55 protein-coding genes and 1 pseudogene (1 of these 56 only partly in view) are annotated in these 54,666 nt (G+C 74.3%); 21 read left to right on the top strand and 35 right to left on the bottom strand.

Annotated elements, in window-relative coordinates; all coding sequences use genetic code 11:
• Positions 1-33: 33 nt before the first annotated feature.
• Positions 34-870, bottom strand: coding sequence for an undecaprenyl-diphosphate phosphatase (locus ACL02O_RS15945; RefSeq protein ID WP_412818849.1), 837 nt, complete (start codon positions 868-870; stop codon positions 34-36).
• Positions 867-1,919 (bottom strand): LLM class F420-dependent oxidoreductase, encoded by a 1,053-nt coding sequence (locus ACL02O_RS15950; protein ID WP_412818850.1) that lies wholly within the window; start codon positions 1,917-1,919, stop codon positions 867-869. Before ACL02O_RS15950 ends, ACL02O_RS15945 begins: the two co-directional genes overlap by 4 nt.
• Before the next feature lie 166 nt (positions 1,920-2,085).
• On the opposite strand from ACL02O_RS15950, the gene ACL02O_RS15955 reads away from it, so the two are divergent.
• Both ACL02O_RS15955 and ACL02O_RS15960 read left to right on the top strand, forming a co-directional pair.
• Positions 2,086-3,057 (top strand): aldo/keto reductase, encoded by a 972-nt coding sequence (locus ACL02O_RS15955; protein ID WP_412818851.1) that lies wholly within the window; start codon positions 2,086-2,088, stop codon positions 3,055-3,057.
• Positions 3,058-3,125: 68 nt separating this feature from the next.
• Positions 3,126-3,317: a DUF5703 family protein gene (locus ACL02O_RS15960; protein ID WP_412818852.1), complete on the top strand. Its 192-nt coding sequence runs from the start codon at positions 3,126-3,128 to the stop codon at positions 3,315-3,317.
• 70 nt (positions 3,318-3,387) lie between these two features.
• Here ACL02O_RS15960 and ACL02O_RS15965 read toward each other — a convergent pair whose 3' ends face one another.
• Together ACL02O_RS15965 and ACL02O_RS15970 are read right to left on the bottom strand one after the other, a co-directional pair.
• Positions 3,388-4,041 (bottom strand): hypothetical protein, encoded by a 654-nt coding sequence (locus tag ACL02O_RS15965; RefSeq protein WP_412818853.1) that lies wholly within the window; start codon positions 4,039-4,041, stop codon positions 3,388-3,390.
• A gap of 58 nt (positions 4,042-4,099) precedes the next feature.
• Positions 4,100-5,428: a M20/M25/M40 family metallo-hydrolase gene (locus ACL02O_RS15970; RefSeq protein ID WP_412818854.1), complete on the bottom strand. Its 1,329-nt coding sequence runs from the start codon at positions 5,426-5,428 to the stop codon at positions 4,100-4,102.
• A gap of 192 nt (positions 5,429-5,620) precedes the next feature.
• On the opposite strand from ACL02O_RS15970, the gene ACL02O_RS15975 reads away from it, so the two are divergent.
• The 3 genes from ACL02O_RS15975 (at position 5,621) to ACL02O_RS15985 (ending at position 7,562) form a co-directional block, all read left to right on the top strand.
• Positions 5,621-6,238 carry a hemerythrin domain-containing protein gene (locus ACL02O_RS15975; RefSeq protein ID WP_412818855.1) on the top strand — a complete coding sequence of 206 codons (618 nt, stop codon included), beginning with the start codon at positions 5,621-5,623 and terminating at the stop codon, positions 6,236-6,238.
• Positions 6,239-6,319: 81 nt separating this feature from the next.
• Positions 6,320-7,306, top strand: coding sequence for a LysR family transcriptional regulator (locus ACL02O_RS15980; RefSeq protein WP_412818856.1), 987 nt, complete (start codon positions 6,320-6,322; stop codon positions 7,304-7,306).
• A gap of 19 nt (positions 7,307-7,325) precedes the next feature.
• The gene (locus ACL02O_RS15985; RefSeq protein WP_412818857.1) at positions 7,326-7,562 is read left to right on the top strand and encodes a hypothetical protein; all 237 of its coding nucleotides are present in this window, start codon (positions 7,326-7,328) and stop codon (positions 7,560-7,562) included.
• A gap of 55 nt (positions 7,563-7,617) precedes the next feature.
• Here the strand turns inward: ACL02O_RS15985 and ACL02O_RS15990 are convergent, their stop codons facing one another.
• Genes ACL02O_RS15990 through ACL02O_RS16000 form a run of 3 tightly spaced genes read right to left on the bottom strand, consistent with a single transcriptional unit; the run spans position 7,618 to position 10,730 of the window.
• Positions 7,618-7,968, bottom strand: a complete 351-nt coding sequence (locus ACL02O_RS15990) for a DUF3140 domain-containing protein (protein ID WP_412818909.1) — start codon at positions 7,966-7,968, stop codon at positions 7,618-7,620.
• Entirely contained in the window at positions 7,968-8,141 is a 174-nt protein-coding gene (locus ACL02O_RS15995) for a hypothetical protein (RefSeq protein ID WP_412818858.1), read from the bottom strand. The genes ACL02O_RS15990 and ACL02O_RS15995 overlap by 1 nt, the downstream gene beginning before the upstream one ends.
• A gap of 39 nt (positions 8,142-8,180) precedes the next feature.
• A complete protein-coding gene (locus ACL02O_RS16000; protein WP_412818859.1) occupies positions 8,181-10,730 on the bottom strand; it encodes an ATP-dependent Clp protease ATP-binding subunit in 2,550 nt (849 codons plus the stop codon).
• A 140-nt stretch (positions 10,731-10,870) separates the two neighbouring features.
• On the opposite strand from ACL02O_RS16000, the gene ACL02O_RS16005 reads away from it, so the two are divergent.
• The 6 genes from ACL02O_RS16005 to ACL02O_RS16030 all read left to right on the top strand — a co-directional run bounded on the left by ACL02O_RS16005 (position 10,871) and on the right by ACL02O_RS16030 (position 16,676).
• Positions 10,871-11,248: a hypothetical protein gene (locus ACL02O_RS16005; RefSeq protein ID WP_412818860.1), complete on the top strand. Its 378-nt coding sequence runs from the start codon at positions 10,871-10,873 to the stop codon at positions 11,246-11,248.
• Positions 11,249-11,428: 180 nt separating this feature from the next.
• On the top strand, positions 11,429-11,689 hold the full coding sequence (locus ACL02O_RS16010) for a hypothetical protein (protein WP_412818861.1): 261 nt from the start codon (positions 11,429-11,431) through the stop codon (positions 11,687-11,689).
• 12 nt (positions 11,690-11,701) lie between these two features.
• Positions 11,702-12,592 (top strand): hypothetical protein, encoded by an 891-nt coding sequence (locus tag ACL02O_RS16015; protein ID WP_412818862.1) that lies wholly within the window; start codon positions 11,702-11,704, stop codon positions 12,590-12,592.
• Complete coding sequence (locus ACL02O_RS16020) at positions 12,585-15,257, top strand: FtsK/SpoIIIE domain-containing protein (RefSeq protein ID WP_412818863.1); 2,673 nt, start codon at positions 12,585-12,587, stop codon at positions 15,255-15,257. Before ACL02O_RS16015 ends, ACL02O_RS16020 begins: the two co-directional genes overlap by 8 nt.
• Positions 15,254-15,922 (top strand): hypothetical protein, encoded by a 669-nt coding sequence (locus tag ACL02O_RS16025; protein WP_412818864.1) that lies wholly within the window; start codon positions 15,254-15,256, stop codon positions 15,920-15,922. The genes ACL02O_RS16020 and ACL02O_RS16025 overlap by 4 nt, the downstream gene beginning before the upstream one ends.
• A 43-nt stretch (positions 15,923-15,965) precedes the next feature.
• Positions 15,966-16,676 carry an SGNH/GDSL hydrolase family protein gene (locus tag ACL02O_RS16030; RefSeq protein ID WP_412818865.1) on the top strand — a complete coding sequence of 237 codons (711 nt, stop codon included), beginning with the start codon at positions 15,966-15,968 and terminating at the stop codon, positions 16,674-16,676.
• Here ACL02O_RS16030 and ACL02O_RS16035 read toward each other — a convergent pair whose 3' ends face one another.
• Together ACL02O_RS16035 and ACL02O_RS16040 are read right to left on the bottom strand one after the other, a co-directional pair.
• Complete coding sequence (locus ACL02O_RS16035; protein ID WP_412818866.1) at positions 16,677-17,645, bottom strand: phosphotransferase family protein; 969 nt, start codon at positions 17,643-17,645, stop codon at positions 16,677-16,679. It abuts the gene before it with no gap.
• A gap of 56 nt (positions 17,646-17,701) precedes the next feature.
• Positions 17,702-18,379 (bottom strand): TetR/AcrR family transcriptional regulator, encoded by a 678-nt coding sequence (locus ACL02O_RS16040; RefSeq protein ID WP_412818867.1) that lies wholly within the window; start codon positions 18,377-18,379, stop codon positions 17,702-17,704.
• A gap of 53 nt (positions 18,380-18,432) precedes the next feature.
• Here ACL02O_RS16040 and ACL02O_RS16045 point away from each other — a divergent pair, with 53 nt between their 5' ends.
• A complete protein-coding gene (locus ACL02O_RS16045; RefSeq protein WP_412818868.1) occupies positions 18,433-19,272 on the top strand; it encodes an alpha/beta fold hydrolase in 840 nt (279 codons plus the stop codon).
• Positions 19,273-19,361: 89 nt separating this feature from the next.
• Here the strand turns inward: ACL02O_RS16045 and ACL02O_RS16050 are convergent, their stop codons facing one another.
• From ACL02O_RS16050 to ACL02O_RS16105, 12 genes are all read right to left on the bottom strand, one after another.
• Complete coding sequence (locus tag ACL02O_RS16050; protein WP_412818869.1) at positions 19,362-20,714, bottom strand: hypothetical protein; 1,353 nt, start codon at positions 20,712-20,714, stop codon at positions 19,362-19,364.
• Positions 20,711-21,679 carry an alpha-ketoacid dehydrogenase subunit beta gene (locus ACL02O_RS16055; RefSeq protein ID WP_412818870.1) on the bottom strand — a complete coding sequence of 323 codons (969 nt, stop codon included), beginning with the start codon at positions 21,677-21,679 and terminating at the stop codon, positions 20,711-20,713. The genes ACL02O_RS16050 and ACL02O_RS16055 overlap by 4 nt, the downstream gene beginning before the upstream one ends.
• The gene (locus ACL02O_RS16060; RefSeq protein WP_412818871.1) at positions 21,679-22,650 is read right to left on the bottom strand and encodes a thiamine pyrophosphate-dependent dehydrogenase E1 component subunit alpha; all 972 of its coding nucleotides are present in this window, start codon (positions 22,648-22,650) and stop codon (positions 21,679-21,681) included. The genes ACL02O_RS16055 and ACL02O_RS16060 overlap by 1 nt, the downstream gene beginning before the upstream one ends.
• On the bottom strand, positions 22,647-23,444 hold the full coding sequence (locus ACL02O_RS16065; RefSeq protein ID WP_412818872.1) for a DUF3050 domain-containing protein: 798 nt from the start codon (positions 23,442-23,444) through the stop codon (positions 22,647-22,649). The genes ACL02O_RS16060 and ACL02O_RS16065 overlap by 4 nt, the downstream gene beginning before the upstream one ends.
• 2 nt (positions 23,445-23,446) lie before the next feature.
• Positions 23,447-24,370, bottom strand: a complete 924-nt coding sequence (locus ACL02O_RS16070) for a phytanoyl-CoA dioxygenase family protein (protein ID WP_412818873.1) — start codon at positions 24,368-24,370, stop codon at positions 23,447-23,449.
• A complete protein-coding gene (gene hppD, locus ACL02O_RS16075; RefSeq protein ID WP_412818874.1) occupies positions 24,367-25,476 on the bottom strand; it encodes a 4-hydroxyphenylpyruvate dioxygenase in 1,110 nt (369 codons plus the stop codon). The genes ACL02O_RS16070 and hppD overlap by 4 nt, the downstream gene beginning before the upstream one ends.
• A 67-nt stretch (positions 25,477-25,543) precedes the next feature.
• Complete coding sequence (locus tag ACL02O_RS16080) at positions 25,544-26,857, bottom strand: beta-ketoacyl-[acyl-carrier-protein] synthase family protein (protein WP_412818875.1); 1,314 nt, start codon at positions 26,855-26,857, stop codon at positions 25,544-25,546.
• Entirely contained in the window at positions 26,854-28,470 is a 1,617-nt protein-coding gene (locus tag ACL02O_RS16085; RefSeq protein ID WP_412818876.1) for a class I adenylate-forming enzyme family protein, read from the bottom strand. The genes ACL02O_RS16080 and ACL02O_RS16085 overlap by 4 nt, the downstream gene beginning before the upstream one ends.
• On the bottom strand, positions 28,467-28,973 hold the full coding sequence (locus tag ACL02O_RS16090) for a hypothetical protein (RefSeq protein WP_412818877.1): 507 nt from the start codon (positions 28,971-28,973) through the stop codon (positions 28,467-28,469). The genes ACL02O_RS16085 and ACL02O_RS16090 overlap by 4 nt, the downstream gene beginning before the upstream one ends.
• On the bottom strand, positions 28,970-30,103 hold the full coding sequence (locus tag ACL02O_RS16095; protein ID WP_412818878.1) for a beta-ketoacyl-[acyl-carrier-protein] synthase family protein: 1,134 nt from the start codon (positions 30,101-30,103) through the stop codon (positions 28,970-28,972). Before ACL02O_RS16095 ends, ACL02O_RS16090 begins: the two co-directional genes overlap by 4 nt.
• On the bottom strand, positions 30,096-30,341 hold the full coding sequence (locus tag ACL02O_RS16100) for an acyl carrier protein (RefSeq protein ID WP_412818879.1): 246 nt from the start codon (positions 30,339-30,341) through the stop codon (positions 30,096-30,098). Before ACL02O_RS16100 ends, ACL02O_RS16095 begins: the two co-directional genes overlap by 8 nt.
• On the bottom strand, positions 30,341-30,604 hold the full coding sequence (locus ACL02O_RS16105) for an acyl carrier protein (RefSeq protein ID WP_412818880.1): 264 nt from the start codon (positions 30,602-30,604) through the stop codon (positions 30,341-30,343). Before ACL02O_RS16105 ends, ACL02O_RS16100 begins: the two co-directional genes overlap by 1 nt.
• Before the next feature lie 17 nt (positions 30,605-30,621).
• Here ACL02O_RS16105 and ACL02O_RS16110 point away from each other — a divergent pair.
• Positions 30,622-31,227: pseudogene (locus tag ACL02O_RS16110) on the top strand (4'-phosphopantetheinyl transferase family protein); the annotation flags it as partial.
• An 11-nt stretch (positions 31,228-31,238) separates the two neighbouring features.
• Here ACL02O_RS16110 and ACL02O_RS16115 read toward each other — a convergent pair.
• On the bottom strand, positions 31,239-32,621 hold the full coding sequence (locus ACL02O_RS16115; RefSeq protein WP_412818881.1) for a class I adenylate-forming enzyme family protein: 1,383 nt from the start codon (positions 32,619-32,621) through the stop codon (positions 31,239-31,241).
• Positions 32,622-32,941: 320 nt separating this feature from the next.
• On the opposite strand from ACL02O_RS16115, the gene ACL02O_RS16120 reads away from it, so the two are divergent.
• A complete protein-coding gene (locus ACL02O_RS16120) occupies positions 32,942-33,082 on the top strand; it encodes a hypothetical protein (protein ID WP_412818882.1) in 141 nt (46 codons plus the stop codon).
• 97 nt (positions 33,083-33,179) lie between these two features.
• Here ACL02O_RS16120 and ACL02O_RS16125 read toward each other — a convergent pair whose 3' ends face one another.
• The 8 genes from ACL02O_RS16125 to ACL02O_RS16160 all read right to left on the bottom strand — a co-directional run bounded on the left by ACL02O_RS16125 (position 33,180) and on the right by ACL02O_RS16160 (position 40,911).
• Complete coding sequence (locus ACL02O_RS16125) at positions 33,180-34,427, bottom strand: beta-ketoacyl synthase N-terminal-like domain-containing protein (RefSeq protein WP_412818883.1); 1,248 nt, start codon at positions 34,425-34,427, stop codon at positions 33,180-33,182.
• Positions 34,428-34,542: 115 nt separating this feature from the next.
• Positions 34,543-35,811 carry a beta-ketoacyl-[acyl-carrier-protein] synthase family protein gene (locus ACL02O_RS16130; RefSeq protein ID WP_412818884.1) on the bottom strand — a complete coding sequence of 423 codons (1,269 nt, stop codon included), beginning with the start codon at positions 35,809-35,811 and terminating at the stop codon, positions 34,543-34,545.
• Positions 35,808-36,215 carry a cupin domain-containing protein gene (locus ACL02O_RS16135; RefSeq protein WP_412818885.1) on the bottom strand — a complete coding sequence of 136 codons (408 nt, stop codon included), beginning with the start codon at positions 36,213-36,215 and terminating at the stop codon, positions 35,808-35,810. Before ACL02O_RS16135 ends, ACL02O_RS16130 begins: the two co-directional genes overlap by 4 nt.
• Positions 36,208-36,930 (bottom strand): SRPBCC family protein, encoded by a 723-nt coding sequence (locus ACL02O_RS16140; RefSeq protein ID WP_412818886.1) that lies wholly within the window; start codon positions 36,928-36,930, stop codon positions 36,208-36,210. The genes ACL02O_RS16135 and ACL02O_RS16140 overlap by 8 nt, the downstream gene beginning before the upstream one ends.
• The gene (locus ACL02O_RS16145; protein WP_412818887.1) at positions 36,927-38,411 is read right to left on the bottom strand and encodes an acetyl-CoA carboxylase biotin carboxylase subunit; all 1,485 of its coding nucleotides are present in this window, start codon (positions 38,409-38,411) and stop codon (positions 36,927-36,929) included. The genes ACL02O_RS16140 and ACL02O_RS16145 overlap by 4 nt, the downstream gene beginning before the upstream one ends.
• A gap of 3 nt (positions 38,412-38,414) precedes the next feature.
• Positions 38,415-38,876: an acetyl-CoA carboxylase biotin carboxyl carrier protein gene (gene accB / locus ACL02O_RS16150; RefSeq protein ID WP_412818910.1), complete on the bottom strand. Its 462-nt coding sequence runs from the start codon at positions 38,874-38,876 to the stop codon at positions 38,415-38,417.
• Positions 38,877-38,878: 2 nt separating this feature from the next.
• Entirely contained in the window at positions 38,879-40,582 is a 1,704-nt protein-coding gene (locus ACL02O_RS16155) for an acetyl-CoA carboxylase carboxyltransferase subunit alpha (RefSeq protein ID WP_412818888.1), read from the bottom strand.
• The gene (locus tag ACL02O_RS16160) at positions 40,579-40,911 is read right to left on the bottom strand and encodes a TcmI family type II polyketide cyclase (RefSeq protein ID WP_412818889.1); all 333 of its coding nucleotides are present in this window, start codon (positions 40,909-40,911) and stop codon (positions 40,579-40,581) included. Before ACL02O_RS16160 ends, ACL02O_RS16155 begins: the two co-directional genes overlap by 4 nt.
• A 435-nt stretch (positions 40,912-41,346) precedes the next feature.
• On the opposite strand from ACL02O_RS16160, the gene ACL02O_RS16165 reads away from it, so the two are divergent.
• From ACL02O_RS16165 to ACL02O_RS16185, 5 genes are all read left to right on the top strand, one after another.
• Positions 41,347-42,171, top strand: coding sequence for an AfsR/SARP family transcriptional regulator (locus tag ACL02O_RS16165; protein ID WP_412818911.1), 825 nt, complete (start codon positions 41,347-41,349; stop codon positions 42,169-42,171).
• A gap of 148 nt (positions 42,172-42,319) precedes the next feature.
• Complete coding sequence (locus tag ACL02O_RS16170) at positions 42,320-42,667, top strand: TcmI family type II polyketide cyclase (protein WP_412818890.1); 348 nt, start codon at positions 42,320-42,322, stop codon at positions 42,665-42,667.
• A 229-nt stretch (positions 42,668-42,896) separates the two neighbouring features.
• Positions 42,897-43,706, top strand: a complete 810-nt coding sequence (locus tag ACL02O_RS16175) for a hypothetical protein (protein ID WP_412818891.1) — start codon at positions 42,897-42,899, stop codon at positions 43,704-43,706.
• A gap of 181 nt (positions 43,707-43,887) precedes the next feature.
• Complete coding sequence (locus ACL02O_RS16180; protein WP_412818892.1) at positions 43,888-45,159, top strand: low temperature requirement protein A; 1,272 nt, start codon at positions 43,888-43,890, stop codon at positions 45,157-45,159.
• A gap of 117 nt (positions 45,160-45,276) precedes the next feature.
• Positions 45,277-45,483: a hypothetical protein gene (locus ACL02O_RS16185; protein ID WP_412818893.1), complete on the top strand. Its 207-nt coding sequence runs from the start codon at positions 45,277-45,279 to the stop codon at positions 45,481-45,483.
• A gap of 164 nt (positions 45,484-45,647) precedes the next feature.
• On the opposite strand, the gene ACL02O_RS16190 is transcribed toward ACL02O_RS16185, so the two are convergent.
• Both ACL02O_RS16190 and ACL02O_RS16195 read right to left on the bottom strand, forming a co-directional pair.
• A complete protein-coding gene (locus ACL02O_RS16190; protein ID WP_412818894.1) occupies positions 45,648-47,753 on the bottom strand; it encodes an APC family permease in 2,106 nt (701 codons plus the stop codon).
• 100 nt (positions 47,754-47,853) lie between these two features.
• A complete protein-coding gene (locus ACL02O_RS16195; protein WP_412818895.1) occupies positions 47,854-48,282 on the bottom strand; it encodes a hypothetical protein in 429 nt (142 codons plus the stop codon).
• A gap of 280 nt (positions 48,283-48,562) precedes the next feature.
• On the opposite strand from ACL02O_RS16195, the gene ACL02O_RS16200 reads away from it, so the two are divergent.
• On the top strand, positions 48,563-48,856 hold the full coding sequence (locus tag ACL02O_RS16200) for a CGNR zinc finger domain-containing protein (RefSeq protein WP_412818896.1): 294 nt from the start codon (positions 48,563-48,565) through the stop codon (positions 48,854-48,856).
• Positions 48,857-48,860: 4 nt separating this feature from the next.
• On the opposite strand, the gene ACL02O_RS16205 is transcribed toward ACL02O_RS16200, so the two are convergent.
• The 3 genes from ACL02O_RS16205 to ACL02O_RS16215 all read right to left on the bottom strand — a co-directional run bounded on the left by ACL02O_RS16205 (position 48,861) and on the right by ACL02O_RS16215 (position 53,508).
• Complete coding sequence (locus ACL02O_RS16205) at positions 48,861-49,601, bottom strand: phosphotransferase (protein WP_412818897.1); 741 nt, start codon at positions 49,599-49,601, stop codon at positions 48,861-48,863.
• A gap of 82 nt (positions 49,602-49,683) precedes the next feature.
• Positions 49,684-50,454, bottom strand: coding sequence for a DUF5995 family protein (locus ACL02O_RS16210; protein ID WP_412818898.1), 771 nt, complete (start codon positions 50,452-50,454; stop codon positions 49,684-49,686).
• Positions 50,455-50,565: 111 nt separating this feature from the next.
• On the bottom strand, positions 50,566-53,508 hold the full coding sequence (locus ACL02O_RS16215; RefSeq protein WP_412818899.1) for a helix-turn-helix transcriptional regulator: 2,943 nt from the start codon (positions 53,506-53,508) through the stop codon (positions 50,566-50,568).
• Positions 53,509-53,698: 190 nt separating this feature from the next.
• On the opposite strand from ACL02O_RS16215, the gene ACL02O_RS16220 reads away from it, so the two are divergent.
• Positions 53,699-54,666 carry the 5' portion of an AAA family ATPase gene (locus ACL02O_RS16220; RefSeq protein ID WP_412818900.1) on the top strand. Its footprint extends 1,324 nt past the window's final position, so 968 of the gene's 2,292 nt are visible here — the first part of the coding sequence; the start codon lies at positions 53,699-53,701; its stop codon lies off the right edge, out of view.

Raw genomic sequence — 54,666 nt, forward strand, 5'->3', positions numbered from 1 at the left:
CGCCGGCCAACGGCGTCTACGCGCTCGGGAGGGTCAGGTGGCGTTGATGGTCCCGGTCAGCAGCAGGCACAGCACCAGGGTGCCGATCGCCACCCGGTACAGCACGAACAGGTACAGGGTGTGGTGGGCGACGTAGCGCAGCAGCCAGGCGATGGCCGCGTAGCCGATGCCGAAGGCGATCAGCGTGGCGACGACCATCTGCGCCCCGCTCGGCGCGGCGGTGCCTGGCGCGGAGGGCTCGAAGACGTCCGGGATGCTGAACACGCCGGACATCACCACGGCTGGGATGGCCAGCAGGAACGAGTACCGCGCCGCGGTTTCCCGGGTGAGGTTGAGCAGCAGGCCGGCGGTGAGCGTGCCGCCCGACCGGGACACCCCGGGAATCAGTGCCATCGCTTGGGCGAAGCCCATGATGACGCCGTCGCGCATCCGGAAGTTCTCCAGCGTGCGGGTCTGCCGGCCCCAGTACTCGGCGACGGCCAGCACGAACGCGAAGAAGATCAGCGTGAACGAGACCAGCCAGAGGTTACGGCCGGCGGTGCGGATCTGGTCCTTGAACAGCAGCCCGAACACGCCGATCGGGATGGTGCCGATGATGACGTACCAGCCCATCCGGTAGTCGAGGCTCGACCGGACCGACCGGTCGAACAGGCCGAGCACCCAGGTACGGACGATCCGCCAGATGTCCTTGAAGAAGTAGATCAGCACGGCCGCCTCGGTGCCGAGCTGCGTCACCGCGGTGAACGACGCGCCGGCGTCCCGGCCGAAGAAGATCGCCGAGGTGATCCGCAGGTGCCCGGAGGAGGAGACGGGCAGGAATTCCGTGAGCCCCTGGACGATGCCCAGGACGATGGCCTCGACCCAGGTCACTCGCCGACTCCGGACAGGTCGAGGGCCTCGGCGACGGTACGCAGGGTCTGCACGCCACTGTCCCGGTCGGCGACGAAGAGGGTCACCGACAGGGTGGTCACGCCGGCCGCGGCGTACTCCCGCATCCGCTCGGCGATGCGCTCCTTGGGTCCGAGCAGCGAGGTGCGGTCGATGAATTCCATCGGGATCGCGGCGGCCGCGTCACGCTGCCGCTTGGCCAGGTAGAGGTCCTGTACCTCGCGGGCGGCGTCGCCGTAACCCATCCGGGTGGCGAGCTGGTTGTAGAAGTTCTGCTGCCGGCTGCCCATCCCGCCGACGTAGAGCGCGGCGTACCAGCGGACCAGCTCGGCGCAGCTGGTGATGTCGTCGCCGACCACCACCGGCACCGACGGGACCACGTCGAAGCCGGCCAGCTCCTTGCCGGCCCTGGCCCGCCCGGCCCGCACCGAGGCGAGCTGCTCCTCGGCGAACTCTGGGGCGTAGAAGACGGCCAACCAGCCGTCGGCGATCTCGCCGGCCAGCTCCAGGTTCTTGGGCCCGACCGCGGCCAGGTAGATCGGGATGTGCTCCCGCGGCGGGTGGAAGCCCAGCCGCAGCGCCTTGCCCGGCCCGTCCGGCAGCGGCAGGGTGTAGTGCTCGCCGTCGTACGCGACCTCCTTGCGGGCGACCGCCAGCTTCACGATGTCGACGTACTCCCGGGTCCGCGCGAGGGGCTTGGCGAACCGGACGCCGTGCCAGCCCTCGGAGACCTGCGGGCCGGAGACGCCGAGGCCGAGGCGGAACCGGCCGCCGGAGAGGGCGTCGATGGTCGCCGCCGTCATCGCCGTCATCGCGGGGGTGCGGCCGGGGATCTGCATGACCGCGCTGCCCACGTCGATCCGCTCGGTCTGGCCGGCCATCCAGGCCAGCATGCTCGGCGAGTCGGAGCCGTAGGCCTCCGCGGCCCACACCACCGAGTAGCCGAGCCGGTCCGCCTCCTGAGCCAGAGCCAGGTGGTCGGCGGGTGTGCTCCACGCCGTCTGATATCCGAGGCTGAGCCCGAGTCGCACTGGTCCTCCCACCATCCGCACCACAGGTCGCACCAGGTTACGCAATACGGGTCCCGGAGCCGATCACCGGCTCACCCCGAACACGTCACACCCGGCCGGGCGTGGGGCAGGAAGTTGACTCCAGGCGAGGATATCCGTGACGGCAGGTTCGAAATAAGGTTCACCCATGCAACAGCGACCGCTCGGCCGAAGCGGGCTGGCGGTTTCGCGGCTCGCGCTCGGCACCATGACCTGGGGACGGGACACCGATGCCGACGACGCGGCCGCCCAACTGAAGAGCTATCTCGACGCCGGCGGCAACCTGGTGGACACCGCCGACGTGTACGCCGACGGCGACGCCGAGTCGGTGATCGGGTCGCTGCTGGGCAGCCTGGTCTCCCGCGACGAGCTGCTCATCGCCACCAAGGCGGGGCTGCGGCCGGGCAGCGGCCGCCGCCGGGACGGCTCCCGCGGGCATCTGTTGCGCACCCTGGAGGCCTCGCTGCGCCGGCTCGGCGCCGACCACGTCGACCTCTGGCAGGTGCACGGGTACGACCCGGACACCCCGCTCGAGGAGACCCTCGCCGCCCTCGACCACGCGGTGTCCAGCGGGAAGGCCCGGTACGTGGGGGTGTCGAACTTCGCCGGCTGGCAGACCGCCCGCGCCGCCGCCTGGCAGTCGGCCTGGCCGGGGCGGGCGCCGGTGGTCGCCGCTCAGGTGGAGTACTCGTTGCTGGAGCGGGGCGTGGAGCGCGAGGTGCTGCCCGCCTGCGAGGCGCTGGGGCTGGGGGTGCTGCCCTGGTCGCCGCTGGGCCGCGGGGTGCTCACCGGCAAGTACCGCAACGGCCGCCCGGCCGACTCCCGGGCCGCGTCGCCGCACTTCGAGCGGTTCGTCACACCGTACCTGGAGCCGCGCTGCTCCAGCATCGTGGAGGCGGTGGCGACCGCGGCCGGCGGGCTGGGCGTGTCACCCATGGAGGTGGCCCTGGCCTGGATCCGGGACCGGCCGGGGGTGACCGCGCCGATCCTCGGCGCCCGGACGGTGGGGCAGCTCCTCGGCGCGCTCCAGGTGGAGCGGATGACGCTGCCGGACGAGATCGTCACCGCCCTGGACGACGTGTCCGCGGTGCCGGTCGGCTATCCGGAACGGGACGGCTGAGCCGACCGGGCGAGCCGGGTCACCGTCGGGGGTGGCGGCGGGCTCCCGAGCTGGGCAGCATAGGGGCCATGGACTACGAATACGCGCCGCTGCGGTTGCCCCCGAATGTCGATCGGTTGACCGCCGCGGCGCAGCTGGCGATCCAGGCGGAGTTCTCCGGCTGGGAGTTGGCCCGGGTACGGCTGTACCGGGACGGGACGCGGCAGGTGATGCTGCGCCGCCGCCGGATCAACCAGCCGCAGCCGGGCCTTTCCTACTGAGGAGCCGCGCCCGGGCCGGCAGCACCGCCGGGGCCCGCCGCGCACGGTCGGGCCCCGAGGGCGTCACGGCCTAGTGGGCGTGGTCGTGCTCCTCGTCGAGCTCCAGGAACGGGTGCTCGTCGAGCCGGCCGACCAGGCGGTCGTCGGCGGCCGGCTGGAACGGGCCGACCGGGTCGTCGTCGTCGAACGACTCCAGGTCGACCGGGGTGCCGACCTCGCTGACCATGACCACGCCGTCGAGCGGCTCCAGCTCGGGCACGTCCAGCGCGCTGAGCGAGCCGTCGCCGCTCTGCAGCAGTTCCAGCACCGCCTCGCCGACCCCCTCGACCGGGGCCGGCACGTCCTCCTCCGGGGTGCCCTCGCGGCGGGCCGCCTCGGCCGCCCGGATCAGGGCGGCCACGCTCGGCACCCGGTAGTCGCGGCGCTGCCGCACCGAGATGACCCGCGGGTGCGGGTCGGTGGCCTCGACTCCGTCGACAGCGCCGAAGCGCTCATCGGCCTCGTCCGGGTCGATCGACTCGACGTCCCAGGGGGTCACCTCGCCGAAGGCGTCCAGCAGCTGCTCGTCGTAGGCGAAGGAAGCGTTGTTCAACGAGACGTACGCCTGCCAGACGGCGTCGTCGTCGATCCGGCCCTCGGCGGCGCGGACGGCGGCCAGGTGGGCGCGGGCCGCATCGATGACCCGCTCGAGGGCGGCATCCAGCTCACCGTGCTGGTCGGTCATGTGAGGCAGTTCCTTCCGATGGGGAGTTCCGCGCCGACGGGTGACGCGACGGGCACGGTTAGCAGTTGCGGAGAAACCGGTCGAGAACCCGCACGCCGAACTGTAGTCCGTCCACCGGGACGCGCTCGTCGATGCCATGGAACAGGCCGGAGAAATTGAGGTCGGCGGGCAGCCGCAGCGGCGCGAAGCCGAAGCAGCGGATGCCGAGCTGCGAGAACGCCTTGGCGTCGGTGCCGCCGGAGAGCATGTACGGCACCGGGTGGGCGCCCGGGTCCTCGGCGCGCAGCGCGGCGGACATCGCGTCGACCAGGTCGCCGTCGAACGTGGTCTCCAGGGCCGGCTGGCGCTGGATGTACTCGATGGCGATGTCCGGGCCGACCAGCTCGCGCAGCTGCCGCTCCAACTCCTCGGACTGGCCGGGCAGGCTGCGGCAGTCGATGGTGGCGGTGGCCCGCCCCGGGATGACGTTGTCCTTGTAGCCCGCGGCCAGCCGGGTCGGGTTGGCGGTGTTGCGGACGGTCGCGCCGATGATGTTGGCGATCGGGCCGAGCTTGGCGATCGCGGTCTCCGGGTCGTCCGGGTCGATGTCGATGCCGAGGACGGCCGAGACCTCCTCCAGGAACGCCCGCACGGTGTCCGTCATGACCACCGGGAAGCGGTGCCGGCCGATCCGGGCGACCGCCTCGGCGAGCGCGGTGACGGCGTTGTCGTCGTGCACCATTGAGCCGTGGCCGGGACGGCCCTTGGCGTGCAGGCGCAGCCAGTCGATGCCCTTCTCGGCGGTCTCGATGAGGTAGAGCCGGCGCTGCTCGTCGACCGAGTAGGAGAAGCCGCCGACCTCGCCGATCGCCTCGGTGCAGCCGTCGAAGAGGTGGCGGTGCCGCTGGGCGAGGAAGTGTGCGCCGTAGTCGCTGCCGGCCTCCTCGTCGGCGGTGAACGCCAGCACGATGTCCCGGGACGGGCGGGCCCCGGTGCGCTGCCAGTCGCGCACCACGGCGAGCACCATCGCGTCGAAGTCCTTCATGTCGATCGCGCCCCGGCCCCACAGGTAGCCGTCGCGGAGCTCACCGGAGAACGGGTGCACCGACCACTCGTCCGGGTCGGCGGGGACCACGTCCAGGTGGCCGTGCACCAGCAGGGCGTCCCGGCCCGGGTCGGTGCCGCGGATGCGGGCGACCAGGTTGGCCCGGCCGGGCGCGGACTCGTGGATCTCCGCGTCGACGCCGACCTCGGCGAGCTTCTCCGCGACGTACTCCGCCGCGCGCCGTTCCCCGACGCTGGTGTCGTTGTCCCCGGTGTTGGTGGTGTCGATGCGCAGCAGGTCGCGGCAGAGATCCACGACCTCGTCGGTGGGGTCGGGTCGGGCGGAGGCGGCGTCGCTCGTCATCGCTTCTTCATACCAGCCGGCCCGGGCAGCCGGCCCACCCCGCCCGGGCGCGGTTTCGCGGATCGCGGGTACGGGTACCGCCGGACCGTCCCCGGACCACCACACCCGTCGATCGGCTGTCCGGGGTCGCGGCGCGGCGTCAGAGGTGCCGGGCCCGGACGGCCGTAGCCGCCACGAGTCGAGGAGGGCATCATGACCATTCCCCTGCCGCCGCTTCCGCCCGCCGCCGACGACGCGTACCGGCCGGGCGGGCGGAGCCTGGCCGACATCGTGGACCGGGAGCACCGGGCGCTGCTCGGCCTGGCTGAGCAGGTCACCGACCCGCAGCTGGCGGCCGAACGCCGGCGGGAGGTGGCCGACGTGCTCACCGCCGCGGTGTCCCGGCACCTGTCCGCCGAGGAGCAGTACCTCTTCCCCGCCGCCCGGGCCGCGGTGCCGGAGAGCGCCGAGCTGGTGGACCGGGAGATCGAGGCGGATGCGGCGCTGCTGACCGCCCTCAAGGGACTGTCCGGGGCCGACGATGCGGCCCTGGCGGACGTGGCCGACCGGGTACGCCGGCACGTCAGCCGGGTCGCCGCGCTGGTCGCCCCGCTGCGCGAGGTGGCCAGCGACGCCGAGCTGATCCGGTTGGGCAACCGGTGGGAGATCGCCGAGGAGGCCGCGCCGAGCCGGCCGCATCCGGGCACTCCGGCCACCCCGCCGTGGAACAAGATCGTGGAGCCTGCGGTGGGGGTGCTGGACAAGGTCCGCGACGTGGTGACCGGCCGGCGCACCCGGCTGTCGGACCTGAAGCCTCCACCCGGTCACTGAACCCAGTGCATCGACCGATCGGCATGTGCCGATGGCGAAACATCCCTTCCGCACGCCGGTTCGTGGTCCTACCGTCACCCTATGAATCTGGAGCTGCGACACCTGCGCGTGGTCTGCGCGATCGCGGAGACCGGAAGCGTCACCAAGGCCGCCTCGACGCTCGGCCTGGCCCAGCCGGCGCTGACCGCCCAGCTCCAGCGCATCGAACGGGCCCTCGGCGGACCGCTCTTCGAGCGCGACCGCCGGGGCGCCCGCCCCACCCCGCTGGGTGAGCTGGTGCTGGACCGGGCCCGGGTGCTGCTGCCGGCGATGAAGGGCCTGCAGGACGAGGCGGCCCGGCTGGCGGGGGCGGGCGACCCGCTACGGCGCTACCGGTTCGGCGGGGTGAACAGCCCGATCCTCGGCCGGCTGGTGCACCGGCTCGCCGCCGAGCAGCCCGAGGTGCAGATCACCACGTACGCCTCCTGGTCGGTGGACGAGCTGGCCCAGCTGGTGGCCGGCGGCCGGCTCGACTTCGCGCTCAGCGGGGTGTGCGGCGACGCCACGCCCGCGGCGGAGTTCGGGTTGAGCTGGCGGGAGGTCGCCGTCGACCCGGTCTTCGTGCTGCTGCGCCAGGCCCACCCGATGGCGGGCCGGGACGAGATCCGCCTGGTGGACCTGCGGCGCGAGCAGTGGGTGGCGGCGCCCGGCGACGGCTGCTTCGGCGACTGCTTCGCCGCCGCCTGCGCCCGCGCCGGGTTCGCCCCCCGCAAGGTGTACGAGGCGGACGTGCGCGGCGGGCTGGATTTGGTCGACGCCGGTGAGGCGGTGGCGTTGTGCCAGGCCACCTTCCGCCCGGTCGCCGGCCTGGTGACCCGCCGGCTGGCCGGGGCGCCACTGCGCTGGCGGTTGCTGCTCGGCTGGCACCCGGACGCGCCGGCCGCCCGGGTGGCCGAGACGGTGCTGGAGACGGCGGTGGCCGCGTACACCGACGCCCTCGCGAACCACCCGGACTACCTGGCGTGGCTGCTGCGCCACCCGGACTTCGGCGCGCAGCCGGCGTCCGCGGGCGGGGTGCGAACCGCCTGAACGCGGGTATCACGCCGACATGACTGACCTGTACCCCGCCGCCGACCAGCGGGAACTGCTGCGCCAGGCGGCCGCCGCGCACACCGCCGCCTCCACCGACGTCGAGACCTTCCTGCGCCGGCTGCCGGAGGTGCCCGACGCGGCGGACATCACCGAGTACGCCAACCTGCTCAGCCGGGAGGAGCGGGCCCGCGGCGACCGGCAGGCCGCCGCCGACGCCGCCGGCCTCCAACTGCCGAGCGTGGAACCGGAGTAGCCACCCCGCTCCGACGCCGTGCCCGCTGGGGCACGGCGTCGGTCGTACGGACGGGTCAGCGTTCGATCAGGACGTCGTGACCCAGGTCGAGCAGGGAGTGCCGCCACTCGTCGTCGGCGTTGCCCCGGCGCGGCTTCTCCGCGGTGAGCGCCCGGATCCGTTCGATGGCGTCGCGCATCACCTCGATGTCCTCCGGGGTGAGGTCCACCTTCCGCTTGCTCAGCACGGCGAGGATCTGCCGGCCGGGCTCGGGCAGGTCGAGGTCGGGGTTCGGGCCGAACGCCTCCTCCCCGGAGCCACGGGTCAACAGCCACCGGCGCAGCTGTTCGGAGGGGACGTTCACCTCGGCGTGGAAGTCGTCCCAGATCACCTCGACCTCGGGGTCGAGTCGCGCCTCGCGTACCATCACGCCTCCTCTCCCGGCGGCGACGCGGACGGCGTCCCGTCGCCCTCAACCTTCTCGCTCTGCTGCTTCAGGCCCTCCGGCGGCACCTTGACCCGGGACGGGTTCGCCGTCGGCGGCGCCACGATCGGTTCGCTACGTTCGGTGTCCTCCCGGGTCTCCTCAGGTTCGGTCATGTCCGCCCTCCGCTGGCGTCGAGGCTGCGCCGTCATGGCTCAGCGGGGATGGGAGGTCGTCGCGGCGGTGTAGCCACGGTCCCCGGCCGTCACATCCAGGGCGAGCTGCCCGTCCCGCGCGTCCACGATGACCTTCTGCCCCGGGGAGATCTCGTTCTCCAGCAGCATTCGGGAGAGCCGGTTGTCCACCTCCCGCTGGATCACCCGGCGCAACGGCCGGGCGCCGAACTCGGGCTGGTAGCCGTGCTCGGCGAGCCAGTCGATACCGGCGGTGGTGAAGTCCACCTGGATGTCCTGCGCGTGCAGCCGGCGGCGGGTCTCCTCCAGCAGCAGCTCGGTGATCTGCCGTAGCTGCTCGGCCTCCAGCCGCTGGAAGATGATCACCTCGTCGATCCGGTTGATGAACTCCGGCCGGAAGTTCTCCTGCAGCCGCCGCATCAGCCGCTCGCGCAGATCGCTGGACTCCTGCTGGCCCGGCTCGCCGGCGGCGAAGCCGACCGTGCGTTGGGTTCCGGTGATCAGCTCCGAACCCAGGTTGCTCGTCATGATCAGCACGGTGTTCTTGAAGTTCACCGTGCGGCCCTGGCTGTCGGTGAGCCGGCCGTCGTCGAGCACCTGGAGCAGGATGTTGAACACGTCCGGGTGGGCCTTCTCGATCTCGTCGAGCAGCACCACCGCGTACGGGCGGCGACGGACCGCCTCGGTGAGCTGGCCGGCCTCCTCGTAGCCGACGTAGCCGGGCGGCGCCCCGACCAGCCGGCTGACCGTGTGCCGCTCCTGGAACTCGCTCATGTCCACCCGGACCATCCGGTCCGCCTCCCCGAAGAGCGCCTCGGCGAGGGCCCGGGCCAGCTCGGTCTTGCCGACGCCGGTGGGGCCGAGGAAGAGGAAACTGCCCATCGGGCGGTTCGGGTCGGCCAGCCCGGTACGCGATCGACGCACCGCCTCGGCGACCGCGCTGACCGCCTCGTCCTGGCCGACCACCTTCTCGTGCAGGTGCCCCTCCAGGCGCAGCAGCCGGTCGCGTTCCTCCTCGGTGAGCTGGTTGACCGGGATGCCGGTGGCCCGGGAGACCACCTCGGCGATCTCCTGCGGTCCGACCTCGGGCACGTGGTTGGGGCCCTCGTCGCCGCGGGCGCGGCGGATTTGGTCCTCCAGCTCGGCGGTCCGGTCGCGCAGCTGGGAGGCCCGCTCGTACTGCTCGTCGGCGACCGCCTGCTCCTTGTCCCGGCGTACCTCGTCGAGTTGCTGTTCCAGCTCGCGCACGTCGGCGGCCGGAGTGCGGGTGCGCAGCCGCACCCGGGCGCCGGCCTGGTCGATCAGGTCGATCGCCTTGTCCGGCAGGTACCGGTCGGTGATGTACCGGTCGGAGAGTTCGGCGGCCGCCACCAGGGCCTCGTCGGTGAACCGGACCTGGTGGTGCGCCTCGTAGCGGTCGCGCAGGCCGCGCAGGATGGCGACGGTGTCCTCGACGCTGGGCTCGGGGACCAGCACCGGCTGGAACCGGCGGGCGAGGGCGGCGTCCTTCTCGATGCTGCGCCGGTACTCGTCCAGCGTGGTCGCGCCGATCACCCGCAGCTCGCCCCGGGCGAGGGCCGGCTTGAGCATGTTGGACGCGTCCATGCCGCCCTCACTGCCGGCGCCGCCCGCGCCGACCAGGGTGTGGATCTCGTCCAGGAAGATGATCAGCTCCTCCCGGTGGGACCGGATCTCGTCGATCACCTTCTTCAGGCGTTCCTCGAAGTCGCCCCGGTAGCGCGTGCCGGCGACCAGGCCGGCCAGGTCGAGTTGGATGACCCGCTTGCCGATCAGGGTCTGCGGCACGTCGCCGTCGCAGATCCGCTCGGCGAGTCCCTCCACGATTGCGGTCTTGCCGACGCCGGCCTCACCGATCAGCACCGGGTTGTTCTTGGTCCGCCGGGACAGGATCTCCACGGCCTGCTCGATCTCGTCGGCCCGGCCGATCACCGGGTCGATCTGGTCGTTACGGGCCAGATCGGTGAGGTCCTGGCCGTACTGGTCGAGGGTGGGGGTGCCCCGGTCCGGCTTCGGGCCGGGCATCGGGCCGCGTTCGGCGCTGGCCGCCTGCAACGACTCGGGCTGGATCCGGCCGGCGGCGAGCATCCGGCCGGCCGGCGACTCCGGGTTGAGCGGCAGGGCCATCAGGATGTGTTCGGGCCCGATGTAGTTGGCCCCCATCGCCCGGGAGAGCTGGTGCGCGTCGAGCAGTGCGCGCTTGGCCGCCGGCGTGAGCGACAGGTTCGGCGGCACCTCGCCCCGGGGCGCCCCCTCACCGCGCCCGCCGAGGGCGTTGACCAGCGTGTCCGGGTCGGCACCGGCACGGCGCACCAGGTCGCGCAGCGGCTCGCGTTGCAGCGCGGCCCAGAGCAGGTGGTCGGTGTCCAGGTCGTTGCTGTGCTTCTGGGCGGCCCGGCGGGCCGCGTCGGCGAGCATCTCCCGTGCGTCGGCGGTCATCAGGCGGGTGATGTCGACCCGGTGCGCCGGCCGGCGTCCTGCCTCGCCCCGGCCGAAGTAGCGGGCCAGGAACTCGTCCCACGGGTCGTTGCCGAAGTCACCGGGTCCCATCATCTCTGTCCTCCGCAGTCGGTCGGCACGGCCGGGGCGCGACATGGCGCGGCACGGTCGGCGGTGGCTACCCGGCGCTCGGCGCGACAAACGCGGGGGGCCGGCAGCGGGTGGACCGTCGACCCCGGTGGCAGGCTGGGGGCATGGAGACCAGGCCGCTGCTGATCGTCGACGGCGCGAACGTGGTGGGCTCCCGCCCGGACGGCTGGTGGCGGGACCGGGCCGGGGCGGCCGCGCGGCTGCGGGACGCGTTGGTGCCGTTGGGCGAGCACGGCGTCCCCCCGGAACTGCCTCCGCCGGTGGAGGTGGTGCTGGTGGTGGAGGGCGCGGCGCGGGGCGTGCCGGGGGTGCCCGGGGTCGCCGTGGTGGCCGCACCGGGTTCCGGCGACGACACCATGGTCGACCTGGTCGCGGCGGCGCCCGGCCGCCGCCGGGTGGTGGTCACCGCCGACCGGGAGCTGCGGGCCCGGGTGGGCGCGCTCGGCGCCGAGGTGCACGGACCGCGCTGGCTGCCCCGCTGACCGGCCGCGGACGGGACCGGCTGTCCCACCGACGGGACCAGGGCTGATCGCCGCGGAACCTCTTCGCGCACGTCAACGGCACAATCGGACAGCAGGGCAGGAACACCGCGAGGGTGGATGTTCGCCCCCCGGTCGGGATGAGTTGTAATGGAGATCTCCCCTGCCCCCAGGAGGTCCCCCGTGGCGAGCGTCGCCGAGCTGAAGGCAGCCATAGATGTCGCCCTCCAGCAGATAGGTGACGGGCAGACAGCCGTGCAGGCGGCCGGCGAGAAGCTGGCCGAGGCGCAGCAGACCCTGGCCGGCGCGTTGGAGGGCAGCGGGCACGAGACGGTCGAGTCGGCCCAGGCGTCGCTGACCCAGGCCGCCCAGGAGCTGGAGGAGTGCCTCGCCGCCACCCTGGTCGCGGTCGAGCAGGCACAGCTCTACGTCTCGACGCTCTGAGAGGGCCGGGCCGTGTCCATCGTCGAGGACATCGGCGCGCAGGTGCGCGCCGCCGCCGAGGAGCTGCCGCTCGCCCCGCTCGCCCTGGCCTTGGAGAAGTTCGGCCAGGCCACCGAGCGGCTGCGCTGGGTGCGCCAGGAGTCGGCCAACCCGATGGGGGTGCCGGAGCTGTCGGCGGCGACCGAGCACGCCGAGACCGCCGCCCACGCGCTGCGGGTGGCCCAGGAGCAGTTGTCCGCGTACCTGGGCGCGATCGGGCTGGCCGCCGACGGGTCGCCCGCCCCGACCGGGGAGCAGCGCCGGCCGAAGCACGACGCGCCGCGGGGGGAGACCCCCCCGGCCGGCCCGGGCCACGCCGGGGAACCGGGCGAGCAGCCGGCGATGCGGCGCTGGTGGGCGGTGCGGGTGGCCGAGCTGACCGGTGGCCGGGAGAGCGCGGCCGACGAGCCGGACGAGCGGGTCGACGACTCCCGGGAGCTGCTGCGCCGGGTGGTCACCGGGGTCCGCTCCGGCGACCGGGACCGGCTGCACCGCGAACTGCGCGGCGCGCACGCCGACGTCGGGCTGGGACTGGCCGCGATCGCCCCGCCGATGCTCCGCGGCCTGGCCGGGGAACTGCTCGGGCACCCGCCCCGCGCCGACGACCTGGGTCGGCTGCGCAGCGAGCTGGACGGGCGGGTCCGGGACCTGCTGCCCGGGCTGCCGCCCCCGGTGCTGGACACCCTGCTGACCCGGGTCTGCCGGATGCCCCCACCCCGCCGCTCCGGTGCGGAGGAGCGGCCGCACGCGGCCGACCCGGCGGTCACCGCCGGGGTGGTCACCGGGGTGTTGCTGGACCGGCTCGGCCGGGACCTGCCGAGGGACGCCGAGGAACGGGAGCCGTCCCGGGGTGTCCATGGCTGACGTCCGCGCCCAACTGGTGTCGCGGGTCCGCGGGATGCTCTCCGAGGCCCTCGGCGCGACCCGGAACCGGCTCGCCGCCGCCGATGCCGAGCTGGTCGCCGGCCAGGACCGGCTGGCCCGGGTGCGGCGCGCCGCGGCGGCCGTGCCGAAGCGGGTGGGTGAAGCCCGCGACCGCCGGCTGGCCGAGATCGACGCCCGGCACACCCGGCGGATCGGCGAGCTGACCCGCTCGGCCGCCGCGGCGGCCGAGCGGGAGGCGCCGGGGGCGGCGTCCGCGCGGTGGGACCGGTGGCGACCGACGCCGGCCGGCCGCAGCGAGAGCCCCGGCGCCGTCCGGGTCGGTACGGTACGCATCCCCGGCGCCGAGCCGGTGCCGGCGCTGGTGCCGCTGCTGGACGCCGGCCACGTGCAGCTGGCCGGCAGCGACCGCGAGGGCATCGCCGCGGTGGTCCCCGCGCTGCTGCTGCGTTCGGTGGGCCGCGCCGATCCGGGCACGGTCCGGCTCTTCGGCTACGACCCGGAGCACCTCGGCGGCGGGCTGGCCGGGTTCGCCCCGCTCGGCACCGCCGGGCTGCTCACGTTTGTCGGCCCCGGCGGGCTGGGCCGGCTGCTGGACGACCTGGTGGAGCAGATCCGCCGGATCAACGAGACCGTGCTCGCCGGCGAGTACGGCTCCCTGCGCGCCCTGGCCGCGGCGACCGGCCGCCGGCCCGAGCCGTGGCGGGTGGCGGTGCTGCTCGGCGGGGACGAGCTGTCCCGGCACGAACGGGGCCAGCTGGACCGGGTGGTCCGCACCGGCGCGGCCTGCGGGGTGCACCTGGTGGTCCGCGGCATCGAGCTGCCGGACGACCCGACGGTCACCCGCGTGGTGGTGGAGCCGGAGGACGCGCGGATCGCCGGGCTGCCGGTGGTGCTCGACGCGCCACCGCCGGCCACGCTGGTCACCGAGACCTGCCGGGAGGTGGCGTCCCGGGTCAACGCGGGCCCGCCTCCGGCACCCTTCACCGATCTGCTTCCCCCGTCCGAGGAGTACTGGCGGGCGGACTCGGCGCAGGGGCTGACCGCGCCGATCGGCGAGGGCCCGCACGGGCGACCGGTGCTGCTCACCCTCGGCGACTACCCGCCGCACGCGCTGATCGGCGGCCCCTCCGGCACCGGCAAGACCAATCTGATCTTCGCCTGGATCGGCGCGCTCGCCTCCCGCTACTCCCCCGCCGAGCTGGAGTTCTATCTGCTCGACTTCAAGGAGGGGGTGTCCTTCGCCCGGTTCGCCCAGGGCCGGCGGGACCCGAGCTGGCTGCCGCACATGCGGCTGGTCGGCATCAACGTCAACACCGACCGGGAGTTCGGGCTGGCCCTGCTGCGCTTCCTCGCCGAGGAGCTGCGCCGGCGGGCGGACGCCGCGAAGAAACACGAGGTCACCAAGCTGGCCGAGCTGCGCGCGGTGGACCCGACCGGGCACTGGCCGCGGATCGTCGCCGTGGTCGACGAGTTCCAGGCGCTGCTCGCCGGCCGGGACGTGGTCGCCCGGGAAGCCGCCGACCTGCTGGAGGACCTGGCCCGGCGGGGCCGGTCGCAGGGCATCCACCTGGTGCTCGCCTCACAGGACGTGCGCGGCATCGAGGCGCTCTGGGGGCGGCCCGCCCTGGTCGCCCAGTTCACCCTGCGGATCGCGCTGCCCAAGGCGTTGCGCATCCTGGCCGAACGCAACGACACGGCGCAGTCGCTGCCCCGGCACCACGCCGTGGTCAACGCCGAGTCCGGGCTGGTCGAGGGGAACGAAGTGGCCCGCATCCCGTCGGCCAGCGACTGGGAGACCTGGAGCGAGCTGCAGCACCGGCTGTGGCGGATGCGCCCGCAGGACGCCGCCCCGGCCCGGCTGTTCGACGGCGACGCGATCCCGAAACTGGCCGAGGCGCCGGACTTCCGCGCCCTGACCGCCCCGGAGCAGGGGGTGCCACGCAGCCCGGTGGCGCTGCTCGGCGAGATCATCGACGTGCAGGCCCGCTCGGCGGCGCTGCGGCTGCCCCGGGCTCCCGGCCGCAACCTGGCCGTGCTCGGCACCCGGGTCGACGAGGCGTGCGCGGTGCTCGACGCGGCGGCCCGCTCCCTGGCGCGGCAGCACCGCCCGGGCAGCGCCCGGTTCTCCATCGCCTGCCTCGACCCGGACGCCGACCCGGCCGCCCGCGCCCTCTACGAGGACCTGGCCGACGACGCCGCCTGGTACGACGAGGAGACGGTGCCCGAGCTGATGGCCGAGGTGGGCGACTCCCTCGGCGCGCCCGGCACCCCGAACAGTCCGCACTACCTGCTGCTGTACGCGGTCGACGCGGCGGCCGGGCAGCTCGCCGGCCGGGCGGGGCGGCGGACCGGGCTGGAGCAGCTGCGCCGGATCCTGCACGACGGGCCGGAACGGCGTACCCACGTGCTGGCCTGGTGGCGCGGGGTGGCCCGGATGCGGACCGACCTGGGCGGTCCGGCCGCCCGCATCGAGAACATCGGCGCCTGGGTGGCGCTGGACGTGCAGGGCGCGGAGCTGGGCTCCTCGCTGTACCCGAGCACCGGCGGCCCCGACTGGTACCCGCGCCCGTGGCGCGGTCTGTACTTCGACCGGGCGGTGCACCGCACCGGGCAGGTGATCATCCCTTATGGTCCCTCCCGATGAACGAACCGGCCAGCAGTGAGACGTACGCCGCCCAGATCCGTCGGCTCGCCGAGCTGACCACCCGGGTGGCCGCCCAACGCGCCGAGGCGCACACCTGGTTCGCACAGCAGTGCGCCGCCGCGGACCGGGCCGTGGCCGAGGCCACCGAGCAGGTCCGGCGCGCCGAGGCGCAGGTGGCCGAGGCGCAGGAGATGGTCGAGCGGGTCGACGCCGAGGCCACCCACCTGTGGGGACAGTTGCACGCCCGGGTCGGCACGGGCGGGCGGCGGCTGGGCGATCCGCCGGGGCCGGCGCGGGAGGCCACCGGCGACCCGGTGCCGCTGCTGCACGGGGTGCGGGAGCTGCTGAACCGGACCCGTCAGCCGGGCGAGCTGCCCGCCTCGGCCAACCCGCTGCTGGTGGCCTGCGGGGTCGGCGGGGCGGTCGTCGCGTACGCCCTGGGGTTGGCGGCGCGGGCGCTGGGGCACGGCTCCGGGGGCGACCTGGCGGTCGGCATGCCGGTGCTGGCACTGGTGGTCACGCTGCTCGGCCCGCTGGCCGGGCTGGCCCCGGCCCGGCTGGTCGCGGACCGCCGGCACGCCGTGCTCACGCCCCGCCCGATGATCCTGGTGGCCGCCGCCGGCCTGGTGACCACGCTGCTGCTGCTCGCGCTCGGCCCGCGCTGAGCGGATGATCGACGGGGCGTCGCCGATCGGCTAGCGTGCGGACGTGGGATCGACGTTGACCGAAGCGACGGATCCGTGGTGCCTGCGCCCGGGTGAGAGCGCCCAGCTGCTGCGCGGTCACCCGTGGCGGCGGTTCGTGGTGCTGGGCGACAGCGTGGCCGAGGGGCTGTGCGAGCCGGTCGACGGGTACCCGGACCTGCAGTGGGCGGACCGGATCGCGGCCGAGCTGCGCGGCGTCCGGCCGGGGCTGGCGTACCTGAACCTGGGGCGGCGGGGGCTGCGGGCGCACGAGGTGCGGGCGACCCAGCTCGCCCCGGCGCTGGACTTCGCCCCGGACCTGGCGTTGGTGGTCTGCGGCGGCAACGACGCCTTCCGCGCCGGCTACGACCCGGACGCGGTGGACGTCGAGCTGACCGCGATGGTGGACGCGCTGCGGGACGCGGGCGCGGAGGTGATCACGGTTGGCATGTTCGACGTCTCGCACAGCCCGGCGGTGCCGGCGGCGCTGCGGGCCGGGCTCGGCGAGCGGATGCGTCTGCTGTCGTCGCGCACGGGTGCGCTGGCGTTGCGGCTCGGCACCCTGCACGTGCACCTCACCGACCACCCGCTGGTGGCCGACCCGTCCCTGTACAGCAGCGACGGCCGGCACGGCAGCGCCCGCAGCGACGCCATCGCGACGGCGGAGACCCTCCGGGTGCTGGGTGCCCGGCCGGGGACGGCCACCGGACCGCCCGGGGCGCGCCCGGCTCCCTGATCAGGGGGACGGCAGGCGGGCGAGGATGCGGCCCGTGGCGTGGCCGGCGATGGACCGGACGAAGGCGCGGTCGGGGAAGTCGCCGTCGAGCAGCCGGAGCGGGCCCGTCACCAGGGACAGATCCATGGCCAGGCGGCAGAGGGCCAGACGCGGCTCGTCCAGCCCGCCGACCGCCAGGTGGTGGTAGGTCTCCCCGAAGCGGAGTTCCAGAAAGGCGTGCTCCCACTCGACGTCGAAGAACATCAGGCCCTCGATGTCGATCAGCACCGGCTCGTCGCGGTCGTCTACCAGCACGTGGTCCGGGCCCAGCTCGCCGTGGATCAGGCGGTACCCGGTCCGCGGCCTCACCTCGGCGTACGCGGCGTCGAGCAGGGCGGCGATCCGCTTTTCGGCCGCGGCGATGGCCGGCACCCGGCGGGCGCACTCGGCCAGGTGACGCCGGGCCCGGTCGCGGACGACCGTGTGTGGTGGCGGCGCGGCCGGCGGCGCGAGGCTCAGCGGACGGCCGTACCGGTCGCCGCGCCGGCCGTGCAGGGTGCGCACCAGCTCACCGAGGCGGGCCAGCACCGGCGCAGCCCGGCCGGGGTCGCGGGCGTGCAGGGCTTCGAGCGTCCCCCCGGGCACGTCCTCCACCACGGCCAGGCCGGCGTCGCGGTCGAGCAGCCGGACCCCCGGTACGCGGACACCGGCGGCGGTCAGCTCGGCGTGCGCGGCGGCGAAGAGGTCGAGCCCGGTGGCGGGGGCGAACGGGCCGTCGACATCCCCGTCGGTGGTGGGCCACCAGTTCTCGGCGTCGCGCCAGACGTGCAGGACGCAGCTCGTGGCGTCGTCCAGGGTGAGCCGGTAGACGCCCTTTCTCGTGCCGCCGGTGAGTCGCGTGACGTCTTGCACGGTGCGGGCGTTGCGGTACAGCTGGCGCACCACCGCGTCCATCTCGGCCGCGGTCGGCCGCTTCCGCTCCCCGTCCATCCGCGCATCCTGCCCTCGGACCGCGCAGGGTGTCGACCGGGTTACGGGCGGGCCGGTCAGCCGGGCTCGGCGCTGAGCAGTCCCGCCAGCAGGCCGCGCAGGGTCCGTTCGAAGAGGTCCCGGCGGGGGGCGGCGGTCGGCGGAGGCTCGGTGAACGCGGCGGCCAGGTGCGGGTATGCCGCGAGATCGACGTGGTCGAAGGTGAGCGGACCGGCGCTCGCCCCGGCCCGGGCGAAGAGCGACACCACGCCGGTGACCATGGCGATCGCCTCGAACTTCGCGGTGACCGGGGCGCGCACCGGCTGGAGGATGCGCAGGCAGGTGTCGAACCAGGCGAGGGTGTTCGGGCCTGGCGTCCCGGCGTGGGCGATCGCGTCGGCGAGCCACGGGTGCCGCCGGTACAACTCCAGTTGGTGGCGGGCCAGCAGCACCATGTCGTCCCGCCAGTCACCGGCGTCCTCGGGGTACGGCCGCAGCTCGCCGACGCACCGGTCGACCATCAGGGCCAGCAGGTCGTCGCGGGAGGACAGGTGCCGGTAGAGCGAGCCGGCGGCCATGCCCAGCGCGCCGGCGACCGCGCGCATCGACACCGCCGCGAGACCGCCCGTGTCGGCGAGTTCGACCGCGGCGGCGGCGATGGCGTCCCGCCCGTGCGTCGGGGCGGGACCCCGGGTGCCCCGCTCCGGCCGGCTCCAGATGGAACCTCCGCCGAAGTCCGTGGGTGCGCCGCTCACCGCACCAGTGTAAACTGCAAACACCGTTCGCGGTTTTGCGGGAGGGCATGGCGATGGAGCGGATCACGGCACCGGACGGCGCGAACATCGTCCTGCACACGAGCGGCACCGGCCCGGGTGTCGTGGTGGTGCACGGGGGCGGGGTCACCATCGACGAGTACCGCCGCCTCACGGCGCGGCTCGCCGACCGCTTCACCGTGCACCGCTACAACCGGCGGGGGCGGGCGGACGCCCCGCCGAGGCGGGAGCCGTACACGGTCGAGCAGGAGATCGACGACCTCGGGGCGGTGCTCGCCCACACCGGCGCCCGCCGGGTCCTCGGGCACAGCTACGGCGCGTTCGTGGTGCTGCAGGCCGCGCTGCGGCTGCCGCTGGACCAGGTCGTGACCTACGACGCGCCGCTCTGCCTCGCCGGGCACGGCCTGCCGACGGACTACCTCGACGCGACCGAGGAGGCGATCCGTGCCGGGGACATCGCCCGGGCGATGGCCATCGTGGCCGCCGGCGTGAACCCGCAGGACGCCGCGTCGCGGCTGCCGCTGGGGGTGCGAACCGCGATCTGCCGGCTGTTCCTGCGCACCCAGATCGGTCGGAAGATGGGCGCGCTGCTGCCGATGACGCTGCGGGAGAGCCGGCAGATCGAGGCGCACGAGGGACCGGCCGAGCAGTACGCGGGCATCGAAGCCGAGGTGCTGCTCGCCTGCGGAGCCCAGGCCGCGCCCTGGTACGCCGAGATCAACGACCTGCTCGCCGCGGTCCTGCCCCGGGCCCGGACGCTGCGCGTTCCCCGCTGCTCGCACAACGGCATCGCCGTCGCGCCCCCGCGGCTCGTCGACCCGATCGCCGAGTTCCTCGCCACGCCGACGCCCTCGGAGCGGACCGGTTCGGTGTGAACGGGCCTCCCGAGGCGCCGATCAAGGAGTTTGCGTCAGGATCCGGGCCCAGGATGACGCGAACTCCTTGATCGGACACGAACAGGGCCTCAGTCGGTGAGCAGGATGCCGGTCATGAGGACGCCTCTCGCCAGGTTGAGGACGCCTTCGCAGCCGGGGTAGCCGACCCGGGCGAGGGCGCCGGAGGCGGTCCGGCCGAACAGGTACGGGGCGAGGCTGTACGGGACCTCCGCGCTGACCGTCTCCCCCGTCTCGATCTGCACGAAGTCCATCGTGACCCGATCCGCCTCGTGGTAGCGCTGCAGGATGTTGCCGCCCGCGTCGATCGCGGCGCGTACCCCGTCCTCCCAGGCCACAGTGCTCATCTCCCGGCCGATGAGCACCCCGTGCCCGGCGGACCCGCCGGCCGGCTTGGCCACCAGGTCGGCCTGCTCGGCCAGGGCCCCGTCGAGCTGGTCGGCGGTGAGCGCGACGGTGTGCGGCACGTACCGGCGGACCAGCGCCCGGTCGGTGTCGGAAAGCAGGTCGAGGTCCGCCCAGAGCCAGGCGAAGTTCAGCTTGTTGCTGAGCAGCCAGGCGGCGGTGCTGACGAACATCGGCAGGGTGCCGGCCGCGAGGGCCCCGGCGACGGCGTCCAGGCCGGCGCTGGGGGTGACCCGGTTGGGCACGAAGAGCCGGAACAACGCGTCCACCGGGGCGCCGCCGACGACGAGTCGTCGCCGGTCGTCGAGGGTGGCCCCGGCGACCGGCCCGATGACCAGGTCGATGCCGAAGCGCCGAGCCTGGTCGGCGAGCGGGGAGAGGATCCGGATGAACGTCTCCGGGTCGTCCAGCCCGGGGTACTCGGCCTCGAAGTCCATCAGCAGCGCCACCCGCGCGCCGTCGGGCAGGTCGAGGGAGTCCCGGATGGCGACGAACCGCTGGTCCAGCAGGGAGGGGGCGGGTCGGGCCCCGCCGAGCAGCTCCTGCTCCCGGTAGAGCTCGGCGTACCGGTAGATCACCGTGTCGGCGTCGAAGCCGCCACCGAGGCTGCTGTCGATGTTGTACTCGACGATGCACGGCACCCCGCCGGAGTAGAGCACGTCCGGCCGGTACGCGGCGAGCAGACCGTCGTGCAGCACCTCGTCGGCGACGAGGAGCTTGGTCTCCCCCTCCGGCACGTCGAGCAGCCGGCGCAGTTCCCCGGCGGTGCGGGCGCGGCGCTGGCATGCTTCCAGGATGAGCTGGGCGATCCGGTCGCAGATCTCGTTCAGCTCGCGGAACGCGTCGGCGTTGAGCACCGGCGGCCGGGCCAGCCGCCACTGCTTGTTGTAGGTGGCCCGGCCGTGGAAGATCTTCTCCCAGGCGGCGGAGCCGGCGGCCACCATCGCGGTACGGGTCGACTCGGGAAGGTCGGTCCACGCCTGGCCGAGCGGCGGCCACGAGTAGTCGGGGTCGATCATGATCCGTCCTTCAGGCAGAGTTGGATGGCGGCGGTGAGCTGCTCCCGGCCGGGTTGCACGGCGCGGTCCAGCGCGGGCGCGAAGGGCAGCACGGCGCCGTCGGGGCGGGTGACCCGCCGGGGTGGCGCGGCCAGCCGGACCCGCTCGACGACGGTGGCGATGATCTCCCCGGCGATGCCGCAGGACCGGTTGGAGTCGTCCACCACGACGAGGCGGCCGGTGCGGGCCACCGACCCGACCAGGCCGTCCCAGTCGAACGGGTAAAGGGTGCGGGGGTCGAAGACCTCCACGGACACCTGGTCGGCGAGTTCGTCGGCGACCGCCAGCGCGTCGTGCACCAGGTGTCCCACGGCGACCACCGTGACGTCGGCGCCCGGCCTGCGGACCACGCCCCTCCCGAGCGGTACCGGCCCGAGGTCGGCGACGTCGGCGCGGACGTCCATCGCCGCGGCGGGGGCGAACACGACCACCGGGTCGTCGCAACGGATCGCCGACACCAGCAGCCCGTACGCGTCGGCCGGCGTGGCCGGCACCACGGTGGTCACCCCGACGTGGGCGAAGAGGCTGTACGGGTGATCGGAGTGCTGCCCGGCCCAACCGGTCCGGGAGCCCGAGCCCGGCACCAGGTAGGTGACCGGGACGGCGCACTGGCCGCCGGTCATCAGCGGGAACTTGTGGGCGTGGTTGACGATCTGCTCGAAGACCAGGAACAGCAGCGAGGGGATCTGGAACTCGATCACCGGGCGTGCCCCGGCCAGGGCGGCGCCGGTGGCGAAGCTGGTGAACGCCTGTTCCGACAGCGGGGTGTCGAGCACCCGCTGCGGCCCGAACTTCTTCAGCAGCCCGGAGGTGACGTTCGCCGCGGCCACCCGGATGTCCTCGCCGAGCAGGAAGACCGACTCGTCGCGGGTCATCTCGTCGGCGAGCGCCCGGGTGAGCGCCCTGCGGTAGGAGAGCCGGGGCATCAGCCACCTCCGGTCCGGGCGGTGAGCCCGCTGGCGTACAGGTGGTCGAGGGCGCCGGCCGGGTCCGGCGCGGGACCGGCCAGGGCGTAGTCGACGGCGGCGTCGAGGACGGCCTCCACCGCGGCGTCGACCTCGGCCCGGACCGGGGCCGGTAGCCGGGCGCCCTGGATGTCGACCGGGTCCCGCCGGCGGGCGGCGGCCACCTCCCCGGGCGGGCGGTAGTCGAGGCGTACCACGTGTTCGAAGGTGTGGTGGGCGTCGAACCGGTAGGTGCGGGCCTCGACGAGTTCGGGGCCGCCGCCGGCGCGCATCCGGGTCACGGCGGCGGCGGTGGCGGCGCGTACCTCCTCGGGGTCCTGGCCGTCGACGGCGGTGGCCGGCATGCCGAACGCCTCGGCGCGGCCGGCGATGGTGCCGGCGACCGCGCCCGCGACGGGCATGGTGGTGGCGTAGCCGTTGTTCTCGCAGACGAACAACACCGGCACCCGCCAGAGCGCGGCCAGGTTGAACGCCTCCAGCAGCATGCCCTCGTTGACCGCGCCGTCGCCGAAGAAGGTCGCGCCGACGATGTCGTCGCCGCGCCGCCGACGCGCCCACACCGCTCCGGTGAGGATCGCGCCGGCGGCCCCGACGATGGCGTTGGCGCCGAGCACCCCGACGCCGAAGTCGGCGGCGTGCATCGACCCGCCCCGGCCCCGGTTGAGCCCGGTGACCCGGCCGCAGAGCTCGGCGAGCATCCGGGCCGGGTCGGCACCCTTGGCGAGCACGTGCCCGTGCCCGCGGTGGGTGCCGGTCACCAGGTCGTCGTCGCGCAGCGCGGCGCAGACCCCGGCGGCGATCCCCTCCTGCCCGAGGTACGGGTGGATGCCGCCGACGATCTCCCCGGCGCGGACCAGGTCGATGGCCCGCTCCTCGAAGCGGCGGATCAGCCGTACCGTGCGGTAGAGCCGGACCGGGTCGGTGTCGGTCACGCCGGGCGGCCCTCCTTGATCGCGGCGAGGATGTCGTCCCAGAGCCGGGCCCGGGCGGCGAGCGCGTCGTTGACGGTGTCCGCGCACTCCCGCCACTTGGTGTCGTCGTCGCCGCAGAGGTCGGCGAGCATCTGCATCGCCATCGGGGTGTGCTGCTCCCCGTCGACCTCGATGTGCCGCTCCAGGTAGTCGACGAACTTGTTCAGCCGCCGGCTGCGTTCGTTGACCGCGACGACCTGGGTGAACATCTCCGGGATGAGGTCCTCCCGGCCGAACGCGAAGGCCGCCGCCTGGCAGTGCACGGGGGTGCTCTCGATGATCCGCCAGGTCGTCCCGGCGAAGGCGGCCGACGGGGCGGGCACGCCCGCCCCGGTCAGCGCCGCGCTCACCGGGCGGCCGGCGCGCAGCAGGTCGATCAGCTTCTCGACCGCGGTGGTGTCCGCGCCGGCCTCCTTCATGCCCTGCACGTAGAGCTCGAAGTGGCTGATGTAGCCGTCGCCCAGCTCGTCGCTCTCCTCGACCATGACGATGTCGTTGATCAGGCGGCGGCTGCCGGTGGGGCCGGTCGGGATCCACGGCACGGTGACGCAGGTGAGCTGGCGCTGCAGCGACTTGAGCAGCGACATGAAGTCCCACACCGCGAAGACGTGGTGCTCCATGAAGGTGACCAGCGCATCGTGGGTGTCCAGGTTGGCGTAGAGCGGGTGCTTGACGACCACGTCGCGGCGCTCGGTGACCGCCCGCTCCAGCCGCTCGATGCCGGGGTGGGTTCTACCCCAGTCGTACCGTGACATTGTCAGCCTCCCTGCGGGGCGCGGTCGCGCCAGATGACCGGGCAGAATTCGGGGTCCGCGTAGTCCGGCCGGCCCTCGTGGGTCCGGCGGACCAGCACGTCGTGGTTGTACGCGGCGAGCGTGCCGTCGGAGAGCGGGTACTCCCGCCAGGCGTTGCCGCCGTCCTGCAGGTGCAGCGAGATCGCCCGGCGGGGGCGCCCGCTGACGTTCGCGCCGCTGCCGTGGTAGATGCGGCAGTGGTGGAAGCTCATGTGCCCCTGGGGGATCACCATGGGGAGCTTGCGGATCTCGGTGTCGTTGTGCGCGGCGTTGCGGGCGAGCATGGCGTCGAGCTGGTCGCGGTCCCGGTCGGCGAAGTGCCGGACCACGGTGTCGTCGGCGCCGATCTCCTGCCAGCGGTGCGACCCGTCGACCATGGTGATGGTGCCCATCTCCTCGCCGCAGTCGTGGAAGGGGATGAACGCGGTGAGCATGTCCTCCGAGGACGACGACGCCCAGTAGTGCTTGTCGAAGTGCCAGGGCACGATGTTGGACGGCTCGCCGGAGATCGGCGGCTTCCAGATCAGGGTGGACTGGAAGACCCGGATCTCGTCGGCCCGGGCGAGCCGGGCGGCGACCGCCCCGATCAGCGGTTTGCGCAGGATCCGGCCGATGACGTCGTGCTCGTAGTGCACGTAGTCGTTGTGCCGCTGCACGTCGCCCCTGCTCGGCTCCCAGTAGGCCAGGCGCGGCGGGCGCACCGGCAGCCGGCGGTCGCGCTCCCCGGCGTAGTAGCGGTCGGTGGCCGCGACCAGCTCGTTCACCTCGTCGTCGGTGAGCAGCTTCTTCGACAGGTACCAGCCGTGCTCGGCGTAGTGGCGCACATCCTCCTCGGAGGGCAGCAGCGCCTCCTCCTCGGCGGTCAGTGGCGGATGTGTCGTGGTCATGCCCCCATCCCTCCTGACGTACCGGCCGCGACGGCGGGGGTCGCCCCCGCCGCGGCCAGTTCCCGTTCCTTGGCCTCGTAGAGCGCCTTGATGTTGCCGCTGCCGAAGGTGCGCGCCCCGCGTCGCTCGATCAGTTCGAGGAAGAGGGTGCGGCGCACGTGCATCGACTCGGTGAAGATCTGCAGCAGCTGGCCACCGTGGTCGGAGTCCACCAGGATGCTCAGCTCACGCAGCCGGTCCAGCGGCGCGTCGACCTTGCCGACCCGGGCCTCCAGGTCGTCGTAGTAGGCGGCCGGGGTGCCGCCGGCGAACCGCACGCCCCGGTCGGCGAGGGCGTCGACCGCGGTGACGATGTCGTCGGTGCGCAGCCCGAGGTGCTGCACCCCGGCGCCGGCGTGCCAGCGCAGGAAGTCCTCGATCTGACCGGGCCGGGCGCTGGTGTCCGGCTCCAGCAGGACCAGGGTCACCCGCTCGGACGGGCTCTGCACCACCTTGGAGTTCATCGCCTGCCCGGCGACCTCGATGTGCTCCTCGAAGATCTCCGCGAAACCGAAGACCTCCGCGTAGTGCTTCACCGTGTCGTCGAGCTGGCCCGGGGGCACGCAGACGGCCAGGTGGTCGATCTCGGCGAGCAGGCCGTCACCGTCGGTGGCCGGCAGCGGCTCGATCGCCCCGGGCAGGAAGCGGCCACGGTCGCCACGCCGCTCCACGAGCCGGTGCAGCACGTCGCCGAAGCCGCCGACCTCGGCGACCACCACCTCCGCGTCCGCGCCGGTGAAGGTCCGCGGCGGGGTCAGCCCGGTCGCACCCCGGGCCACCAGCTCCGCGTACGCCCCGGCGGCGTCGTCCACCTCCAGGGCGACCACCGCGATGCCGTCGCCGTGCCGTTGCACGTACGCCGACGCCGGGTGTTCGGCGGTCAGCCCGGAGGTGAGCAGCATCCGGATGTCGGCCTGGGCCAGCAGCAGCGAGCGCTGGTCGGCCAGCCCGGTCTCCGGTCCGCCCTGGCCGCACAGCCGGAAGCCGACCGCGGAGCCGAAGTAGAAGGCGGCCTGCCGGGCATCCCCCACGTACAGTTCGACATGATCTATGCCGTTGACTCGCATCTATCCCTTCCCCATTTCCCCCCGTGCCTGGCTTGCGGGCGCACCGCGCCCGGCATGGACCGTCGGATCACCTCCCCGATCCGCCGTCCGGAACCGCCACTGACGACCACTCCGGCTCGGCGCGTCTGTCGCCGCGCCGCGACCCGGAGCAGTCGGCGGCGACCCGGCGCAGCAGCAGGCTGACGTTCTGCCCCCCGAACCCAAACGAGTTGCTCAGCGCGTACTCGGCCCGGGTCGCCCGCGGGACGGCCCGCACGTGGTCCGCCTCGCACTCCGGATCCGGGTCGTCGAGGTGGTACGTGGGCGGCAGCAGCCCGCGGCCGAGCGCGAGGGCGGTGGCCGCCGCCTCCAGCACCCCGGAGGCGCCGAGCAGGTGGCCGGTGAGCCCCTTGGTGGAGCTGACCGGCACCCCGCCCGCCCCGAACACCGCTGCGAGGGCGGTGGTCTCGGCGATGTCGCCGAGCCGGGTACCGGTGCCGTGCGCGTTGACGTAGCCGACCTGCGCCGGCTCGACTCCCCCGCCGGCCAGCGCGAGCCGCATGCACTCCGCCGCCCCGGCGCCGTCCGGTCGCGGCGCCGTCGGGTGGTACGCGTCGGTGTTCACCCCGTACCCGGCGACCTCGGCGTAGCCGGTGACGCCCCGGGCGGCGGCGTGCTCGCGGCGCTCCAGCACCAGCAGCGCCGCCCCCTCGGCGAGTACGAAGCCGTTGCGCCGCTTGTCGAACGGGCGGCTGGCCTCGGCGGGGTCCTCCCAGCCGCGGGCCAGGGCCCGGGCGTTGCCGAAGGTGTCGGCGAAGGTCGGGAAGAGCGGCGCCTCACTCGCCCCGCACAGCACCACGTCGGCCTCGCCGGCCCAGATCAGGCGGACCGCGTCGGCGACGGCCTGGGCGCCGGACGCGCAGGCCGTGCCGACCGAGGAGCTGTAGCCCCGGATGCCGTGGGCGATGGCGATCCGCGCCGACGGCATGTTCGGCAGGATCCCGGTGAGCAGGTACGGGCTGACCGCCGCGCGGCCCCGGGCGGCGCGGGCGAGCACCTGGCTCTCCAGGGTGGACATCCCGCCGACCCCGCCGACCACCACCCCGATCCGGTCCGGGTCGACGTCCCGGCCCACCTCGATGCCGGCGTCGGCGAGCGCCTCGGCGGCGGTGAGCAGGGCGAGCAGCACGATCCGGTCGAGCACCCTGGTCTCCGGGCCGGAGGCGACGCTGCGCGGGTCGAGCTCCGGCAGCACCCCGGCCACCTCGAGGCTGTCCCGGGCCGGGTGCCCCTCGGGTGGGCGGCGCAGGCCGGACCGGCCGGTGGTCAGCGCGTCGAAGGTTTCCTCGACGCCGCGCCCGGCCGGGGTGAACAGCCCCATGCCGGTGATCACGGCGGTCATGACGAGGTCTCGGTGAGGTAGCGCTCGCGCAGCACCACCTTGCGGACCTTGCCGGTCACGGTGACCGGGATGTCGTCGGAGCGCACCGGCACCACCCGGCGCAGGGTGGCCCCGACGTCCTCGCCGAGCGCCTCCCGGATCCGCCCGGCGCGGTCCTGCTCCGGGTCGGCGCCGGCGGCCAGCTCCAGCAGCACGTCGGTGGTGACGTCGTCGCCCTCCTTGACGATCACCACCGTGCAGTCGGTGACGTCGGGGCAGGCGGCGAGGATCCGCTCCTCGGACAGTGCGGTGAAGAACCGCTTCCCGTCGCCGACCTCGACCGAGTCGACGGCCCGGTCCAGGTGGTAGTAACGCCCGTCCGCGTCGGCGTACACCAGGTCGCCGGTGAGGTACCAGCCGCGCAGCCGGAACCGGTAGGTGGTGACCGAGTCGTTCCAGTAGCCGCGGAACAGCGACGGCGAGTCGATGCCCAGCCAGCCGACCTGGCCGGGCGCCAGCTCCTCACCCTGCTCGTCGAGGACGGCGACCTTCGTGAACTGGTACGGGCGGCCGACGCAGCGGCCGTACCGGCCGGTGTCGGTGGTGTGGGTGATGTGGAACATCGAGTGCCCCATCTCGCTGGAGCCGAGCCCGTCGATGAAGACCGAACCGGGCACCCGCTTCACCCCCTCGCGGGTCATCACGTCGCGCGAGCCGACCGCGACGAGCCGGCGCACGTGCGGCTCGTGCGAACAGTCGCCGGTGTTGAACCACAGCCGCACCGAGTCCAGGTCGTACGCGGACAGGTCGAAGCGGGCCAGCTCGGCCCAGGTGACGGAGAAGCCGAAGACGCCGTCCGGCCGCCACCGCTGGATGGCGTCGAGCACCCGCTCCCCACCCTGCTCGGAGAGGAGGAACATCTCCGCCCGGTTGCCCAGCGCCTGGTTGACCATCAGCACCGTCGCGGTGTGCGGCGCGGGCAGCGCGTTGAGGATCCGGGAGGTGCCCTGCGCCTGCGGCATGGACAGCAGGTGCCGGGTGGCGGCGAAGAGGCTGGCGTGCGAGTGCAGCACCGCCTTCGGCACGCCGGTGGTGCCGGAGGTGTGGGTGATGACGATCGGGTCGTCCGGGTGGTGCCGGTAGTGCGGCGGGGCGGCGGCCGGGTCGCCGGCACCGGCCTCGGCGGGCTGGCCGAGCAGCGGCGCACCGAGGTCGTGCCCGGCGAGGGCCGCCGCGTGGTCGGCGTCGGCGAGCACCCCGGTGGCGCGCAGCCGCCGGATGTACTCGGCGGCGATCTCCGGGCGCAGCTTGCCGTTCATCAGTGCCGGGATCGCGCCGAGCCGGGTCAGGGCCAGGTACGACAGCACCATGTCGGCGGCGGTGCCGGCCCAGACCGCGACCGGGTCGCGGCGGCGTACCCCGCGCCCGTGCAGCCAGGCGGCCCGGGCGGCGACCAGCGCGTCGAGCTGGCCCAGGGTCAGCGGATGTTCGGCCGGGTGGCCGTCGGCCGGCGTGTCGAAGGTGAGCCCCGGCCCGTCCGGGTCGGCGCCGTGCGCCAGCACCCGGGCCAGCACGTTGCCCGCGCCCAGTTCGGTGTCGGCGGCCAGCGCGCCGCGCAGTCCCTTCATCCTCATTGGCGTGTTCCCTTCCCCAGCAGCACCGCGACCGCCTCACCGGGCGTACCGTCGGATGCCTGTTCGATCAGGATCAGCAACGCCTGGTCGGCGTCGCCGTCGTACATCAGCAGGTCCGCCACAGCGGTGCCCTCGGCCCGGGCCGGTCCGGTCGGGCTCAGGCAGACCACCGGTCCGTCCAGTCCCCAGCGCGCGGCGACGTGGCCGGCAACGCTGTTCGGCACCGACTGGAAGAAGAAGAGCGGACCGACCCGGCCCCCGGCGGCCACCGTGGCCCGGACGTGCTCCGCGCCGGCCCGGTCCCCGCTCGCGCTGACCAGCACCACCGCCGTCCGGTTGCCCGGGGGCAGCGGTCCCGCCCCGTGGTGGCGGGTGAGGCAGCGGTCGGCGGCCGCCGCCACCAGCGGATGGAAGTCCGAGTGCACGAACCCCGGCAAGGGCGGCGGCGGACCGTCCCCCGCCTCCGGCCACCGCGCCTCGGCGAGCACCCTGGCCCCGGTCACTGCGCACCGACCAGCAGGGCGGTGTTGGCCCCGCCGAAGGCCGCGTTGAGGGTCAACGCGTGGGCGGTGGCCGCCGGCCGGGGGGCGTCGGTGATGACGTCCAGCGGGCAGGACTCGTCGGGGCCGAGGAACCCGGCGTTGACCGGCAGCTTCCCGTGCCGCAGGGCGAGCACGGTGACCACCAGTTCGAGCAGTCCGGACGCCTCCAGCGCGTGTCCGTGCACCGACTTGGTGGAGCTGACCGGGATCCGGCCGGCGCGGCGGCCGAACGCCACGCGCAACGCCGCCGCCTCGGAGGCGTCGCTGTACGGGGTGCCGGTGGCGTTGGCGTTGATGTAGCCGACCGCCTCGGCGGGCAGCCCCGCCCGGCGCAGCGCCGCCGCCACCGCCCGGGCCAGCCCGTGTCCCCGCGGGTCCGGCTGGCAGGGGTGGTACGCGTCCCCGGCCCGCCCCCAGCCGGCCACGGCCGCCAGCGGCGTCGCACCCCGGCGCCGGGCCGCCGCGGCGGACTCCAGCACCACCGCGGCGATCCCGTCGCCGAGCAGCAGCCCCTGCCGCCCGGCGCTGAACGGGCGGACCGCCCCGTCGGCGGCGAAGGCACGGCCGGCGTCGAAGAGCGCGTACTGGTCGGGTTCCACCAGGTAGCCTGCGGCGACGACGACCCGGTCCAGATCACCCCGGCCGAGCAGGGTGGCCGCGTCGGCGAGGGCGGTGCTCGCCGACACGCAGGCGGTGGTGTAGACCCGGGTCCGGCCGCCGAGGCCGCAGCGTCGGGCCAGGTGGCCGGCGAGCGCCGGCACCTCCGATCCACCGTCCACCCCGGACGGCGCGGGCAGCGAGAGCGGCCCGCCGTGGGTGGCCAGGAACAGGGCGGACTCCGCCCGGTGTGCCCGGTCCAGCCCGGCCGCCCGGCAGGCGGCGTCGACCGCGGCGGCCAGCTCGTCGGCGAGGGTGCCGACCTCCGGCAGGGTGGCCGCCACGGTGACCCGGCGGTTGGTGGTGTCGAAGCGGCGCACCGGCGCGAACGCCGGGGCGCCGGCGAGCACCCCGGCGAGCAGCGCGTCGGTGCCCCTGCCGAGGGCGCTGAGCGCGTGGACGCCGGTGATCTGAACGTGCTCCCGCTCAGCCATCTGCGGGCGCGGTCAGCGACTGGTGGAACACCGCCAGCGCGTCGTCGACGGTGCGGACGCCGGCGAGCTGGTCGTCGGAGAGATCCAGCCGGCGGTCGTAGCGTTGCTCGACGAGGTGCACCAGCCAGGCAAGCTCCATCGAGCCGATCCGGTCGGGCACCTGGTCGACGGGTTTCGCGGTCAGTTCGGCGAGCATGCTCACCAGGTCAGCTCGCCCCAGGTCGGGCTGACCGGCCATCAGGAGTTGTCGCTCGTCGCGGCCACCCGCGCGGCGACCATGGTGGTGAACTCGCCGACCGTCATCAGGGCCAGCTTCTCCGACTCGTCGTCGGCGAACTTCAGGCCGTACCGGTCCTCCACCCGGACGGCGAGGTCGGCCAGGGCCAGCGACTCGAGGTCGACGCCGGAGGGGCCGAGGGTGGTCTCGTCGTCGATGTCCTCGACGTCGTAGTTCATGTCGGCGAGCTGCTCGATGACGAAGGTGCGGACCTCGTCTCGCATGGCCTTAACCTCTTTCCGTGAACCAGCTACCGGTGCCCGGTCGGGACACCGTGTACGTGTGGACCGGCCGTGCCACCGGCGACCAGCGGGAGCTGACGCGGCGGCTGCTGCGACGCGCGGGTGGCGCGTTGCTCGACCGGGCCGAGGCGGAGATCGGGGTGCGGCGGGCGCCCGGCGGACGCCCGGAGGTGTACGTCCCGGACGGGCGGACGCTGCCGGTGAGCGTCAGCCACGTCGACGGGCTGGTGGTGGTGGCCGCCCGGGCGCGCGGACCGGTCGGGGTGGACGTCGAACGGCACCGGACGCTGCCCGCCGTCGCGCTGGCCGAGCGCTGGTACGACCCGGCGGAGGCGGCCTGGCTGCGCGCCCGCGACCGGGCCGGCCGGGACCTGGCCTTCCTGCGCCTGTGGACGGCGAAGGAGGCGGTCGGCAAGGTGCTCGGCTCCGGCCTGCGCGACGGCGGCCTGCGCCGCCGGATGCCCGAGCCGGGCGGCTCCGGGGAGCTGCTGCGCCCGGTCCCCGACCGGCCCGACGTGCGGGTGGGCCACCCCGGGGCCGGGGACGGCCTGGTGCTGGCGGTGGCGGTCGCCGGGGCGGCCGGGCACGTCGAGGTCACCTTCGAATAGCGGACCGGTCATGACGCGGCGTCCCGCAGTGTCCTGGCCGAGCGGACCAGCTTGCCGGTGGTGGTGCGCGGCAACTGGTCGAGCAGGTGCAGGGTTCGCGGTCGCTTGTAGCCGGCGAGGCGTTCGGCGAGCAGCTTGTCCAGCGTCTCCTCGGACAGCGGCCCGTCCGGCTGGACGTACGCGGTGATCCCGTCGTCCCAGACCACGACGGCGACGCCCACCCCGGGCAGCTCGGCGACGGTCGCCTCCACCTCGGTCAGGTCGACCTTCAGGCCACCGACCGACACCTGCGAGTCGAGCCGGCCCTTGACGGTGACCAGCCCGGTGTCCGGGTCGACGGTGCCGGCGTCGCGGGTGTGCAGCCACCCGTCCGCCCAGCGGGTCGGGTCGGCCAGCCCCACGTAAGGGGAGGCCGGGCAGCTCACCCAGAGCTCGCCGCCCTGTTCCCGGACCTGGATGCCGGGGGCGGGGGCGATGCCGGGGTGGTGCCGCCCGTACAGGTCGGTCCCGATGACGCCGACCTCGGTCATCCCGTACATGTTGCCCAGCGGGACGCCGTAGCGGTCGGTGAAGGCGCGGGCGACGGCGGCCGGGACCAGCTCGCCTCCGGTGGTCATCCGCTTGAGCTGCGGCAGTGGTCCGGACGGCCGGGTGGAGGCGAGCAGCCCGATGTGGAAGGGCACGCCGAGCACGGTGGCCGGGGTGTCCTGGGCGGCGATCGCGGCGAGGACCGCGTCGCCGCCGAGCCGCTCCGGCGGGCACAGCTCGACGCCGGCGTGCAGACCGTAGAGCAGGCCGCCGACCAGACCGAGAACGTGCACCATGGAGGGCAGCAGGATGATCCGCTCGCCGGGCAGCGCGACCCCGTCGATCATGGTGTACCGGTGCACCTCGCCGACCAGGTCCTCGACCGTGCGGCCGATCACCTTGGACGGTCCGGTGGAGCCGGAGCTGAGCTGGATGACGGCGTGCGGGCTGCCGGCGGGTCGGTCCGACCAGGGCGTCGTCCCCTCGGTGACGTCGACGAAGACGCGCAGCGCCCCCGCACCGGTGCGCACCGGGGCGACCACCACCTGCGGGGTGAGCCGTTCCAGGGCCCGGTCGACCTCGTGGTCGGTGAGCCGGTGGTCGAGCAGCACGGCCTGGGCGCCGCTGCGCCAGGTGGCGAGGAGGTTCACCACGTACGCCAGGGACGGGGGCAGCCGCAGCGCGGCGGCGCCGCCGGGACGCAGCCCGGCCGCGGCGAGCCGGGTCTGCGCCTCGCCGACCAGGCACTGCAGGGTGCCCTTGTCGACCGGCTCCGGCAGGCGCAGGCAAATGTCGGTGGGACGGCCGGTGAACAGAATGTCGTCCACCCAACTCGCCGCTGCCGGCGCAGGATGTTCCGCCATAGGATGTGCTGTCACGACGCCCACCGCCCAGCATGAAAGTGGGCGATATCCGCCCAACATGTGCGTTCTCCGGGGTGCTGACGGAACCCTACGACGGTCCGTCACCGCATAGCTACATGCAAATGGCTAGATCAATAAGGGCGGCTGGGTGGATTGCTCAGGCTCGATCGGACAGGCAGTATCGGGCCCGTACGCCGGCTCGGTACCCGCCGGCCGGCGCGCCCTGCGTGCCCGCCGGACGGCGACGCCGGCCAGGTTTGGCGTGCCCCGACGGCGGGCAGCATCCCGCTGTCCAGCAGCGAGGCGAGCGGCGGGCACCCATGCGTTGGCTCATTCTCATCGCGATCATCGTCCTGATCGCCGTGCTCCGCTTCTGGCTGGTCGGCAGCGCCCGGGAGGCGGGCCGGGGCCTGCGCCGCCGGATCGACGCGCGACGGCGTCCCGACGGCGACGTGCGCTGACCGCCGAACTGTCACCCGCCGCCAGCAGCCTCGCCGGCATGGTGTTCCGCGTCGGGTGAGGACGGCGGGCACCCGCACGTCGGCGGGACGCTGCCCGCTAACTGCCGCCCGCCGGCGGAGGCGCGGCGCCGCGCAACACCAGCGCGCTGTTGAACCCGTCGAACCCGCGCGCCCCGACCAGGGCGATGCGGCTGCGGGGCCGGCGGGGCTGCCGCAGGAAGCTCAACTCGCACCCCTCGGCGGGCCGCTCGGGGCCGGCCGAGGCGGGCAGCAGGTCGTGCTGGAAGGCGAGCAGCGCGGTGGCCGCGTCCAGCGCCGAGCCGCCCTGGTGGGCCCGGCCGGTCAGCGGCTTCTGGGTGGTCACCGGCGGCGTGCGCGCGCCGAACACCGCCCGCAGCGCGGCCGCCTCGGCCCGGTCGTACGCGGGCACACCCAGCGCGTCCGGCCAGACCACGTCCACGTCGTGCGCGCGCACGCCGGCCCGGTCCAGGGCCAGCCGCAGCGCCCGGGCGTAGTGCGCCGGGCCAGGGCCGGCGTCCCGGTCGGTGGGGGCGGCGTCGTGGGTGGCCGCCCAGCCGGTGATCTCGCCGTAGATCCGGGCACCCCGCGCGAGGGCGTGGCCCAACTCCTCCACCACGAACACCGCGCCGCCCTCGGCGGGCACGTACCCGCGGGCGTCCACGTCGAACGGCCGGTACGCCCGCTCCGGGTCCCCGACGTCGCTGAGCAGCCCGGAGCGGAGCTGGCAGGCCAGCGCGTACGGGCTGAGCGGGCACTCGGTGGCGCCGGCGATCACCAACGGGGTGCCCCGCCGGACGGTCCGGACGGCGTGGGCGAGGCTGTCCAGCCCGCCGGCCGACTCGGACACGGTCACCCCGGACGGGCCCTTGAACTGGTGGCGGATGGAGAGCTGCCCGACGCTGGCCGCGTAGAACCAGGCGATCGACTGGTACGCCCCGACGGTCCGGCTCGGGCCGCCCCAGAGACGTTGCAGTTCGCGCTGGCCGAACAGGTTCCCACCGGACGAGCTGGCCAGGGTGACCGCCCACCGGTGCGGGTCGGTCGACACCTCCGGCAGGCCGGCGTCGGCCAGAGCCAGCCGGGTGGCGGCGAAACCCAGGTGGGTCCACCGGTCGGTCTGCACCCGCTGCCGGGTGTCGGCGTGACCGGCCGGGTCGAAGTCGGGCACCTCACCGGCGACCCGGGTCGGGTAGCCGGCCGGGTCGAACAGGGTGATCGGACCGGTGCGCCGCGTACCGGCGAGCACGGTGGCCCAGTGCGCCTCGACGCCGACGCCGCTGGGCGCGACCACCCCGATCCCGGTCACCACCGCCCGGACGGTCATGACGCCGCCTTCGTTCGCGACTGCGGGGCTCGCAAACCCGGCTCACTCCTCGCGCTCACCGCGCCAGCCTTCGCTCGCAACTGCGGGGCTCGCAAACCCGGCTCACTCCTCGCGCTCACCGGGGCACCGCCAGGCGGCGGAAGACCATCGCGGACTGGAAGCCGCCGAAGCCGCTGCCCACCGACAGCGCCACGTCGACCGGCACCTCCCGGGCCTCGTTGGGCACGTAGTCCAGGTCGCACTCCGGGTCGCGGGTGGTCCAGTTGGCGGTGGGCGGCACCACGCCGTACTCGATGGCGAGCGCGCAGGCGGCCATCTCGATCGAGCCGATCGCCCCGAGCGAGTGCCCGACCATCGACTTGATGGAGCTGATCGGCACCCGGTACGCGTCCGCGCCCAGGGCCCGCTTGAACGCGGCGGTCTCGTGCCGGTCGTTCTGCCGGGTGCCGGAGCCGTGCGCGCTGACGTACGAGACGGCCGACGGGGCGAGTCGGCCCTGGCGCAGCGCGTCGGCGATGGCGACCGCCATCTCCGCCCCGTCGGGGCGCAGACCGGTCATGTGGAAGCCGTTGCTGCGGCTGGCGTAGCCGGCCACCTCGCAGTAGACGTGCGCGCCGCGGCGACGGGCGTGCTCGGCCTCTTCCAGCACCAGCACCGCGGCCCCCTCGGCGAGGACGAAGCCGTGCCGGTCGGCGTCGAACGGCCGGGAGGCGTGCTCCGGGTCGTCGTTGTCCGGGCTGGTCGCCTGGATCGCGTCGAACGAGGCGACGGTGACCGGGGAGATCGGCGAGTCGGCGGCCCCGGCCAGCACGATGTCCGCCTCGCCGTCGGCGACGAGCTGGTGGGCGTAGCCGATGGCGTCGATGCCGGATGTGCAGCCGGTGGAGATCACCTGGGCCGGGCCGTGCAGGCCGTGCCGGCAGGCGACGTCGGCGGCCAGGCTGCTCGGCACCAGCGCCTGGTAGAGGTACGGCCCGCTGAGGGCGTGGTCGACCAGCCAGTGCCGGCCCGAGTCGCTGACCCGCACGTACTCCCGCTCCAGAGCCATGGTGCCGCCGACGGCCGTGCCGAGGACCACACCGGCGCGTTCGCGGTCGGCGTCGCCGAGGGTGAGGCCGCTGTCGGCGAGCGCCTCGATGGAGCAGGCCAGGGCGAACTGCACGTACCGGTCGGCGCGTCGCCGCTCGGCGAGGGTGATCCCGGCGGCGTCCGGGTCGAAGTCGCACTCGGCGGCGATCTGCGAGCGGAACGGCGACGGGTCGAAGAAACTGATCCGTCGGGTGGCGGTCCGCCCCTCGGTGATGGTCTTCCAGAACCGGTCCCGGGTGGCGCCGCCGGGGGCGACGACGCCGACACCGGTGACCACGGTGCGCCGGCCGGTCACGACGGTTCCCGGGGTGGTGGGGCCGCCTCGGTGTCGACGTGGCCGAGTTCGGGGCGGGGGGCGAGCGGCCCGAGGTGGAAGACCACCTCGGCCGATTCGTCGCCGGTGTTGCGCAGCCGGTGCCGGACGTTCCTGCCGACGAAGAGCGCCTCCCCGGCCGCGAGGGGCACCGGGTGGTCGTCCAGGTCGACGGTGATCGCGCCGCGGGCGACGTAGAGGAACTCCTCGCTGTAGGGGTGGTAGTGCTCAGCGATCCGCTCCCCCGGCGCCAGGGCGGCCACCCCCAGGAAACCGGACGTGCTGCCCACGGTCTTCGGGCCGAGCAGCACGCGCAGCTCGCCGCCGCGCCGCCGGTCGGCGGGGACGTCCCGGACGGAGACCGGGGCGGTGGTGGTGTCAGGCATCGCGACCTCCCCGGCCGGACTCGGTGGCCCGCTGCTCGATCCGCTCCTTGATCACGGCGAGCTGGACCTTGCTGTTGGTGTTGATCCGTTCGGTCATGCCGGCGTTGTCCAGGGGCGCGGCCGGCTTCATCGCGAAGTCCTGCACCCAGGTCATCCGGGTGCCCCCGGGGATCTCGTCGTAGCGCCAGTGGATGCGCATGTACTCGAACGGGCCGGTCTCCACCCGGTGGGCGTGGACCTGCCGGGTGGCCGGGTCGGCGGTGCGCTCGCTGACCCAGCTCCACGACACGCCGTTCTCGTCGGGGTGCATGGTGAGCCGGAACCGCACCGTGTCGCCCTCGCGGTGCAGGATGTCGACCGCGGCGTACTCGGTGAACAGCGCGGTCCAGTTGGCGACGTCGTTGGTGACGTTCCAGACCAGCGGCAGCGGCGCGGCGATGTCGACGCCGTTCTCGGTGTGCCCGGGCGGGTCGGCCTTCCTCGCCACCAGGTCGGCGACGCCGGCGATGCTGAGCTGGCTGGCCTGCTCGGGGATCTTCACCCGCCACCGGTCGGCGACGACCGCGGACAGCTCCAGCAGGGCGAGCGAATCCATGCCGAGCTCCGCCAGGCTGGCGGCCGGGGTGCGGGCCGCGGCCTCGGCGTCCAGCCCGCAGTGGGTGACCAGGATGTCGGTGATCTCGCTGGCGAGCTGGCGGTCGGGAACGACGGTCATCGGGTCCTCCTGGCGGTCGGGCCGGCGGCGGGCGCGGCGGTGACGGGGGTACGGCCGTCCGGGTCGGCGTCGGCCCGGGCGACGGGTACGGGATCCACGGTGGGTGCGGCCCCGGGCGGGCCGGCGGGCCTCGGGTTGCTGAGCAGCTGGTCGACCAGCCCGGTGGTGTGCCGGCCGGCGCGGAAGGCCGGATCGCGCAGCACCCGCCGGGCGAACGGGATGGTGGTCCGGACGCCGGGCCCGGCCACCTCGAACTCGCCCAGGGCGCGGTCCAACCGGTCCAGCGCGCCCGCCCGGTCCGGCGCCCAGACGGCCACCTTGGCCAGCAGCGAGTCGTAGTGCGGGCTGACCAGGTAACCGGGGTGGCCGTGGGTGTCGACCCGGGTGAACGGGCCGCCGGGCGGCCGGAACCGGTCGAGCCGGCCGGGCGCGGGGGCGAAGCCGCGGTCCGGGTCCTCCACGTTGACCCGGCACTCGACCGCCACCCCGCGCAGCCGGACCTGTTCCTGCCGCCAGCGCAGCGGCGTCCCCGCGGCGATGTGCAGCTGCTCGTGCACCAGGTCGACGCCGGTGACCAGCTCGGTGACGGGATGCTCGACCTGGATCCGACAGTTGATCTCCAGGAAGTGGCACGCCTCCGCCTCGTCGACGAGGAACTCGACGGTCCCGGCGCCGGTGAAGCCGACCGACAGGACGCCGCGCAGCGCGGTCTCGGCGAGCATGTCCAGCGTGGACGCCCGCAGCGCCGGGGCGGGTCCCTCCTCGATCAGCTTCTGGTGGCGGCGCTGCACCGAGCAGTCCCGGGTGCCCAGGTGGATGCCGTTGCCGTGGCCGTCGCAGAGCACCTGCACCTCGACGTGCCGGGCGTCGGTGAGGTACCGCTCGACGTACACCCGGTCGTCACCGAAGGCGACCTGTGCGGCGGCCCGGGTGCGGGCGAACGCGCGGGGCAGCTCGGCGGCGCAGCGGACCACGGTCATCCCACGCCCGCCGCCGCCGGCCGCGGCCTTGACGATCACCGGGTACCCGACCTCGGCGGCCACCTCCAGCGCCTCGGCGACGGTCGGCAGGGTCCGCACGCTGCCCGGCGGCAGCGGCAGCCCGGCCTTGCTCATCAACGCCCGGGCGGTGGACTTGTCCGCCAGGGCTGACATCACCTGCGGCGGCGGGCCGACGAAGGTGAGCCCGTTCTCCGCGCAGATCTCGGCGAAGTCGGCATCCTCGGAGAGGAAGCCGTAGCCGGGGTGCACGGCCTGGGCCCCGGTCTGCCGGGCGGCCTCGACGATCGCGGCGGCGTTCAGGTAGCTCTGCCGGCTGGCGGCCGGTCCGATCCGGACGGTCTCGTCGGCCAGCCGGACCGGCAGCGAGTCGGCGTCGGCGCTGGAGTGCACCACCACCGTCCGCACGCCCAGCTCGCGGCAGGCCCGGAGCACCCGCAACGCGATCTCGCCCCGGTTCGCGATCAGCACGGTCTCGAACATCGGTCAGCCCTGCCCGGTGGGCGGTTCCAGGGCGATCAGCGGCTGGTCGTACTCGACGGGCTTGCCGTCCTCGACCAGCATCTCGACCACCCGTCCGGCCTGGTCGGCGGTGACCTCGTTCATCAGCTTCATCGCCTCGACGATGCCGACCACCTGGCCGGGACGGATCAGGTCGCCGACGGCGACGAAGGGCGCGGCGGCGGGTTCCGGCGCCCGGTAGAAGGTGCCCACGACGGGTGCCCGCACGACCCGCCGCCGCGTCGCCGGCGCGGTCTCGACCGCCGGCTCGACGACGGCTTCCGGGTCGGCACCGGGCGCGGGCGCCGCCGGGTCGTGCCACTCGACCTCCAGCACCGTCTCACCGCTGCGCAGCCGAACCCGACGCACCGGGCCGGCCAACTCGGCGACGAGCCGGCGGACCTGCCGGCGCAGCCCGTCCAGCACCTCCTCGCGACCGTCTCCCACGCTCACCCGGCCACCGCCGAGATTCGGGCCGCGCCGTAGCGGCGGAACCGCTGTCGGCGGCGCCGGACCAGGGCGGCCGGCGGCACGTCGAGCAGCGTCGAGAGGTTCGCCGCCACCGCCCGCCCGAGCAGGTCGGCGGCGCGCGCCGGGTCGTCGTGGGCGGCGGGCCGGGGTTCGGGCACCACCTCGTCGACCACCCCGAGCCGGCACAGGTCGGCGGCGGTGAGCCGCAGCGCACGGGCGGCCTGCGGGGCCGCGGAGCTGTCCGGCCAGAGAATCGCGGCGCAGCCCTCCGGGCTGATCACCGAGTAGACAGCGTGTTCCAGCATCAGCACCCGGTCGGCGACCGCCAGCGCGAGGGCACCGCCGCTGCCGCCCTCCCCGGTGACCACCGCCACCACCGGGGTCGGCAGCACGCTCAGCGCCAGGATGTTCTCGGCGATGGCCGCCGCCTGCCCCTGCTGCTCGGCGCCCACCCCCGGGTCTGCGCCGGGGGTGTCCACCAGGGTGACCACCGGCAGGCCGAGCCGGGCGGCGAGGCGCATCAACCGCAGCGCCTTGCGGTGCCCGGCCGGGCTGGCCATGCCGAAGTTGCGGGTCACCAGCTCGGCCGTGGTGTGTCCCTTCTGGTGGCCGATCACCATCACCGGCCGGCCGTCGAGCCGGGCCAGGCCGCCGACCACGGCCGGGCAGTCCGCGCCGAGTCGGTCGCCGTGCAGTTCGACGAAGCCGTCGAAGGCGGTCTCCAGGTAGTCCAGGGTGGTGGGCCGGCCGGGATGCCGGGCGGTGCGCACCGTCTCCCAGGCGTCCCGCTCGGGGCCGGTCGACGGCACGGACGCGGGGTCGGTCCCGGGTCGCGGCGCCGGCTCCAGCCGCGGTACGGGCGCACGCCGGCCGGCCCGACCCGCGCGAGCCGCGGCGAGCAGTGCGGTCAGCCGGCCGCGCAGCGCGTGCCGGGGCACCACCATGTCGACCTGCCCGTGGCGCAGCAGGAACTCGGCGGTCTGGAAGCCCTCGGGCAGCGTGGCGCCGGTGACCTGGCGGATCACCCGCGGGCCGGCGAAGCCCATCCGGGCGCCGCTCTCGGCGAGCAGCACGTCGGTGTTGGTGGCGAAGGAGGCCGCCACCCCGCCGTACGTGGGGTCGGTGATGACACTGACGGTGAGCAGGCCCGCCTCGCGCAGCCCGGCGATGGCCTGGCTGACCGTGGCCATCTGCATCAGCGACAGCGTGCCCTCCTGCATCCGGGCCCCGCCGGAGGCGGTGACCAGGACCAGCGGGACCTCGTCCGCGAGGGCCTGCTCGGCGGTCCGGGTGATCAGCTCCCCGACGGCACAGCCCAGGCTGCCGCCGAGGAAGCGGAAGTCCATCACCGCCAGCGCCACCGGGTGCCCGCCGATCCGGGCGGCGCCGCAGAGCACCGCCTCGTCCAGTCCGGTGCCGGCACGCGCCGCGCCGAGCCGGTGCGGGTACGGCAGGGCGTCAACGAAGCCGATCGGGTCGACCTGGGCGGCCCGGTCGGGCAGCGGGGTGAACGAGTCCGGGTCGGTCAGCTGTGCCACCCGTTCGGGGGCGTCGAGCCGGGCGTGCGACCCGCACTCGGGGCAGACGTCCAGGTTGCGGCGCAGCCGTTTGCGGTACAGCAGCGAGGCGCAGCCGTCGCAGCGGGACCAGAGCTGATCGTTGCGGGGCGCGGTGGTGGTCATGGCCGCCGCCCGGGGGCGTCGTACCGGTAGAAGCAGTGCGCCATGGCGTCCCGCGGGGAGCGCCAGGTCGGCAGGTACGGCGAGACGTACGGCCGCAGCCGCTCGCTGACCCGGACGAATTCGGGGTGGCCCCGGGCGTCCTCCACCGCGCCCTCGGTCGGCCGCTCCGTCTCCAGCAGGTGCACGTAGAGGTCGTGCAGGCGGTAGAGCGAACGGTGCCGGACGCCGACCAGGCCGGGCAGTTCGGTCGCGTCGGACTCGGCGAAGATCTCGGCGACCCGATCCTCGGCGCTCGGCAGCACCTTGGCGACGATGAGCGAACGGTCCATGGACAGCCTCCCCTGCGATGCGTTCCGGGGCGGCCACCACCGATCCGCCGGACGACTGCCGCCACGGTGACGTGGCGGGCGTCAACGCGGCGTCATCCGGCCGCCATCCGGATCGGACTGTCGTGACGCTGCGTTGACGGAAGCTGTGCGCCGGCTATGGGAAGATCATCTAGCGCAAATCGATGGCGACACTTCTTCGCAGTTCAGCGCTATTTTGAATGGGTCCAGAGCAGACGGTCGCATTGACGACGCCCTGTTGACCCAGCGTAACCATCGTTGATAATCTCCGATTCTGTCAGCCCGGCGACAGCGGCGTCCGCCGCCGAGGCGGAGCCGCTCCGACACCGGAGTCGCGGGCAGCCGAGCCGGGCATCAGCAGACGGTCGGGACGTGGGTTCCGGTGCAGGGGGTGCGCCCGTGTCCGGTCAGACGAAAATGCCGACAGCCGGGAACCCGTCCGGCCCGCGGGTGTCGCTGCACCTGCTGGGCGGCTTCCGGCTGCTGCACGACGACGTCCCCGTGGTGGTGCCGCGGGGGCTGCAACGGGTCATCGCCCTGATCGGGCTTCAACCGTCCGCCACCCGCAGTCACCTGGCCGGCCTGCTCTGGCCCGAGACCTCCGAGGAACGGGCATTGTCGTCGCTGCGGACGGCCCTGTGGCGGTTGCGCCAGGACCCGTGCTGCCCGTTGCTCACCGGTGGTGACACCGTCCGGCTCGGCGGCACCGTCCAGCTCGATGTCGACGAGCTGGTCGAGGCCGCCGCCCGGGTCCGCGACGGCGAGGTTCCCCACGCCGCGAGCGCCACCGGCCGGCACGACCTGCTCCCCGGCTGGTACGACGACTGGGTGCTGCTGGAACGGGAACGGTTGCGCCAGCTGCGGCTGCACATGCTGGAGGAGCTCGCCGGCAATCACCTCGCCGCCGGCCGGCACGGCGAGGCCCTCGAGGCGGCCCTGGAGGCGATGGCTGCCGAACCGTTGCGGGAAACCCCGCACCGCCTGGTGGTCCGCATCCACCTGGCCGAGGGGAACGCGTTCGAGGCGGTGCACTCCTTCTACGTCTACCGGGACCTGCTCCTGCGGGAACTACGCCTGGAACCGTCGGCCGCGATGTGCGCGCTGCTCGCCGACACGCTCGCCCCGATCCGGCACGCCACCCGGCGGGAGCCGCCGACGCGTCGCACCGATCGCACCGGACCGCCCGGCGCCCCGACCCCGCAGCGGGGCCCGACGGCCCCGACCTCACCCGGACCACGGTGAGTCGCCCCACCGACCACAGGGGACGTCACGGCCGCTGTCACCGCAGGGCAACTTTCGGTGACGGAGAGGTGACAGTCGATCCGGCACGCTGTGCCCACACGGCGTCCCCCACTCCTCGACGGGGGCGGTACCGGGGAGAGGGGTCCCGATGAGTCGACTGTTGGTCGTCAGCCGGATCGTGCCCGGCGCGCAGGGACGGGTGGCGCAGATCTTCGCCGAGTCCGACGCGACCGAGCTGCCCCACCTGACGGGCGTCCGGCACCGATCGTTGTACTGCCTGCACGACCTGTGCGTACACCTGATGGAGACCACTGACGTCGACCCGGACGTGGCGGCGGGAGCGCGTGAGCACCCGCTGTACCGGTCCGTCAACAAGCGGCTCTCCGCGCACACTTCGCCGTACCTGCCGACCTGGCGCTCCCCGCGGGACGCGGTGGCCGACTGCTTCTACAGCTGGGATGCCGCCGAGGCGCCGGCCCCCGAGCCGTTCGGCTGACGCGGGCAACAGACCGGCGTCCCGGACCCACCCACGGCACCAGGTCCGGGACGCCCCCTTGTGGCCGGCCCTGGCACACGCTCGGTCATCTCACCACCACCGGCCGACACGACGCCGTCCCACCAGCAACGGGACCGGCCGGCCTCCCTGTTGTCGTCGGCGGACGTGTGCGAAGCTGCCCCGAGTTTTCTCGCGATTTTCCCGCACACATACGAGGAGGAGGTTGGCCGTGCCGTCGAGTTTCGGGCAATGGTTGGTCGTGGTCCTGGCCCTGGCCGTGGGACTGGTGGTCGGTTGGGTGGTGAGCGGCCGTCGCAGCGCCGCCGCGCCGGCGACGCCCACGGTGGAGGGTGGGCCCACGGTCGAGGCCACCGTCGACCAGGAGCGGCCGGCAGCCGTCGTCGACGAGGCTGCCGCGCCCGCCGCGGTGACCGATGAGCCGGCCCCGGCCGAGCAGGAGGCTCCGCCGGCCGCTGCCACCCTGGCCGCCGAGGCCACTGCTCTGCCGTCCGCCGAGAGCATCGACACTACCGAATCCGCCGAGGTCAGAGCCGACGACGAGCCGGTCGCGGCCGAGCCGGTCGCCGCCGAGACCGAGCCGGTCGTCGCCGAGGCCGACGCGGACGAGAAGCCGGCCGGGGTCGACGCGGCCGAGCCGGTGACCGCCGACGTCGAGCCGGTGGCCGCCGAGGTGACCGGGCCGGTGGCGGCGGAGTCCGGCACGCCGGCGGTCGTCCCCGCTCCGCGCGCCGCGGTCGAGGACGCCGTCCCGGCGGCCACCGCCGAGGCGGCGGCGGACGACTTCCGGCGGATCCAGGGCGTCGGGCCGAAGATGGCCGCCGGCCTGCAGGCCGCCGGCGTCCGCACCTACCAGCAGCTCGCCGAGCTGGACGAGGCGGCGCTGCGGGAGACCATCAAGGCCGCCGGGCTGCGCGCCACGGCCAGCGTGGCCACCTGGCCGCAGCAGGCGAAGGTGCTGGCGGCGGCCAGCGCCGAGGCCGAACAGGCGCTCCCGGCGGGGACCGGCGAGGACGCCTGAGCCGGTACCCGGGCCGGTGGGGTCACCCACCGGCCCGGGACACCGCCCGACCGGGCGGCCCCGGCCCGTGCGCTCCCGCGCCCGGCGGGCCCGGCGGGCCGCATCGGGGCAACGCCCGCCGTAGGCAACCGAGGCGGCGGATCGGCGGAAAGCACGAAAGCGGACACGGGTACGGGCGGCCGTGGCTACGGTCGGTGAAGGGCCGGACGGCCCCGCCGCGCCGATCCCGCCACCGCAGGAGCAGTTCGTGCCCTTCGCCACGCCGGAGGAGCCCGCCGATCGGCGGCTCCCGGTTCGTGACCCGGAGTCACCCCGTCGGGTGACCCTGCTGGAACTCTTCTTCGACCTGGTGTACGTGGTCGCGCTCGCCCTCATCTCGCGCGGCCTGATCACGGACTTGTCCTGGGAGCGGGCCTTCCAGTCCCTGCTTCTGCTGATGGCGATCTGGTGGACCTGGGCCATCACCACCCTGGTCACCGATCTGTACGACCCGCAACGCCCCGAGATCAAGCTGCTGATCGCGGCGGTGATGTTCGGCGCGCTGATGATGACCACCGCCATTCCGGAGGCCTTCGGCGCCCGCGGGCTGGTCTTCGCCGGCACCTACGTGGGGATCCACCTCGGACGTGGGCTGTTCCTCATGCCGGCGGTGCGGCGGCACCCGGAGACCCAGCGCCGCGCGATCCGCATCTTCCTCTGGTTCGCCGTCTCCGCCGTCCCGTGGGTGATCGGAGGTCTGCTGGCACACGGCCGCGCCCGCGAGGCGCTCTGGGCGCTGGCGCTGGGCATCGACTACCTCGGCTTCCGGCTCGCGTATCCGGTGCCCGGCCTCGGAGTGGTGCCGGAGGCCCAACGCAAGGTCACCGCCGAGCATCTTTCCGAGCGCTACCAGCAGTTCTTCATCATCGCCCTGGGCGACTCCATCCTGACCATCGGCACCATGTTCAGCCTCCGGCACTCGGAGGCGGAGAACGTCGCCTCGTTCGCGATCGCCTTCGCCAGCACCCTGCTGCTCTGGCGGGTCTACGTGCACAAGTCGGGTGAGCTGCTGCCGCACGCCATCTCCCGGGCGAAGCAACCGGGCAAGTTCCTGCTGACCGCGCCGTACACCCATCTGGTGATGGTGTCCGGGGTGGTGACCACCGCGGCCGGCTTCGACCTGGTGCTGCACGAACCGGTCGGCCACACGCCGCCGGCCTGGGCGGCGGTCATCCTCGGCGGGCCGGCGATGTTCCTCGCCGGTCGTGCCGCCTTCGAGTACGAGGTGTTCAGCCGGGTGTCGCTCTCCCGCCCCGGCGGGATCCTGGCGCTGCTCACCATCGCGCCCGCAGCGCTCTTCGTGGCGCCGGTGTACTGCTCGGCCGGCGCGATGCTGGTGCTGGCCGGGGTGGCCTACGCCGACTATCGGCGCAGCCGGGGCCGGCCGCCGGAGGACCCGTCCCCACCGCACTGAGCCGGCCCGCGATGGTCGGAACCGGTCGGACGGAGGTGCACCGCCGTTTGACGGTTCCCCCGCTCTGGGTACAAAGCCTCCACCTCGGATCCACCACAACCCCAGTGGAGGCAACTCATGCGCGGTACCTCGATAGTCGGAGTCCTGGTCGTCATCTGGCTCATCATCGGCGCGATCGCCGCCGGTCAGCGCGGCTACTACAGCAACGACGAGACCAACTGCGCCGAGGCCGGCACCATCCTGGTCACCATCGTCGCCGGCCCGCTGAACTACATCGGCGCCAACCCGAAGGTGGACTGCAAGCTCCCCGAGCCGTCCAAGTAGGACACCCCCGCCCGGCCCGCGCCCGCTCCCCCGCGGCGCGGGCCTCGTCGTGTCCGGACGGGCCGCGGGCCGCTCCCGGCGGCGGACGGGCCGCCGCCGGGAGCCGGCCGAGCCCGGCGATCGGCGTACCCGCGACGTGGGCGGACCGCGACGGGGTGGCGGCCTCAGCCGCCGACGTGGATGCCGGGGCGGCGGGCCGGGTCCCGCTCGGACTTGCGGATAATCTCCCGGACCACCGGCGGAGTGTCGCCGCGGCCGAGGATCAGGTAGCGCAGCAGGTGCGCGATCGGGTTCCCCTCGGACCACTCGAAGTGGGCGTGCGGCCGGATCCCCGTGGCGTCCCGCAACGCCAGCAGGATGGCGGCGATCGCGTTCGGCGCCGCCGGGCTGCTGGCGCGCAGGATCCGGTACCCGCCGACCTCCACCCCGTGCACCCGCAGCACGCCGCTGAACTGTGACGGGTCGGAGACGTCGATCTCCAGGAAGAGCACGTCGGCAGCCCCCGGGACGGGGTTCATGCCGCGCTGCGCCCGCTCCTTGACCCGGTACTCCTTGAGCGCGCCGCCCTGCCGCTTGTTGGCGATCAGGTGCAGCCGGCCGTCGTGGGAGATCGAGTCGGCGACGAACCTGCGGGCCTTCTCGTCGAACTCGATCCGCTCGGCCCGCAGCTCGGTGGTCCGGGACACCCGGGAGACCAGCGAGACGGCGACGATGCCGGCGATGAACAGGCCGGAGATGGCGATGCCGTCCGGCTTCTCGACGACGTTCTCGGTCAGCGCGTAGAGCAGCACCACGGTGAGCACCGCGAAGCCGATCCCGACCACCCGCCGCTGGGAGGTGTACGCGGAGATGGTCACCGCGATCGCTGCGGAGACCATCATCGCCAGGATACCGGTGGCGTACGCCCCGGCCTGGGCGTTGACGTCGGCCCGGAAGGCGACCGTGATGACGATGCTGATCGCGGTGTAGACCAGCACCACCGGGCGGACCGCCCGCCCCCACTCCGGCGCCATGCCGTACGAGGGCAGGTAGCGGGGCACGATGTTGATCAGTCCGGCCATCGCGGAGGCTCCGGCGAACCAGAGGATCAGGATGCTGCTGATGTCGTAGACCGTGCCGAAGGCTTCGCCCAGGTGCTCGTGCGCCAGCCACGCGAGGGCCCGGCCGTTGGCGGCCCCGCCCGGCTGGAACTCCCTGGGCGGGATCAGCACGGTGGTCACGAAGGTGGTCGCGATGAGGTACACCGACATGATCAGCGCGGCGACGGTGAGCAGCTTGCGGGTGTTGCCGATCCGGGCCCGCAGCCGCGTCTCGGAGTCCGGGCCGTGGCCCTTGACCAGCGGCATCATGCTCACCCCGGTCTCGAAGCCGGACAGCCCCAGCACCAGCAGCGGGAAGGCGAGCACGCTGGTGCGGAGCACTTCCCCGGCCCCGCCGAACTCGGTGAGCCGGGAGGTCCAGTCGCCGACCATCGCCGGGTCCTGGGCGACCTCGACCAGGCCGGCGAACACGATCACCGCGTTCAGCCCGAGGAAGATCGCGACGAGCGGGATGGCGACCTGCACCGCCTCGCTGAACCCCATCAGGAACACCCCGCCGAGGATCAGCAGCAGCACCACGGTCACCAGCACCGCGGCGGTGCCGCCGTGCGGGAAGGACTCCGGCAGAACCGGGTTCTCCAGCAGGTGCACGGTGGCGTCGGCGGCGGACAGGGTGATCGTGATGATCCAGGAGGTGGCCACGAAGCCGAGCAGCACCAGCACGAAGATCTTGCCCCGCCAGAACGGGAGCAGCCGTTCCAGCATCGCCACCGAGCCCTGCCCGTGCGGGCTCTCCCGGGCCACCCGCCGGTACATCGGCAGCATCCCGAACAGCGTGAGCGCCACGATCAGCAGGGTCGCGAGCGGGGAGAGGGCCCCGGCCGCCACCGCGGCGATACCCGGCAGGTAGGACAGGGTGGAGAAGTAGTCGACGCCGGTCAGGCACATCACCTGCCACCAGGGGTGCGCCGTCGCCTGGTGCTCGCGGGCCTCCGGGCCGACGGGCTGCACCTGGTGCTGGAACAGCCAGCGGGTCAGCGAGTTGGCCGGCTCGGGTGGGCGGACCGGGCTGTCCACGCACGCCGGGATCGCGGTGGGCCCCCGCCGGGGCCGGTCGCTGTGCTCCGGATCGCGCGCCGCCCGCAGCGCCCGATCCACCGCGGCGGTCTGCGTCTGGTTACGCCGCCCCCGCGCACGCCGGGGCTGTGCCCCGTCCCGCCCGTCCGCCATGTGCACCCCTTCAGACCCTGAACCGACCGTAGGCGGTACCCAGGGCCCCGCCCGCCGGAACCCGACAAGCCGGAAAAGATCATCCGCTACCCCGGCCGGCTCAGCCGTTCGGGGTACTCACCGCGAGCCGGAGGGCCTCCGGCTCGGTCACCGTCACCGTGACCGCCGGGTGCCGCAGCCAGGGACCGGGCGCCAGGGCCGGCACCGGGTCGGCGAACCGGAGGCAGACTCCGGCGGCGACGCTGCTGCCGAAGGTGACCCCGCCGTCGGCGAGGGAGAGACGCGGCCCGACCACCCGCCACCAGCGGTACGGTCCGCCGGGTTCCGCGCCGGTGACGTTGCCACGGGCGGTGCGCAGCAGCCAGGGGCCGAACCGGACGATCAGCTCGTCGGGGCCGAGTTCGACCCGGGTCGTCTCCGGACGTACCCCGAGCAGGGCCAGGGGCACCCGGAACGCCGGGTCGAACCGGAACGCGAACCGGCGGACCCCGCCGGTCGGCCCGGCTCGGGTGGGTTCGTCGTGGGCCATGGCGGCGAGGTACCCGCAGCGGCCGGTCCGACACCCGCCCGCCCCCTCCGCCTGCCGCCCGCCGTCCCGGTCCGCGGTCAGGTCGGGCCGGCCCAGGTCCGCCCCGCACGCCGGGACCGGCCGGCACCCCCGGGCCGGCCGGTCCCCTCCCTCTCGGGTCACCCGGGCAGGCCCAGGCGGTCGGCCAGCCAGCCGAGCCGGTCGTCGCGGGCCCGGGTGGCGCCGAGATCGTGCTCCTCGGGCGCCCGACCCGGCCACCCGGCTGACCACCCTCAACGAGGTGCTCGCGGAGGTCAGCGCCGGCACCGCCGTCGAATCCGCTCCAGACGGCACGCTGCGGTTGACCCCGCTGCCCCGGCCCGGGCCGATCGGGCCGTTCGCCGCCCTGATCGCCGGGGCCCTGGCCCGGGCCGCAGCGACCGGCGGGACGGACCGGTTCGGCGTCTGCGCGGCCGACCCCTGCCGGGCGCCCTACCTGGACCGGACCCGGGCGGGCCGGCAGCGGTACTGCTGCGAGCTGTGCAACAACCGGGCCGCCGCGGCGGCCTACCGGAGCCGGTTTCGCCGCGGCTGATGCGTCACGCCAGCGCGGCGACCCAGCGGTCGACGTGCGCGTCGAGCAGATCGGCGGTGGCCCGCCAGTAGGCCCCGTCCTCGGCGTGGATCCGCGCCCACGGCTGCACCCCGTCCCGGGCGCCCCGGCGCAGCAGCTCCGACATGGCCCGGGCGCGCGGGCCGAGCAGGGCGGCCAGGGCCGGGCGGTCCGCCCCGGCCAGTCCGTAGCCGTCGACGAAGGCACGCAGCCGCGCCGCGGACTCGGCGAGTGGCCGGTCCGGGCGCAGCCCGGCCATGCTCTGCGCCGCGTACGCCAGCTCCCACCCGCGGGTGCCCGGGCCGGCGCCGTCCCAGTCGATCAGCACCCAGCCGCGCGCCGAACGGACCAGGTTCCACGGCGCGACGTCGTGGTGGCAGACGAGGTCTATACCGTCGGGCGGGATGACCCGCTGCCACGTCGCCGAGGGCGGGGGGACGAAGCTCGCCGTCGCCCGGTGCAGGTCGGCCAGGAACGCGCCGATCGACGCCAGCTCCGCCACGGGGTACGTGCCGGCCGGGTCGCCGAGCTCCCCCGGGACGTACTCCAGCACCTGCCGGCCCCGGTCGTCCCGACCCAGCGACCGGGGCGCGCCGCGGAAGCCGACCGCGTGCAGGTGGGCCAGCAGGGCGTCGACGGTGTCGGTCCAGGGGCCGACCGGACGCCGCACGGTGTCGCCGATCCGCACCACACCGATGGTCACGTTGCCGGGCAGCGCCTGCTCCACCGGCCCATCCTCGCACCCGGGCGGCGGGGACGACGTCCCCGCGCTCCCCCGGACGAGCGAACGCGGGGACCCCCCGTCCCGGCTACTGCAGGAACGCCCCCAGCGGCGACAGCAGCAGCCGGCCGAGCAGCGCGGCGTTGTCGTCCAGCCGCGTCCGCTCACACTCGCGGGCCTCCGGATCGTGCCGGCAGCGCCAGATCTTCTGCGCGTTGCGCCAGGCCACGTTCCGGGTGTACTCCACCAGCTCGCCCTGGTACCAGTCATCGATGTCGCCGTTGACCATGTCGATCATGAGCTGCCAGTGGTCCAGGTAGCCCCGGCGCAGCTCGGGGATCCGCTCGGCGAAGATCTTGTTGATCTCCAGGTAGTCGCGGTGCTGGTCACTGGCGTCGACCGGCTCCGACTCCAGGCTCTCCAGCGTGGCCACCAACGCGAACGGCAGGTCGTAGTTGATGTGCGCGTTCACCCCGGCCGCGGCCGACGGCAGCGGCCGGGCGTCCGGACCGCGCATCCGCTTGAACAGGCAGGCCCATGCCTTGGGGGTGCTCGGGCTGGAGTCCGTCCAGAAGCGCAACGCCTCGAAGTACCGGGCGGCGAACTCCACGTCCAGCCGGGCGAGGAAGACCGGGTCGACGAACCGGTCATCGTAGAGCCCGTCGAGCACCGTGCTGGTGATGACCAGGTACAGCTTGTTGAAGTCGGCGAGCGGGCAGCTCTCCTCCAGCGGAGGCAGCCGGACCAGCAGGTCCTGCAGCTTGGTGAGATGGTCCACGACCGCCGGCACGTCGGCGGGGTGGTCGGCGAGCAACCCGACGATGTCCTGGTGCACGGGACCCCAGACCGGTTCGGTCATCTCTCCTCCACTGCGCCCGGCGCACTCCCCGACGGCACCGGCGACTCGGACAGCCTTCCAGCCGACGTACCTCAATCGGATCAGTAGAACGACGTATTCGCGCGGGTGCGTCTACACGGGACGGTTGCGCAGGAAGATCGCGCTGGCCTGGACCCGGGTGCGGACCTGGAGCTTGTCGAAGATGTGCGACACGTGCACCCCGATGGTCCGCTCGCTGATGAACAGCCGCTGACCGATCTCCTTGTTGGTGAGCCCCTCGGCGACCGCGGCGAGCACCTCGCGTTCCCGGGCGGTCAGCGCGGCCAGCTCGTCCACCACCGGCACGACCCCCGGCGCGGACCGCTGCCGCGGCGCCGGACGCGGTTCGGCGACCGGCCCCTCCTCCAGCGTCACCCGGGCCCGCCCGGCCAGGGTACGGATCTCCGAGCTCAACGGCGCCGCGCCCAACGCCTGCGCCATCTGGTACGACTGGCGCAGCAGCCGGGCGGCGGTGGCCGGGCGGCTGCGCCGGGACAGCAGCGCCTCGGCCTGGCGCAGCCGCGAGTAGGCCGCCGGGTAGGGGTGGTTACGGCGGTCCCACTCGGCCGCAGACCGGGCCCACAGCTCCGGGTCACCCCGGCCGTCCAGCCGGCTCAGCTCCGCCGCGCAGAGCGCCAGGAACCCGTCCGCCACGTACCGCACCGGCGCACCGGCCTTCTCGCTCTTGCCGGCCACCCGGTCGACCACCTCGCGCAGCCGGCGCACAGCTGTCGGATCCACCTCGACCGTGCGGCTGGCGCTCGCCTCCGCCTCGGCGCGCAGCCCGTGCCAGGCCAGGGTGGCCAGCACGATGACGTCGTCGGAGCGGCTCTCGGTGAGACCACGTTGGACGGCCTGCCGGGCCAGGTCGTGCCGGCCCTGCCACATGGCCAGGCCGGCGCGGAGGATGAGCATGGGCAGCACGTGCCGGGCGCCGCCGCCGGCGAGCATGGTGGCCACCGCCTCCAGGTCCCGGTCGGACGCCTCGACGTCGCCGTACCCGACGGAGAGCCGGCAGCGGGCGAGCAGCAGCTCCACCGCGTCCGCGCCCGACGGGCGGTGACGCAGCGCGGCGGCGACGACCTTCTCCGCCTCGGCCCACTGCCCGACCCGGAACAGCCCGTTCGTGGCGATGGCCAGCAGCCGGGTCTCCCAGGTGCGGCCCAGCCCCAGCTCAGCGACCCGCTCGGCGCCCCGGCGGGCCACCACCACCCCCTCCTCGAGGATGTTCAGCGGCCCGGTCAGCAGCTCCGCCAGGTGCAGGTACGCGCACGCCACATCCTCCGGGCGGCCGGACCGCTCGGCGGTCTCCAGGGCCCGCCGCATCACGGCCAGCCCCGCCTCCGGGTCCTCCAGCCACGCCTCGCTGTACCCCAGCGCGGCGCTGGCCAGCACCACCTCGGACGTGGAGCCGGGCACCTCGGCGGCCAGCCGGAGCGCCTCCCGCGCCTGGTCACCGGCCTCGGCGTAGCGGCCCAGATGCAGCAGCAGCTCGGCCAGGTGGGCGGCGGCGGTGGCCCGCTCCCCGGGCGTGCAGTCCGGGGACTCCAGGGCCCGCCGGTACTCGGCCTCGGCCGGCGCGGACCGGCCCGCCGCGGCCAGGTAGCGGGCCCGCCGGATGTGCAGGGCGCAGGTCGGCGGGCCGGCCGGGTCCCGGGCCAGCTCCTCCAGCAGGTCCAGCGCCCGGGCGTGCTCGCCGCAGTGGTGTGCCGCCTCCGCCGCGTGTTCCAGCAGGTCGGCCCGGTCCACCTCGACGGGGGCCGGGGACCCGGTCTCGGGCGGGACCGCGGCCGGGGTGGCGGCCAGCTGCAACGCCGCCGACCAGTGGCGGTGCGCCTCCGCGTACCCGTGCAGCCGCTCGGCCTCGCGGGCGGCGGCCATGGCGGCGGGCAACGCCCGGGCCGGCTCGCCGGCCAGCCGCCAGTGGTGGGCCAGTCGGGCCTGGTGCAGTTCGGCGGTGGCCGAGGTCATCGCCTCGGCGTAGCGGCGGTGCAGCACGGCGCGCTCGGCCGGCAACAGCTCGTGCGCCAGCACCTCGGCGACGAGGCGGTGACGCAGCCGGTAACCGTCGTCGGCGCCGGCCAGCAGCCGGTGCGCCACGGCCACCCGCACCGCCTCGATCAGCTCCTCCTCGGGCAGCCGGACCACCTGGGCGAGCAGCCAGTGCTCGACCGGTTCGACGCCGGCGGCGACCGCGTGCACCACCGCGTGCGCGTGCTGCGGCATGGCGTCGACCCGGGACAGGAAGACCTCGCGCAGCGTGTCGGAGAGGTCGTCACGGCCGTCCCGCAGGTCGCGGGCCAGCTCCTCGACCACGAACGGGTTGCCGCCGCTGCGCTGCCACATCCGGTCGGCGGCCTCGGGGGCGAGCGGCGCGCCGACGATCGCGGCGGCCAGCTCGTCGGTGCCGGCCCGGTCCAGCGGCGCCAGGTCGATCACGCGGACCGAGCGCAGCCGGCGCAGCTCGGTGAGGACCCGGCGCAGCGGGTGGGCGCCCTGCAACGACTCGGCGCGGACCGCCGCGAGCACCGACAGCTGCAGGTCACCGAGGCCGGCGAGCAGATAGAGCAGGAGCTGGCGGGTACTGCGGTCGGCCCACTGCAGGTCGTCCAGGACCAGGACCAGCGGGCGCCCGGCGGCGACCAGGTGCAGCCCCTGGGAGACCCGTTCCAGCAGCGCGCCCGCGCCGTCCGGCCCAGGGGTCTCCTCGTCGAAGACCTGGAGCAGGCCGCGCACCGCCGAGGCGGTGCGGGCCGCGGTCCGCTCGGCGTCGAAGCGGCGCAGCGCCTGCCGCAGCGGGTGCAGCGGGGAGGCGTCGCCGATGTCCAGGCAGGAGCCGGTCAGCACCAGCGCGCCCGCATCCCGCAGCCGGGCGCTCACCTCCGTCAGCAGCCGGGTCTTGCCCACCCCGCTCTCGCCGGTGAGGAAGACCGCCCCGGTGTGCCCGGGAGCCACGTCGTCGAAGAGCGCCGACCGGAGCGCCGAGGTGGTGTCGGCACGGCCGACGAGCGGCGCGGTGTCCACATCGCTGGCCATGGAACGCAGCCTAGTCACAGATTCCCGCACCGTTCTACGGGCTCAAGGCCCTAGTGGTACTCCTCGCGTCGACATTGCGACTAAAGGTTGCGGGTGGTCGACATACGTCGTCCTACCGATCCCCCGACGTACCGGTGGTGCAAGTCTCCAAAGGTCGTCAGGCACCGGACCGGGGGAAAGGGTGGGTGCGATGCCAGTGACCACGACCGTAGGAAGTCGGGAAACCGTCACGCGCTGGCCGGTACCGGAGGAGAGGCGGACCGTCAGCGTGCTCTTCGTCGACATCGTCGGCTCGACCGGGCTGGTCGAGCGGCTCGACCCGGAGGACGTCCGGGCGCTGCAACGCGGGTACTTCGGCACGGTGGCGGGGGTGCTGCGCCGGTGGGGCGGCGTGGTGGAGAAGTACATCGGCGACGCGGTGATGGCGCTGTTCGGGGCGCACGGCTCCGATGGCTTCGACGCGTACCGGGCGGTGCGGGCCGGGCTGGAGATCCAGGAGGCGCTGGACCGGCGCGCCGCGGCCGGGCCTCGGCTGCGGGTCCGGGTCGGGGTGGCCACCGGGGAGGTGCTGGTGGACCTGGCCGCCACCCGCGACGGCGGGCACGGGACCGCCAGCGGCGCGGTGATCACCACCGCCGCCCGGTTGCAGGAGTACGCCCCACCGGGCGGGGTGGTGGTCTGCGCGGCAACCCGGCGGGCGGTTGCCGGCCTGCTCGAACTGCGCCCGCTCGCGGCGCTGACGGTGGCCGGCAAGCCGCAGCCACTGGACGTCTGGCGGGTGACCGGGCTGGGCCGGCCCGGTCCGACCGGCCACCAGGGCCCGCTGGTCGGCCGGCGGCGGGAGCTGGCCACCGCGGCCGACGAGATCGCCCGCGCGATGCGGGAGCGCCGGCCCCGCTGGGTCTCCCTGGTCGGTCCACCGGGCAGCGGGCGCAGTCGGCTGCTGCACGAGCTGATCCGCGCGGTGTCGACAGTGGATGAGGTACCGGTCCGCTGGTGCGTGGCGCACTGCCCGCCCTATCCCGGGGGCGACCTGGCGCCGCTGGCCGACATGGTCCGCGCCTTCGCCGGGGTCCGCGACCCGGACCCGGCCGCGACCGTACGCCGACGGCTGGCCACCGCGCTGGACGGGCTGCTGCCGCCGGCCCGGCGGGGCGC

Origin of the sequence: Micromonospora mangrovicola (genome assembly GCF_047200535.1) — a bacterium.
Lineage (GTDB): Bacteria > Actinomycetota > Actinomycetes > Mycobacteriales > Micromonosporaceae > Micromonospora.

Bases quoted from the DNA above. Each gene is read 5' to 3' on its own strand.
- ACL02O_RS15955 (WP_412818851.1), top strand. From the start codon at position 2,086: ATGCAACAGCGACCGCTCGGCCGAAGCGGGCTGGCGGTTTCGCGGCTC.
- ACL02O_RS15960 (WP_412818852.1), top strand. From the start codon at position 3,126: ATGGACTACGAATACGCGCCGCTGCGGTTGCCCCCGAATGTCGATCGG.
- ACL02O_RS15965 (WP_412818853.1), bottom strand. From the start codon at position 4,041: ATGACCGACCAGCACGGTGAGCTGGATGCCGCCCTCGAGCGGGTCATC.
- ACL02O_RS15970 (WP_412818854.1), bottom strand. From the start codon at position 5,428: ATGACGAGCGACGCCGCCTCCGCCCGACCCGACCCCACCGACGAGGTC.
- ACL02O_RS15975 (WP_412818855.1), top strand. From the start codon at position 5,621: ATGACCATTCCCCTGCCGCCGCTTCCGCCCGCCGCCGACGACGCGTAC.
- ACL02O_RS15980 (WP_412818856.1), top strand. From the start codon at position 6,320: ATGAATCTGGAGCTGCGACACCTGCGCGTGGTCTGCGCGATCGCGGAG.
- ACL02O_RS15985 (WP_412818857.1), top strand. From the start codon at position 7,326: ATGACTGACCTGTACCCCGCCGCCGACCAGCGGGAACTGCTGCGCCAG.
- ACL02O_RS15990 (WP_412818909.1), bottom strand. From the start codon at position 7,968: ATGGTACGCGAGGCGCGACTCGACCCCGAGGTCGAGGTGATCTGGGAC.
- ACL02O_RS15995 (WP_412818858.1), bottom strand. From the start codon at position 8,141: ATGACCGAACCTGAGGAGACCCGGGAGGACACCGAACGTAGCGAACCG.
- ACL02O_RS16000 (WP_412818859.1), bottom strand. From the start codon at position 10,730: ATGATGGGACCCGGTGACTTCGGCAACGACCCGTGGGACGAGTTCCTG.
- ACL02O_RS16005 (WP_412818860.1), top strand. From the start codon at position 10,871: ATGGAGACCAGGCCGCTGCTGATCGTCGACGGCGCGAACGTGGTGGGC.
- ACL02O_RS16020 (WP_412818863.1), top strand. From the start codon at position 12,585: ATGGCTGACGTCCGCGCCCAACTGGTGTCGCGGGTCCGCGGGATGCTC.
- ACL02O_RS16025 (WP_412818864.1), top strand. From the start codon at position 15,254: ATGAACGAACCGGCCAGCAGTGAGACGTACGCCGCCCAGATCCGTCGG.
- ACL02O_RS16035 (WP_412818866.1), bottom strand. From the start codon at position 17,645: ATGGACGGGGAGCGGAAGCGGCCGACCGCGGCCGAGATGGACGCGGTG.
- ACL02O_RS16045 (WP_412818868.1), top strand. From the start codon at position 18,433: ATGGAGCGGATCACGGCACCGGACGGCGCGAACATCGTCCTGCACACG.
- ACL02O_RS16050 (WP_412818869.1), bottom strand. From the start codon at position 20,714: ATGATCGACCCCGACTACTCGTGGCCGCCGCTCGGCCAGGCGTGGACC.
- ACL02O_RS16055 (WP_412818870.1), bottom strand. From the start codon at position 21,679: ATGCCCCGGCTCTCCTACCGCAGGGCGCTCACCCGGGCGCTCGCCGAC.
- ACL02O_RS16065 (WP_412818872.1), bottom strand. From the start codon at position 23,444: ATGTCACGGTACGACTGGGGTAGAACCCACCCCGGCATCGAGCGGCTG.
- ACL02O_RS16070 (WP_412818873.1), bottom strand. From the start codon at position 24,370: ATGACCACGACACATCCGCCACTGACCGCCGAGGAGGAGGCGCTGCTG.
- hppD (WP_412818874.1), bottom strand. From the start codon at position 25,476: ATGCGAGTCAACGGCATAGATCATGTCGAACTGTACGTGGGGGATGCC.
- ACL02O_RS16080 (WP_412818875.1), bottom strand. From the start codon at position 26,857: ATGACCGCCGTGATCACCGGCATGGGGCTGTTCACCCCGGCCGGGCGC.
- ACL02O_RS16085 (WP_412818876.1), bottom strand. From the start codon at position 28,470: ATGAGGATGAAGGGACTGCGCGGCGCGCTGGCCGCCGACACCGAACTG.
- ACL02O_RS16095 (WP_412818878.1), bottom strand. From the start codon at position 30,103: ATGGCTGAGCGGGAGCACGTTCAGATCACCGGCGTCCACGCGCTCAGC.
- ACL02O_RS16100 (WP_412818879.1), bottom strand. From the start codon at position 30,341: ATGGCCGGTCAGCCCGACCTGGGGCGAGCTGACCTGGTGAGCATGCTC.
- ACL02O_RS16105 (WP_412818880.1), bottom strand. From the start codon at position 30,604: ATGCGAGACGAGGTCCGCACCTTCGTCATCGAGCAGCTCGCCGACATG.
- ACL02O_RS16115 (WP_412818881.1), bottom strand. From the start codon at position 32,621: ATGGCGGAACATCCTGCGCCGGCAGCGGCGAGTTGGGTGGACGACATT.
- ACL02O_RS16120 (WP_412818882.1), top strand. From the start codon at position 32,942: ATGCGTTGGCTCATTCTCATCGCGATCATCGTCCTGATCGCCGTGCTC.
- ACL02O_RS16125 (WP_412818883.1), bottom strand. From the start codon at position 34,427: ATGACCGTCCGGGCGGTGGTGACCGGGATCGGGGTGGTCGCGCCCAGC.
- ACL02O_RS16135 (WP_412818885.1), bottom strand. From the start codon at position 36,215: ATGCCTGACACCACCACCGCCCCGGTCTCCGTCCGGGACGTCCCCGCC.
- ACL02O_RS16140 (WP_412818886.1), bottom strand. From the start codon at position 36,930: ATGACCGTCGTTCCCGACCGCCAGCTCGCCAGCGAGATCACCGACATC.
- ACL02O_RS16145 (WP_412818887.1), bottom strand. From the start codon at position 38,411: ATGTTCGAGACCGTGCTGATCGCGAACCGGGGCGAGATCGCGTTGCGG.
- ACL02O_RS16155 (WP_412818888.1), bottom strand. From the start codon at position 40,582: ATGACCACCACCGCGCCCCGCAACGATCAGCTCTGGTCCCGCTGCGAC.
- ACL02O_RS16160 (WP_412818889.1), bottom strand. From the start codon at position 40,911: ATGGACCGTTCGCTCATCGTCGCCAAGGTGCTGCCGAGCGCCGAGGAT.
- ACL02O_RS16165 (WP_412818911.1), top strand. From the start codon at position 41,347: ATGCCGACAGCCGGGAACCCGTCCGGCCCGCGGGTGTCGCTGCACCTG.
- ACL02O_RS16170 (WP_412818890.1), top strand. From the start codon at position 42,320: ATGAGTCGACTGTTGGTCGTCAGCCGGATCGTGCCCGGCGCGCAGGGA.
- ACL02O_RS16185 (WP_412818893.1), top strand. From the start codon at position 45,277: ATGCGCGGTACCTCGATAGTCGGAGTCCTGGTCGTCATCTGGCTCATC.
- ACL02O_RS16190 (WP_412818894.1), bottom strand. From the start codon at position 47,753: ATGGCGGACGGGCGGGACGGGGCACAGCCCCGGCGTGCGCGGGGGCGG.
- ACL02O_RS16195 (WP_412818895.1), bottom strand. From the start codon at position 48,282: ATGGCCCACGACGAACCCACCCGAGCCGGGCCGACCGGCGGGGTCCGC.
- ACL02O_RS16210 (WP_412818898.1), bottom strand. From the start codon at position 50,454: ATGACCGAACCGGTCTGGGGTCCCGTGCACCAGGACATCGTCGGGTTG.
- ACL02O_RS16215 (WP_412818899.1), bottom strand. From the start codon at position 53,508: ATGGCCAGCGATGTGGACACCGCGCCGCTCGTCGGCCGTGCCGACACC.